Source organism: Ahrensia kielensis DSM 5890, assembly GCF_000374465.1.
GTDB classification, from domain to species: domain Bacteria; phylum Pseudomonadota; class Alphaproteobacteria; order Rhizobiales; family Rhizobiaceae; genus Ahrensia; species Ahrensia kielensis.
This window is the reverse complement of sequence record NZ_KB894528.1, coordinates 404,036-461,435: the sequence shown is the minus strand read 5'-3', so window position 1 is coordinate 461,435 and position 57,400 is coordinate 404,036. Positions and strand designations below refer to the sequence as shown.

Genomic DNA, 57,400 nt, shown 5'->3' with positions numbered 1-57,400 from the left:
TTGTCGCGCGGGCACGGCAGCGTTTCGGTGATCAATTTGTGCCCGGCCCCGGTGATTATACAGGCTAATAATGGAGCAAAGCATTTCATTTGGATTTTGCCGCGACTGCATGACACCGCGCAAAACATCTGCGCGGCGCTGTGTGAAATGCGGCAGTCCGAGAAAAGCAGAACATCCAGAACTCAACGAACTGGCCATTGCACATATCGATTGCGATGCGTTTTTTGCATCTGTTGAAAAGCGCGATAATCCTGACATACGCGATAAGCCCGTAATCGTTGGCGGCGGCAAGCGCGGTGTGGTGTCCACATGCTGCTATATCGCACGCACATATGGCGTGCGTTCGGCAATGCCTGCGTTCAAAGCGCTGGAGCTTTGCCCCCATGCCGTTGTCATAAAACCAGATGGGGAAAAATATGCCCGCGTTGGGCGCCAAGTGCGCACCATGATGGAAGAGTTGACGCCTGCGGTGGAGCCAATATCAATAGACGAAGCTTTTCTGGATCTGAACGGCACAGAGAAATTGCACAAAGACACGCCTGCCCGCACATTGGCAAAATTTGCCAAGCGAATTGAAGATGAGGTTGGCATCTCGGTGTCTGTGGGCCTTTCCTACTGCAAATATCTTGCAAAGATTGCGTCTGACTTTGAAAAACCGCGCGGATTTTCAATTATCGGCAAAGCTGAAGCGCTTACATTCTTGGCAGACAAACCAGTCAAAATGATCTGGGGTGTTGGCCCTGCCTTTGAAAGAACGCTTCACAATGACGGCATAAAGCTGATCGGCCAGCTGCAACAGATGGATGAAGGCACGCTGATGAAGCGCTATGGCTCGATGGGCCAGCGGCTTTATAATCTATCACGCGGGATTGACCACCGCACCATAGAGCGACGCGGCGGCGCGAAAAGCGTAAGCCATGAAACGACATTCAATGAAGATCACGCAACAGCAGATGTGCTTGTTCCGGTTCTTCGTGCGCTCTCTGAAAAGGTTTCTGCGCGGCTTAAAGAAAAGAACATTGCTGGGCGCACAATTGTTCTCAAGCTCAAAGACAAAGAGTTTAAATCAATCACCCGCAACAAACAGCTTAGCGACCCGACACAATTGGCTGACAAAATATTTAGAACCGCCATGAGCATGCTGGAGAAGGAAATCAACGGCACGAAATATCGCCTGCTGGGTGTTGGCGTATCAGATTTTGCTGATTCTGATCGCGCCGACCCGATGGATCTGGTCGATATTGATGGAACAAGGCGCGCTGAAATGGAACGTGCGATGGATAAATTACGCGGCAAGTTCGGTGACCGCGCCGTCGAGACGGGCTATACGTTCGGTAAAGGTAACCGCGGAAGGCCAAAGAAAAGTGACAATGACTGAAACTGACACCATCACCACACCAACTATTCTGATTGATGCGGACGCCTGCCCTGTCAAAGATGAAATCTATAAGGTTGCCGAACGTTACGACCTTCAAGTCATCACTGTTTCCAACAGCTATATGCGGGTGCCACGCGAAGATTTTATTCGGCAAGTCGTTGTTTCAGACAAGTTCGATGCTGCCGACGATTGGATTGCCGAACGCGCCACAGATTTAACCATTGTTATTACCGCTGATATTTTGCTCGCAGAGCGCTGTGTGAAAGCTGGCGCAGCGGTTTTATCGCCTGCGGGCAAGCCTTTTACTGAAAACTCAATCGGCTCCCAGGTTGCGACACGTGCCATCATGGCGGATTTGCGCGCTGGTGCTGTTGGACAGAATATCGGCGGACCGCCGCCTTTTTCTAAAGCGGACCGTTCGCGTTTTTTGCAAGCGCTTGATCTGGCTGTCACAAAACTGAAACGCAACAAAGCTTAAATAAATCCAATAATTGTATTGCATCAGTCCAATATATCAATTATTCATGATATATGGATATTAAACAAACAACAAGCGCTTTTGCTGCATTGAGCCAGCCCACACGGCTGGAAGCATTGCGCATTCTTATCAAGTCTGGAACTAGCGGCATGCTTGCCGGTGATCTTGCCGATTTGATGGAAGTGCGCCAGAACACCATGTCTGCAAATCTTAGTGTTCTTTTACAGGCAGGCCTCGTGCGCAACGAACGCGAAGGCCGCTCCATCCGCTATTTTGCAGATTTTGAAGGACTACGCGGCGTTCTTGCCTTTCTCATGGAAGATTGCTGCGGCGGTTCGCCGGAAAAATGCCAACCCCTCATCGATGAAATTACATGCGCTTGCTAAGGAGCAACCCGAATGAGCGATCAAGTCTATAACGTCCTCTTTTTATGTACTGGAAACTCGGCACGTTCGATTTTGGCAGAGGCCATTATGAACCGTGTCGGCCAAGGCCGCTTCAAAGCATATTCTGCCGGTTCTCAGCCCAAAGGCGAAGTCCACCCCAAAGCGTTAGCGCTGCTCAAAAACCTTAATTACAATACGGATTTTGCACGGTCTAAAGATTGGACCGAATTTGCAAATCCTGATTCTCCTAAGATGGATTTCGTTTTCACAGTCTGTGACAATGCAGCCGGTGAAGCGTGTCCCGTATGGCCAGGCCAACCGATGACTGCCCATTGGGGTATTCCTGATCCAGCAGCGGCAACGGGCACAGAAGCTGAAATCGCATTGGCATTTGATGATGCCTACAGAATGATGAACGCACGTCTTTCAATTTTTACCGCATTGCCTTTGTCTGGGCTCGACAAATTGTCATTGCAAAACCGATTAAACGAAATTGGCAAATCAAAATGACCACGAACAATGAAGCAATAAACACGTCCGCTGGCGGCATCGGTGTCTTTGAAAAATGGCTATCTTTATGGGTCGCGCTGGCGATTATCGCCGGCATTGTGCTTGGGCAGGTTTTTCCAGATGTGTTTAACGTGCTTGCAGCGCTAGAGATTGCACACGTTAATCTGGTGGTGGCCGTGCTTATCTGGGCGATGGTTTACCCGATGATGGTGGGGGTCGATTTTGGTGCAATCCGACATGTTGCCGATGAACCAAAAGGCTTGTTGATAACGCTGGTGATCAATTGGTTGATCAAACCATTCACCATGGCCGCATTGGGCGTGTTGTTTTTTAAATATGTTTTCGCCGGATTAATCACGCCAGCAGATGCTGACTCTTATATTGCAGGTCTTATTCTGCTGGGCGCAGCGCCCTGCACTGCGATGGTGTTTGTATGGTCACAGCTCACACGCGGCGACCCTAACTATACGCTTGTTCAGGTCAGCGTGAATGATCTTATCATGGTATTTGCTTATGCACCTATCGTGGCGCTTCTATTGGGCGTGACAGACATTCCTGTGCCATGGAACACACTTGTCTTAAGCGTTGCGCTTTATGTCGTAGTGCCGCTCGTTGCTGGTGCACTCACACGCCGCGCCTTGATGGCACGCAAATCATCTGCAGATGCTGTCACAGCGTTCACAGATAGGCTAAAGCCCTTCTCGGTGATCGGCCTGCTTGCCACTGTGGTTCTGCTCTTTGGATTTCAGGGCACCGTCATTTTAGCGCAGCCGCTATTAATCGTACTCATCGCTATTCCGCTTTTGCTACAGTCCTACGGCATATTTGCTGCGGCCTATGCAGCGGCCTATATGATGAAAGTGCCTTTTCGCATCGCGGCACCCTGCGCCATGATCGGCACATCAAACTTCTTTGAATTAGCCGTCGCTGTGGCAATCGGGCTGTTTGGTCTGAACTCAGGCGCTGCTCTTGCAACCGTTGTCGGCGTTCTGGTTGAGGTGCCCGTCATGCTGTCGCTGGTCGCATTTGCCAACCGCACGCGCCGTCATTTTCCAGCTGGCTGAATTTGAAAAACACACAAAGGTATCGCCATTATGAATATTGTTATTCACCACAATCCAGCTTGCGGCACATCGCGCAATGTACTCGAAATCATCCGTAATTTTGTTGGTGAGCCGACTGTCATTGAATATTTGGATACGGGGTGGACACGCCCGCAATTACAAGCACTTTTTGCTATGGCAGACATCACGCCGCGCGATGCATTGCGCACGAGTAAATCTCCGGCGCAAGAGCTTGGCCTAACCGATCCATCGGTCACAGATGACGCGCTGCTTGATGCGATGATTGAGCACCCTGTTCTTGTGAACCGCCCTATCGTGTGCACGCCAAAGGGCACCGCCCTGTGCCGTCCCTCTGAAAAAGTGTTTGATTTACTCGATATAAAATCCGGTGCCAGCTTTACAAAAGAAGACGGCGAAGTGGTCACAGCACCATGAATGACTTGCCTAATATTGATACCGACAGCTTGCAGCCGATTGACTTAAACGCACTTGGCGTACCACCGCAGCCCGATCACAAGCCCCGCATTTTGATGCTCTATGGCTCATTGCGCGAGCGTTCGTTTTCACGGTTTATGACGGAAGAAGGTGCACGCATTCTTGAGGCGCTGGGCGCGGATGTCAAAATTTTCAATCCTTCTGGCTTGCCGCTGGTTGATGAAGCCAATCTAGACCATGACAAAGTGCAAGAACTGCGCGAATTATCGCTTTGGTCTGAGGGGCAAGTCTGGTCGTCGCCTGAGCGCCACGGCGCGATGACAGGTGTGATGAAAACACAAATCGACTGGCTGCCGCTGGCACCGATTGGCGGGGTTCGCCCAACGCAAGGACGCACATTGGCGCTCATGCAGGTTTGCGGCGGATCGCAGAGCTTTAATACGGTCAATCAGATGCGTATTCTTGGCCGCTGGATGCGGATGATTACCATTCCCAACCAGTCTTCTGTTGCCAAGGCATGGAACGAATTTGATGATGAGGGCCGCATGAAACCATCGCCGTTTTACAACCGTGTTGTTGACGTGATGGAAGAACTCATGAAGTTCACACTCCTCACCCGCTCGCAATCTGCTTATCTAACGGATCGCTATTCGGAACGCGTTGAAAGCCGCGAAGAACTATCAAAACGCGTTAATCAAAGCGCGATCTAAACCAGCTCCACATCCACAACGCCCTCAATGGCTTTGATCGCGCTGGCAACGGGACCGGATACGGCATATTTGCCCGGTAATTCGATTTCCACTTCGCCCTCACCGTCCGGCTTGATAACGATCAATGAAACCGGACTGCGGCCGCGCCCTTGGAGCTGGCGTGCGATGCTTTTGGCGGGCATTTGATCGCGCACAAACACACGCAGCAAATGCGCTTCACGTGCACCCTGATCTTCTGACAATGCTGTTAGAGTATTCATTTGCAAGCTGACCGATTCATCATCGCGCACGCGCACGCCTACAGTCATAATGAAGCTCTTGCCCACTTCTAACTGATCGCCGAACTCTTCCAGCGCTTCCGAGAACAGTACAATTTCATATTGGCCGGTTGCATCTGACAGCGTGATAATACCCATCTTGTTGCCGGTTTTTGTGCGCCGTATCTGCTTGGATGCAACAGTGCCAGCCAAGCGTCCTGCCTCTGCGCCGCGCTTAATGCCGATTGCAAAATCAGCATATTGCTGCACACGCATCTTCTCCAAAATCATCTGATATGCATCAAGCGGATGGGCCGAGAAATAAAAGCCAATGGATTGAAACTCTTTCATCAGCTTTTCTGAATCAGACCATTCTGTGTTTTGTGGCAGCTGCAAACGCTCTGGTTCTGCGGCTGCCATTGTGCCAAAAATGTCTGATTGTCCGCTGGCTTTTTCTTCTGAGGTGCGTTGCGCCAGACCAACGATGCGGTCCATGCCGCCAACCAATGAAGCACGATCATGGCCAAAACAATCGAATGCGCCTGCGAATATCAAGCCTTCAAATGTGCGGCGATTGACCATTTTTGGGTCAATGCGTGTTGCGAAATCTTCCAATGATTCAAATGGCTTATCACCGCGAACTTCAACGATATGATCAACGGCAGCTTCGCCCACACCTTTAATCGCAGCAAGTGCATAAAAAATCTTATTTTCAGCAACTTCAAAACGTCTAAACGATGTGTTGACGGACGGGGAAATGACATCAATGCCAAGGCGAATGGCATCACGGCGAAAGTCGTTCAACTTCTCCGCATTTTGCATATCATAGGTCATGGAGGCGGCAAGAAACTCGACCGGATAATGCGCTTTCAAATAGGCCGTATGGTACGACACCATCGCATAGGCCGCAGCGTGCGATTTGTTAAAACCATAGTCGGCAAATTTGGCAAGCAGGTCAAAGATCACATCAGCTTGCGGCTTAGTCAAATCGTTTTCTTTGGCGCCTTCCACAAAACGGGAGCGCTGTTTATCCATCTCTTCGCGGATTTTCTTACCCATCGCGCGGCGCAGCAAATCCGCTTCACCAAGCGAGTATCCCGCCAGAACCTGCGCGATCTGCATCACCTGTTCCTGATAGATGATAACGCCTTGGGTTTCCTCCACCAGATGGTCAACCATTGGGTGAATGGAGGCGATCTCCTCTTCGCCGTGTTTACGCGCATTATAGGTCGGGATATTTTCCATCGGCCCTGGGCGATAAAGCGCAACCAGCGCGATGATGTCCTCAATACAGTCAGGCTTCATGCCCAAAAGGGCTTTGCGCATGCCCGGGCTCTCCACCTGAAATATGCCAACGGTTTCGCCTTTGGCCATCATTTCATAGGTCGGCGCATCATCGACAGGCACCTGTTGCAGATCAATTTTGATACCGCGCCGCGCAATGAGTTTCACCGCCATATCCAAAACGGTCAGCGTTTTAAGGCCCAAAAAGTCGAATTTAACGAGGCCGGCTCTTTCCACCCATTTCATATTAAACTGGGTCACAGGCATATCCGAGCGCGGATCTCGGTACATTGGCACAAGGCGCGATAAAGGCCGGTCACCAATCACGATACCCGCCGCATGGGTGGACGCATGGCGGTAAAGCCCTTCAAGCTTTAGCGACATATCAAGCAGCTGGCCGACGATTGGCTCACGCTCGACTTCTTCTTCAAATTTGGGATCGCCCTCAATTGCTTTAGCAAGGGTTGTGGGCTGGGCTGGATTGTTGGGCACCATTTTACACAGGCGGTCCACCTGCCCATATGGCATTTCAAGCACGCGCCCCACATCGCGCAACACCGCACGCGCTTGCAGCGATCCAAAGGTGATAATTTGCGCCACCTGAGCGCGGCCATAGCGCTCCTGCACATATTTAATCACTTCTTCGCGTCGATCCTGACAAAAATCGATATCAAAGTCAGGCATGGACACACGGGCAGGATTGAGGAAGCGCTCGAACAGCAGTGAAAAGCGCAACGGGTCAATATCCGTGATTGTTAAACACCACGCGACCAGAGAACCAGCACCCGAACCACGGCCCGGCCCCACGGGAATTTCATGGTCTTTGGCCCATTTGATGAAGTCAGCAACGATCAGGAAGTAACCGGGGAACTTCATATTCTCGATGATAGAAAGCTCGGTTTCCAAGCGGTCATCATAATCTTTGCGCGTATAGCCTTCGGCCATGCCCTGAATTGTCAGACGCTTTTCCAAACCTTCGCGCGCTTGGCGTTTGAGTTCGTCTGACTCAGCCTGTAGCGCTTCTTCTTCACTTGCACCTTCGGCACTTTTGGTAAAGCGCGGCAAAATAGGCGGACGTTCTAACGCATAATATACACAGCGCTTGGCAATCTCAACCGTTGACTCCAGCGCCTCCGGTAGATCTTTAAACAGCGCGGCCATTTCAGCTTCGGTTTTTAGATAATTATCAGGCGTCAACTGACGGCGATCATCGCGGGATACAACCGTTCCTTCAGATATCGCAATCAATGCATCATGCGCGTCATATTCATCGCGCGTTAAAAAGAAAGCCTCATTGGTCGCAACCAAAGGTACATCTTCATCATAGGCAAGAGCGATTTGAGCAGCTTCAATACGTTTGCTATATCCTGCAGGACGCTGCAATTCGATGTAAAGACGGTCGCCAAAGGTTGATTTCAAGAAAGCAAAGCGCTCCGCCAATGCTTTTTGATCTTGGTTGGCAATCGCACGGCCTAAAGGACCAAGCTCTCCGCCCGTTAGGCAGATAATACCGTCGTTAAATCCGTCGAACCATTCAGGACGCAAATATGTGCCATCGGTTGATTCCATATCCAGATAGGCGCGGCTCACAAGCTCAACCAAATTGGCATAGCCCTGCTCGGTTGCAGCGATAAGAACAACAGGTTCAGGCGTAATGGTTTGGTTTTTATTCTGACTGCCCTTTAGCGCTGCATTGGCATCACCATCAGAGTTTTTGGCAAAACGAATATCGAGTTGGCAGCCTATGATTGGCTGAATGCCCGCCCCTGTCGCTTTGACAGAAAACTCAAGCGCACCAAATAAATTGCCAGTATCTGTAATGGCAATTGCGGGTGCTTTTTGATCTTCTGCAAATTTAATAATTTTACCAACCTGCAGCGCGCCTTCCAAAAGGGAATAAGCCGAATGCGTGCGTAGATGGATGAATTTTGGCGACACATAGGCTTTGCCTACCACATCCAAATTTGCATCATTTTCAGCCATAAACAGCACCCCAAAATCAAAACCGACTCTCTCATAAGAGAGTGAAAACACAAAGTTGGATTTTGAAGCAATTCGCGATGATGTCCACTGCCTGGCATCATCATCCCCTTGGTTCTTTTACCCCAAAAGGGGATGGTCGCGGCTCACAGCTTCGGGGCAATGCTGTGTGCTGAATGGGGATGGGCAGAGCCGCGACCAATGGAGTATTATCGACCTATATGAAGTCGACAAAAATTGAAAATGTTGCAACAAAGGCAGCGATTGAGGCGAGAGAAGCGAGGTCTCGAACAAAGTCGGTCATGATGAACAGTCCTTATGTTTTGTCTATGGACCTATATTGTTCCATTTTTGTTCTCATGTAAACCCGTTTTGTTCTCATTTTGGCACAGGTCAGCCTTATGGGTAATAAAAAGTAAAGAAGCAACCAAGATCAGCGCCTCTTTACCTTTAAAACTTGCATTTTGTTCTGAGTTTTGAAGTGCCTAAAGCGCAGCTTTAATCGCGGCTTTCACATCGAATGGCACAAGTTTTCCATCCTGCATCGTAATCGCACGGTCCATACGCGCAGCAAGAGCGTGGTTGTGAGTCGCAATTAACGCGCTCAATCCCGATTGACGCACCAAGGCTTCCAGTGCTTCAAACACATAGGATGACGTTTCAGGATCAAGGTTTCCTGTCGGCTCATCGGCAAGGAGCAATAAGGGTGCATTGGCCACGGCACGGGCAATAGCGACACGCTGCTGCTCGCCGCCAGATAGTTCTGCTGGGCGATGGGCTGCGCGCTGTCCTATACGCATATAATCAAGCAGCTCTTGCGCTCTGACTTTTGCATCTGATTGAGACAGTCCGCGAATCATCTGCGGTATCATCACATTTTCAAGCGCCGAAAACTCAGGTAGCAAATGGTGGAATTGATAAACAAAGCCAATATCATTGCGGCGGCGTGCTGTGCGCTGGCGATCATTGAGGCCAGAACATGCTTGGCCTGACAGATAGACCTCGCCGCCATCGGGACGCTCCAACAGGCCAGCAGTATGCAGCAAAGTTGATTTACCTGCGCCTGAAGGGGCAACAAGGGCAACCATCTCGCCTGTCTCAATCACAAGGTTCGCGTCTTTGAGAACATCAAGACGTTTACCAACCTCATCATAATGGCGCTGGACGTTTTCTAACAATAGTACCGGTGCATTGCGTGCAGACATTATTCGTACCTCAAAGCTTCAACCGGATCGAGTTTGGCAGCGCGCCAAGCAGGTAATATTGCTGCAAGAAACGATAAAACGAGCGCTAGGATAATAACGGACATGGTTTCGACGAAATCCATTTGCGCCGGAATTTCGCTTAAAAAGCGTACCGTCGGGTCCCAAACATCCGTACCGGAAATCCAATTCATTACGCGTTGAATACCGCGAATATTCAGGCAGATTAAGACGCCGAGCAATACGCCTGCAGCCGTGCCGGCCAATCCAACGCCAGTGCCTGCCATGATAAATATGCGCAAAATCGCATTTTGTGACGCGCCCATTGTGCGCAAAATCGCGATGCCGCGCCCTTTTTCTTTCACCAACATGATCAGCGATGAAATGATATTCAGTGACGCTACAATGACCACGATAGACAAGATCAGAAACATTGCGTTGCGCTCAATCACAAGCGCTGAGAAAAATGCACTGTTACGTTGCTGCCAATCGCTAATAACGAGTGGTCGTTCGGCGGCGGCAACAATATCTGTTTTATAAAGATCAACATTATCGGGATCATCGACAAAGACTTCGATGACCTGCACGACGCCTTCTTGATTGAAATAAAGCTGCGCTTCTTCCAAATGCATAAATACAATGGAGGTGTCATATTCTGACATGCCCATTTCGAAGATGGCTTCAACGGTATAGCTTTTAACACGCGGGGTGGTGCCAAACGGTGTTACATCGCCTTCAGGGGAAACCAAAGTCAGCTTATCACCAACGAGTAGCCCCAGATTTTGTGCCATGCGAATACCAATCGCAACGCCATTACCCTCTTCGTATTTTTCCAAAGAGCCTTCTTTAATGTTTGTCGCGACGCTTTCCAGCCTTGCAAAATCTTGCTTGCGCACACCGCGCACCAATGCACCGGTACCAGCACCAACATTGCCAGAGGCAAGCGTTTGACCTTCAAGCAATGGCAGCGCCATTTGAACGCCATGCACTTCTTCAAGTTTTTTAGCCACGGCATCGTAATCATTCAGCGGCGTATCAGAAGCTTGGAGAATTATATGACCGTTAAGACCGAGGATGCGGTCCAAAAGCTCTGCGCGGAAGCCGTTCATGACAGCCATAACGATAATCAGAGCCGCCACGCCAAGCATTACGCCTAAAAGCGAAATAACAGTAACAATCGACACCATACGCTCTTGTTTGCGCGGCTTTAAAAAACGCCAAGCAACAATGCGTTCAAAGGCTGAAAACGGCCTTGCTCGGCCATCCTCTTTGCCTGAGCTTGAAGATTTAACTGCTTCGTTCGCCGATGATGCGTTCAAGCTTATTCTCCTGCTGAAATCTTAGTGATGGCCGCCTCCAGCGTCATATTTTCTTTGGCGCCGGTTTTGCGGTTTTTAAGTTCGACTTCTCCAGACTTAACGCCGCGCGGGCCAATAACAAGCTGCCACGGTACGCCGATCAAATCTGCGGTCGCAAATTTAACGCCTGCGCCCTTGTCTGTATCATCCAAAAGCGGGTCAACACCTGCATTGGTGAGTTCGGTATATGCTTTTTGCGACCAGCTATCACAGCCCTCATCGCCAACGCGCATATTGATAATCACGGCACCAAATGGGGCAACGGACGCTGGCCAAATAATGCCATTATCATCATGCGATGCTTCAATAATCGCGCCCAGCAAACGGCTAACGCCAATACCATGGCTGCCCATGTGAACAGGCACAGGCTTGCCGTCCGGTCCTTGGACAACGGCCTTCATTGGTTCGGAATATTTTGTGCCAAAGTAGAAAATTTGGCCAACTTCAATGCCGCGCGCAGAGCGTCTGCGCTCTTGCGGCACTTCGTTAAACAGCGCCTCGTCATGCGTTTCATCTGTGCGCGCATATTTGGATGTGAATTCCTGCATGATCGCAGCGCATTGTTCGACATTGTCATAATCGATTTGGCGATCACCAAATGTCAGATCAGTCACTGCTGCATCATAGAACACTTCACTCTCGCCAGTTTCAGCCAGAACGAGGAATTCATGTGTGTCATCGCCGCCAATGGGGCCGCTATCGGCGCGCATTGGGATAGCCTGCAAACCCATACGCTCGAAAGTGCGCAGATAAGTAACCAGATGACGGTTATATGCGTGCAGCGCATCTTCTTTTGTCAGGTCGAAATTGTAGCCATCTTTCATAAGAAACTCGCGGCCACGCATAACGCCAAAGCGCGGGCGGCGTTCATCGCGGAACTTCCATTGAATATGGTACAATGTAAGCGGCAAATCTTTATAGCTGGTGATATGGCTGCGGAAGATATCCGTGATCAGCTCTTCATTGGTCGGGCCATATAGCATCTCACGGTCCATACGGTCTTTGATGCGCAGCATCTCTTCGCCATAATCTTCATAGCGGCCGCTTTCGCGCCACAAATCAGCAGATTGAATGGTCGGCATTAACATTGGCATGTGGCCAGCGCGTTGCTGCTCTTCATGCACAATGTTTTCAATTTTTCGCAAAACCTTATAGCCGAGCGGCAACCAGGAATAGATGCCGGCGCTTGACTGCTTAATCATCCCTGCCCGAAGCATCAATCGGTGCGAGACGATTTCGGCTTCTTTTGGATTTTCTTTCAATATGGGTAGAAAGTATCTTGAAAGGCGCATTTATCTATTCCGTTGTGAATTGTTTGATATGCCCAGAATCAGACCGTCTTAAGGCAAATTTCTATGTGTGTTTAAGCGGTTGGACAAGGAATTGAAAGCGGCAAGGCACACAGCTTTGAAAAATCCGCGCTGTATAAATAACGACGCGTGAGTGCCAAAATGTTACTAATGTATTTTTTACGTGACAATGGCATTTCATCTTGTTACCAATTGCCAAGAAATTGTGAGGCTTCATAATTTCTAACGGGTGTAAGTCTTGGGAGGATCTTGATTTTACGCGCTTTTTAGCTGCGAACCTTCGGGTTTATAAAATCACACTCGTTGAAAATGGCAGGACTTATGTCCTGCCATTTTTTATTTGTAATTTTCTAAAAAATTATTGTTTGGAAAAATCCGGCACAAATTGCGGAAAATCATCAATGCCAAAACCAAGTACGATGGTCAGGTAATAAAAAATCGCAAAGATAATAATGGCAATGCCCGTTGTGATGAGCAGCTTAAATTTCATGCGGGAATTTGATGGCGCTCCGCGCTCCGTGCCAAGGATTGTGTCTTCTGACTCAACTTGGCTACGCACGCCGAACGGCAAAACAGTAAACAGTACCGTCCACCAAATGATGAAAAAAATCGCGAAAGCGGACAATAACTGCATGATATCAGACCTGTTCTAGTTCAATCAGCGTGCCGTCGAAGTCTTTCGGATGAAGGAAAAGCACAGGTTTACCGTGCGCCCCAATTTTCGGATTACCATCACCAAGCACACGAACACCATCTTCGATCAGCTTGTCACGTGCAGCCAGAATATCATCCACTTCATAACACATGTGGTGCATACCGCCTGACGGGTTCTTTTCCAAGAAGGCACCGATGGGCGAATTGTCGCCCAAAGGAAAAAGCAACTCTGTCTTGGTGTTTTCCACTTCGACAAAAACGACGGTCACCCCGTGTTCTGGCAAATGTTGCGGCGCGGAGACTTTCGCACCCAGCACTTTTTCATATCGATTGATCGCCGCATTCAAATCGGGCACGGCAATCGCTACATGATTTAAGCGACCAAGCATTTCCACTCCTAAAAAAACAGTAATTTAAACCTTATCGACCATCACTGTTACGATTGGTTTCTTGCCCCAAATATTGCGTACCGTGCCACGCACTGCGCGGGTAACACTATCTTCAATCAGGTCAAGATCCTTGCGGCGGCCGCGCGGCATAGATTCAACCGCACTGACAACAGCATCATAGATGATATCTTCCATGTCATTGTCATTGTGATCGGTGGCAGGAATGCCCAAACATGACACTTGAGGATCAACCAGCAATTCATTGCTTTTGTCCAAAATGACAGACACAGAGACATGCCCTGCGAACGACAAACGGCGGCGCTCGGTCACGCCAACAGCGTCGGCTGACCCGATGAATGTGCCGTCTTTGTAGATCTCGCCATGCGGCACATCATCAATGATCTCGGCTTTACCGGGTGCAAGGCGCACCAAATCGCCATTGCGAACATTGAGCACATCTTGAATGCCGTTTTCACGCATCAATGCTGCATGGGCGGTTAAATGTGCAGCCTCGCCGTGAACCGGAATACCGATCTGCGGGCGTGTCCATTTATACATCTGGCGCAATTCATTGCGGCGCGGGTGACCCGACACGTGAACGAGTGAATCTGGGCCATCTTCAATAATTGTAATGCCCATATCAATCAGACGGTTCTTCGTCTCAAGAATAGGTTTTTCATTGCCTGGAATTGAACGCGACGAATAAACCACAGTATCGCCTGCGTTCAGCGCAACATCACGCATTTCATCACGTGATAGTTTCGCAAGCGCTGCCCTGCTCTCGCCTTGAGAGCCTGTCAAAATAATCACGACCTTGTCGCGCGGAATATAGCCATATTCATCTTCGGTAAGAAAATCTGGCACGCCTTCCAAATAGCCAAGTTCTGAGGCGACGTCGACAACCCGCTTCATTGAGCGGCCAAGCAATAATGTTTGTCGTCCAGCATCGGCAGCAGCAAGCGCGATTGATTTAATACGCCCAACATTGGAAGAAAAAGTCGTGACCGCCACGCGGCCAGTCGCTTTTTCAATGACTTTGCGCAGACCTTCAGACACTTCTTGTTCTGATGGGCTTTCGCCGTCACGCATAGCATTTGTCGAATCGCAGATAAGCGCCAACAGGCCCTCATCACCAAGGCGCGTAAAGGCATTGCTGTCGGTTACCGGACCCATGGATGGGGCAATGTCGTTTTTCCAATCACCCGTATGCAAAACGGTGCCAAGCGGCGTTGTAATTGCAATCGACACAGGCTCTGGAATTGAGTGTGTAACAGCCAAAGCTTGCAGCTTGAATGGGCCAACCTCAAACGAGCCGCCCTGCTCAAATGTTGTAACCTTGATCTTTGGGGCGTTCTTTTCGCCAACCGCCTTGCTTTCCAGCATGCCGGAGCCAAATGGCGTCATATAAACAGGCACATTATCGCCCGGTGCAATGCGCGGATAAAGCGACAGCAACGCACCATAATGGTCCTCATGGGCGTGGGTAATGATGATCGCTTTAATATTGTGTTTTTCGGATTCCAAGAAACGAATGTCGGGCAGTACGAGGTCCACGCCCGGTAAATCCGGCCCTGGAAAAGTAACGCCAACATCCATGACAATCCACGAGCGGTTATTGGCTGGCCCGTATCCATACATGGCTAAATTCATGCCGATTTCACCAACGCCGCCTAGCGGGACGAATACCAGCTCATTATTATTTTTTGTCATTAAGTACGATAGACCTTATTAAATTCTGTCTTCACTTGGCTAAAGCGGGAAGAAGACATCACCCGCAGAAATTTCTTTGACTGTGCCAGAAGGCAGACGCAGCGACAGCAAGCCGTCAGCATCAATGCCTTCAAAAACGCCCTCTAAGCGTTCATTAGCAAGGTTGATAATGATTGCTTGGCCTATTCCGCGCGCATGCGCTACCCAATAGTCGCGAATTGCGGCTTTGCCGCGTCCGCCATTCCATTCATCCAGCGTTCTTGCAAAATTTTCCGCTAAATATTGAAACATGCCCTGCGTCGTTAATGCTGGATTTTTTTCATTCAGATGCATTGCCGGATAAGGCGTATCTTGCGGATGTGCAACGATGTTCAGCCCGCAGCCAATAACAATATTGATAACGCCGCTTTGCTGATCCGATTCCATCAACATGCCGCAGCATTTAGCACCATCAACCAAAATGTCATTGGGCCATTTTATTTTGATCTCGGACTGTTTTTCATCCAGTGCCTCACTGATGGCACGGTGCAACGCAACAGCACAAACGAGCGGGAAGAAACCAATATCTTTGAGCGAAGCCGGATTTCGTAAATAAAGCGAAGCATGAAGATTACCGTGCGGCGAAACCCATGTTCGACCGCGACGGCCGCGGCCTTGCAATTGCTCACCTGCAGAAAGCCAAAGCTTGTCCACATCATGGCCAGCCCCTGCAAGTTCAATCAGATCAGCATTGGTGGAACCGGTGGATGCAACATGGATCGCCCTCCATCCGGTTAAACCGATAATTGTCTGGCTATCTGCTAGCTCAAGCAATGTTTAAAAAAGCGCCTTTGCGGCATTTTCAGCATAAGCGGCAATCGGGCCACCAAAGACGATGTAGCCAACCACAAAGATACCTGACAGCCCCATAACCAAACGTAGCTCGCCAGCCGTTGATACGAACTTACCTTCTGGCTCATCAAACCACATGATTTTAATGATGCGCAAATAGTAGAACGCGCCAATAACAGATGCCACAACACCGATGATTGCTAGCGGGTATAGACCTGCTTCAACCGCGGCCAAGAACACATACCATTTACCCCAGAAACCTGCGAGCGGCGGAATACCAGCAAGCGAGAACATAAGGATCGTTAGTACCGTTGCCTGCAATGGGCTGTTTTGAGCGTAACCAGCTAAATCGGAAATGTTCTCGACATTGCCCTCATCTTTGCGGCGCATAGCCAGAATGAACGCAAATGTACCAAGCGTCATCACGAGATAAATCGCCATATAGATCAACACGCCTTGAACACCTGCGACAGTGCCCGCAGCCAAGCCAACCAGTGCATAGCCCATATGGCCGATGGAAGAGTAAGCCATCAGGCGTTTGATATTGTTTTGGCCAATCGCTGCAACCGCGCCCAAAACCATAGACGCAATCGAAATAAAGATGATGATCTGCTGCCAGTCACCTGTCACCGAGCCAAAGGCATCTGTGACAACGCGCACGAGCATAGCCATTGCCGCCATTTTAGGCGCACCGGCAAAGAAAGCCGTTACCGGCGTTGGCGCACCTTCATAAACATCAGGTGTCCACATATGGAATGGAACTGCTGAAATTTTAAATGCAAGGCCTGTGAGCAAGAACACAAGACCGAACAGAAGACCGACAGAGCGTTCTTCGCCAGACAAGGCTGCTGCAATTGATGCGAAATCGACATGGCCCGTAAAGCCATAGATCAACGAAATACCGTAAAGCATCATGCCTGACGACAAAGCGCCCAGAACGAAATACTTCAAACCAGCTTCAGTTGAACGCGCGCTATCACGGTTAATCGCCGCAATAACATAAAGCGCCAATGATTGTAGTTCGAGCGCCATATACAAAGACAACAGGCTTGTTGCTGAAATCATCAGCATCATGCCAAGCGTTGCCAATATGATTAAAATCGGAAACTCAAAGCGGTCAAATTTTTCTTCACGGGCAAAGCCAACCGACATGACAAGCGCTACGATGGAGCCGATCAATGTGAGTATTTTGAAGAAATAGGCAAATGAGTCTTGAACGAAAGCACCGCCAAAGGCCGTGCCCTGCTCGTCAAAGAATACCATCCAGCCCAGAACACCAATCAACAGTGCCACGGCCAATCCTGTTACGGTTGAATTCGCACTATCCTTAGGCGCGAAAACACCGATCATTAGGAGAACCATAGAACCGACCGCCAGTGCCAGTTCTGGCGCTGCGATGTTCAAACTTTGGGTCAATTCAACGACTGTCATGACAGCAATCCGATTACTTAGCGTTCAGGGCAATATTCATTGCCGCTTTGGCTGCCTCATTGGCAGCATCATAATTCGTGACAAGTGCATCCACAGAAGCGCCGATCACATCAAAGACTGGTGCTGGATATACACCGAAGAAAATAGTCAGTGCGGCCAGCGGGTAAAGCATTGCTTTTTCACGGCCTGAAAGGTCGAGAAGTGCTTTCAAGCTTTCTTTTTCCAATGCACCAAATATCACACGGCGATACAGCCATAGCGCATAACAGGCAGACAAGATCACGCCGCTCGTTGCGAAGAATGCAAACCATGTATTGGCACGGAACATGCCCATCAATGTCAGGAATTCGCCAACAAAGCCGGATGTTCCTGGAAGGCCAACATTGGCCATGGTGAACAGCATAAACACCAATGCATATTTAGGCATGTTGTGAACAAGGCCGCCATAAGCTGCAATCTCACGTGTGTGCATACGATCATAGATCACACCAACACAGATGAAGAGCGCAGCAGACACAAGGCCGTGCGACAACATTTGGAAGATAGCGCCCTGCAAGCCCTGCTCATTCGCAGCAAAGATACCCATCGTTACAAAGCCCATATGCGCAACAGATGAATAAGCAATCAGCTTCTTCATATCTTCCTGCATCAAGGCGACAAGCGATGTGTAGATGATGGCAATACAAGACAGCGCAAACACCAGCCAAGCCAGTTCAGCAGAAGCGACTGGAAACATGGATAGTGAGAAGCGAATGAAACCGTAACCGCCAAGTTTTAGCAACACACCAGCAAGAATAACAGATCCAGCTGTTGGCGCTTCAACGTGTGCATCTGGCAACCAAGTGTGGACAGGCCACATCGGCATTTTCACAGCGAATGACGCAAAGAATGCGAGCCATAACCAGAATTGCATTTGCGGTGGGAAATCATATGCCAGCAATGCCGGAATAGAAGTCGTGCCTGCCTCCCAATACATTGCCATGATCGCAATCAGCATCAACACTGAGCCAAACAATGTGTAGAGGAAGAATTTGAAAGACGCATAAACACGGCGCGCGCCGCCCCACACACCGATGATAATAAACATCGGTATAAGGCCCGCTTCAAAGAAGACATAGAACAGCACGATATCAAGCGCAGTAAACACGCCGATCATGAGTGTTTCCAAAATAAGGAAAGCAATCATGTAGGCTTTAAGACGCTTGGTAACGCTCTCCCAGCCAGCAAGGATACAGAAAGGCATCAAGAAGGTTGTCAAAATGACAAACAACATTGAAATGCCGTCCACACCCATACGGTAGGTTAGCCCGCCACCGAGCCATTCAGCTTCTTCAACAAATTGGAAGCCGGGATTTGAATTCTCAAATCCAACCCAAATCATCAAAGATACGAGAAATGTAAAGATCGTCGTCAGTAACGCGACCATCCGAACGTTGCGTTTTGCCGCTTCTGTTTCATCATTGATAAACAGAATAACAAGAACACCAACCAAAGGAAGGAAAGTTACGAGCGAGAGGATTGGCATACCGTCCATTAGTGGATGCCTCCAAGCATAATCCAAGTCACGAGAGCAGCGACACCAATCAACATGGCGAACGCATAATGATAAAGAAATCCGGTCTGAACCTTCACAGCACGCTGTGCGAGGCCAGAAACACGCGCTGCGATATTGTTGGGACCAAACCCATCAATAAGCCAGCCGTCACCGCGTTTCCAAAGGAATGAACCAAGGCGTTTTGCAGGGCGCACGAACAAGAAGTCGTACAACTCGTCAAAATACCATTTGTTCAATAGGAATTTGTATAAGCCATTGTGGTCTCGCGCCAAAGAAACAGGCGTTTGAGGCGAACGGATATACATATACCAAGCACCCAATAAACCAAGCAACATCACAATTGTCGCGCTCCATTTGACCAAGAATGGTACGTTGTGGAACTCTTCAACAATGTTGTTATCTGGCAAGGTGAACAAAGCGCCCTTCCAGAACTCAGCATAATGGTGGCCGAAGAAGTAATCATGAAAGACAAAGCCAGCTAACAATGCGCCGACAGCCAAGATGAACAATGGCACGAGCATAACTGGCGGTGAGTCATGCACATGATGCATCACATCAGCTGTTGCACGCGGTTTGCCGTGGAATGTCATGAAGATCAAACGCCATGAGTAGAAGCTGGTAAATAGCGCAGCCACAACCAGCATCACGAATGCATAACCAGCAGCAGGGTTTTGTGCAACGAACGCGCTTTCAATGATGGCATCTTTAGAGAAGAACCCGGCTGTTCCAAGCAATGTGCCCGGTATGCCAACGCCTGTGAGCGCAACAGTTCCGATAATCATCATCCAATATGTTGTTGGAATGAGTTTACGCAAACCGCCCATGCGGCGCATATCCTGCTCATCAGACACAGCATGAATGACTGAACCGGCACCAAGGAACAACAAGGCTTTAAAGAAAGCATGTGTGAACAGGTGGAATACGGCTGCGCCATAAGCGCCAAGGCCCAATGCCACAAACATGTAACCAAGCTGCGAACAGGTTGAATAAGCAATCACGCGTTTGATGTCGTTTTGAACAAGACCAACCGTTGCTGCAAAGAATGCAGTGGTTGCGCCAATGATGACAACAAATGTGAGTGCTGTTTGCGACAGTTCGAAGACTGGTGACATACGCGCGACAAGGAACACGCCAGCTGTAACCATGGTCGCAGCATGGATTAGCGCAGACACAGGTGTCGGGCCTTCCATCGCATCTGGCAACCATGTGTGCAGCAAGAATTGCGCAGACTTACCCATGGCGCCCATGAACAACAGCAAGCACACCACAGTTACGGCGTGAGACTTATCCAATGAATAGCCTAGGAATGTTAGCACAGTGTCTGTGCTTCCCTCCGCGCCTTCTGTCGGCAAATAAGTCGCTGCGTTTGCAAAGATCGTGTCGAAATTCACAGAACCGAACAGTACAAATACGCCGAAGATACCGAGAGCAAAACCAAAGTCGCCCACGCGGTTGACGATAAATGCCTTCATTGCAGCAGAGTTCGCCGAAGGTTTTTTGAACCAGAAGCCAATGAGCAAATATGATGCCAGACCAACGCCTTCCCATCCGAAGAACATCTGAACAAGGTTATCAGATGTTACGAGCATAAGCATCGCGAATGTGAAAAGTGAAAGATAGGCAAAGAAACGCGGACGGTGCGGATCGTGGTGCATATAGCCGATAGAATAGATGTGAACGAGGGTCGAAACCGTGTTCACAACCACCAGCATAACAGCAGTTAGCGTGTCGATGCGGAAAGCCCAGTTCACATCAAGCGAACCGACCTGAATCCAGCGCATAACCTGAACAGTGGTTGAATGATCCTCATGGGCCATAGCAACAGTTAAAAACGCAATCCACGAAAGGACTGCGGCAATAACCATAAAGCCGCTGGTTACATATTCCGAAGCTTTGGCACCGATAGCACGGCCGCCAAAGCCAGCAACGATAGCGCCAAGTAACGGGAGAAAGACGATGGCGTGATACATGGGTCCAATCAGCCTTTCATCATGTTGACGTCTTCAACCGCGATGGAACCACGGTTCCGGTAGAAGACAACGAGGATAGCCAAACCGATAGCCGCTTCAGCAGCAGCAACGGTCAAAACGAATAGTGCGAAAACTTGGCCGACCATATCCTGCAAATGCGCAGAAAAGGCCACGAAGTTCAGATTGACAGCAAGCAAGATCAACTCAACAGACATCAAGATAACAATGACGTTCTTCTTATTGAGGAAAATGCCGAATATCCCAATGACCAGCAGTAGCGCTGACACGACGAGATAATGAGAAATCGTAATTTCCATTAGATCAAAGCCCCTTGCCTGTTTCGACTTCGACAATTTCAATCGAGTCTTCCACTTTACGTGCAACCTGCTGGCCCATGTTCTGGCGTTTAACACCAGGACGTGTTGGACGCAGCGTCAGCACAATCGCGCCAATCATAGCAACCAAAAGCACCAAGCCGGCAATCTGGAAGAAGAAGACATAGTCGGTATAAATAATATCGCCGAGCGCCGCCGTATTGGTGCGCACTAACGGGTCCGGTGTCGGTGAAGCGACACTGCCAGGTTGCCCCACGCCAATGAACTGAGCACCAAGCACGATCAATAGTTCAGATGCCAGCACAATACCGACCATGGCACCAATAGGTGCATAATCGAGTGCGCCACGCTTCATAGATGCAAAATCAACATCCAGCATCATAACGACAAACAGGAACAGTACTGCAACCGCGCCGATATAGACCACCAACAGGATCATGCCGAGAAACTCGGCCCCTGTGAGAATGAACAATGCCGCCGCATTGAAGAAGGTCAAAATGAGGTACAGCACGGAATGTACCGGATTGCGCGCAGAAATAACCATCACGGCAGACGCGATAGCTACAAATGCGAACAAATAAAAGAAGGCCGCGCCAAGTCCGGTCAACAGCATCGGTTCCCCCGAAATCCTTTGTTATCCTGCTGAGATTTCAGTCAGGATGTGTGCTCTGCCATCTTGCGATGACAGAACGATTAAAATTATCGATACGGCGAGTCGAGTGCGATGTTGCGCGCAATTTCGCGCTCCCACCGATCTCCATTCGCCAGCAGTTTGTCTTTGTCGTAGTATAGTTCTTCACGTGTTTCGGTCGCGAATTCGAAATTCGGTCCCTCAACAATTGCATCCACTGGACAGGCTTCCTGACAGAAGCCGCAATAGATGCATTTCACCATATCAATGTCGTAGCGCACGGTACGGCGTGTGCCGTCATTGCGGCGCGGGCCAGCTTCAATGGTAATTGCCTGTGCTGGGCAGATCGCCTCACACAATTTACAGGCGATGCAGCGCTCTTCACCGTTTGGATAACGGCGCAATGCATGCTCACCGCGAAAACGTGGGCTTAGACGGCCTTTTTCATGCGGGTAGTTCAATGTGGCCTTCGGCGCAAAGAAGCGCTTCATGGCCAAACCGAATGCAGAAATGAATTCCAGCAAAAGAAGTGATTTTGCAGCTTGTGCGATCGTGCTCATAGCGTGTTGTCCCTTCCCTTATGCCAAACCGGTGAATTTCAAGAATGATGCTGTCGCAACCACCATGAAGAGTGAAATTGGCAAGAACACTTTCCAGCCGAGGCGCATCAATTGGTCGTAGCGGTAACGCGGTACGATTGTTTTGACCATAGCGAACATGAAGAACACCATGCAGATCTTGAAGATGAACCAGAATACACCCGGTATCCAGTTAAGCGGTGCAACATCAATCGGTGGCAACCAACCGCCCAAGAACAAGATGACTGTCAGCGCACACATCAACAGGATCGCGATATATTCGCCCAGCATAAACAAAAGATATGGCGTTGAAGAATATTCAATCATGTGACCGGCAACGAGCTCAGATTCAGCTTCAACAAGGTCAAATGGTGGACGGTTTGTTTCAGCCAATGCCGAGATGAAAAAGATCACGAACATTGGGAATAGGCCGAGCCAATGCCAATCAAGCAGAGAGTTCGTCAATCCGAGATGCGTTCCAAGGCCGTCTTTCTGGCTCAAAACAATGTCTGTCATGTTGAGCGAGCCAACACACAGAAGCACGGTCACGATCACGAAACCAATTGAGACTTCGTAGGAGACCATCTGCGCAGCCGAGCGCAGCGCACCAAGGAATGGATATTTAGAGTTTGATGCCCAGCCCGCCATAATGACGCCATAGACTTCCAGCGATGATACCGCGAAGACAAACAGGATGCCGACATTGATGGATGCGATTGCCCACCCTTCGCTTACTGGAATAACGGCCCAGCCAGCCAAAGCGAGTGCTGATGAAATCAAAGGTGCCAGCAGAAAGATGCCTTTGTTCGAGCCCGATGGAATGATCGGCTCTTTAATGACAAATTTCAAAAGGTCGGCAAATGATTGCAGCAATCCAAAGGGGCCAACAACGTTTGGCCCTCTACGCGACATGACAGCAGCCCAGACCTTACGGTCAGCATAAAGAATGAACGCGGTAAAGATCAGCAATGCCACCAGAAGCACAACGCTCTGGAGCAAAATGATCAGACCTGGAAATATGTAGTCTTCAAACATCAGTTTAAGTCCAATTTACCGGTTCCGTGCTCTACTCTGCTGCCTCAGCATAGCCCTTAATGGCTAAGCTTGAGCATTCTGCCATCACCGCAGAAGCACGGGCGATTGGGTTGGTCAAATAAAAGTCTTTCACGCTGGATGCAAATGCAGATTTGCCCAAACGCCCACCTTTCTTGGCTAATTGTGCAATTACAGCAGGATCACCGGCTTCAATTGCATCAATTGCCGCAAAATGCGGATGCGTTTCGTAAAGTTTGGCACGTAGTTGCGCCAGTGAGTCGAATGGAAGGCGCTGGCCCAACACATCAGAAAGGGCACGCAAGATAGCCCAATCTTCTTTTGCTTCGCCCGGCGCAAATCCAGCGCGATTAGTCATCTGAACGCGGCCTTCTGTGTTCACATATGTGGCTGACTTTTCAGTGTAAGTCGCAGCAGGCAAAATGATATCTGCATGATGCGCACCAATGTCGCCATGTGTACCGATATAAATTGTTGTCGCGCCAGCTTTACGGCTACGCAAATCCAATTCATCTGCACCAAGAAGGAACAACACATCTGCGTCTTTAACCGCAGCCACAGCGTCCATACCGTCGCCTGATGGCACGAACCCAAGGTCCAAGCCGCCAACACGTGCAGCAGCTGTATGAAGAACAGCAAAGCCGTTCCATGCGCCTTTAACAACGCCTGTTGCATCCGCAAGTTTGGCAGCATTGGCCAGAACGGCTGCACCATCGCCGCGCGCCAGAGCGCCCTGCCCGATGATGATCATCGGCTTTTTAGCGCGTTTTAAAACACCAGCAAATTTGTTTGTACCATCAACAAGCTCTTTGAGCGTTTCTGGTCCAGCGCCGAGCATTTCGTAATCATAGCGCAGGTCGCCCATATCGCCGATAACGCCAATTTTCATGCCGCTTGCACGGTATGCTTTACGAATACGCGCATTGAGCACTGACGCTTCAAAGCGTGGATTGGAGCCAATGATAAGCACAGCATCTGCGTCTTCAATGCCTTCAATCGTTGGATTGAAGATATAAGAAGAGCGGCCAAGTGCTGGATTGAGCGCTGCACCATCTTGGCGGCAATCAACGCTTGTTGAGTCGAGCGATGCGAGCAATTCTTTCATCGCATACATTTCTTCAACACCAGCCATATCGCCAGCGATTGAAGCAATCTGATTACCAGACTTGCCGTCCAATGCAGATTTGACAGCAGCAAAGGCTTGCGGCCATGTGGCAGGCTTAAGCTTACCGCTGGCATCGCGCACGAATGGGCGGTCAAGGCGCTGTGTGCGCAAACCATCCCAGACAAAACGTGTTTTGTCTGAAATCCACTCTTCGTTCACCGCTTCATTGATGCGCGGCATAATGCGCATAACTTCACGGCCGCGCGTATCAACACGGATAGCAGAGCCAACAGCATCCATCACATCAATAGATTCGGTTTTAGACAATTCCCAAGGACGTGCCTGAAACGCATAGGGTTTTGACGTCAAAGCACCAACGGGACAAAGATCAATGACATTGCCCTGAAGCTCAGATGTCATGGCTTTTTCAAGATAGGTTGTGATCTCGGCATCTTCGCCGCGGCCAAGCAAACCAAGTTCAGAAATACCAGCAACCTCTGTCGTAAAGCGAACGCAGCGCGTGCAATGAATGCAGCGTGTCATGATCGTTTTTACGAGCGGGCCAATATATTTATCTTCAACAGCGCGTTTGTTTTCTTGAAAACGCGACGAATCAACACCGTAAGCCATTGCCTGATCTTGAAGATCGCACTCGCCGCCCTGATCGCAGATTGGGCAGTCAAGTGGGTGGTTGATAAGCAGGAATTCCATCACGCCTTCGCGGGCCTTTTTGACCATTGGCGTGTTGGTGAAAATTTCAGGTGGCTGACCTTCTGGTCCAGGGCGCAGATCTTTAACGCCCATTGCACATGAAGCAGTCGGCTTTGGTGGGCCGCCTTTTACTTCAACAAGACACATACGGCAGTTACCAGCAATCGACAGACGCTCGTGGTAACAAAAACGAGGAATCTCGGCACCAGCCTCCTCACACGCCTGCAAGATCGTGTAGTGGTCTGGAACCTCTATTTCGTTGCCGTCAACTTTGACTTTCGTCATCGGTATCTTCCGTTCTTTTCGCTCATGCACAGCGCAGTTATATCTTCGGCGTTTAACCACCGCTAGGCCGTGCGGTAAAGACCTTAGTCGCCTCTAATGCACGTCCATCTGTTCTTTGTGACTGTTACCAGCCATTTTTCGCGCCGAGCAATCATTGACTGCCCATACACTTTAGTTCGTCGCAGGCATTTTGCCTGTATTAACGTCTTTATCCCGCACACGCATATGTTGATTGATATGCGCGATCAGCGACCACATAGGTTGGGCGTGAGCCCAATTTTGTTAAACCGTCTTTGCAAATGATTGATTTAGCAACATCATCATTGACGGCTTTAAATTCACTGGAATCATCAACAGGTTCTGACGCACCAGATTGTGCCGATGACATTACAGCAAAACGGCCACGGCTATCTGGAAAAGAATAGCTCACCAGAAAACGGTTATTCGATACAATCGAACCATAATCGATATCTGTGACATCCATCTGGAAAGACGATGTTTCCGATGAAGCAGACGCAGACGTTGATGCCGTTGTCGTTCCCCCGCTTGATGAACAAGCACCAAGAGCAAGAACACCGATTAATGCAAATGCAGAATTACGCATCATTCTGCCGCTACCATTACTGGCTGCACCTGATGTGCATTGTGAGAGAACTCATCAATACGGCGCTCAATTTCAGGACGGTAGTGGCGGATAAGACCTTGAATTGGCCATGCAGCCGCATCACCAAGCGCACAAATTGTGTGGCCTTCGATCTGTTTTGTCACATCCAGCAACATGTCGATTTCACGCTTCTGCGCATTGCCGGCGACCATGCGCTCCATAACACGCCACATCCAACCAGTGCCTTCACGGCACGGCGTACATTGGCCGCAGCTTTCGTGCTTGTAGAAATAAGCAAGACGCGCAATCGCTTTGACGATGTCTGTTGATTTATCCATCACGATCACAGCCGCAGTACCAAGACCAGACTGTAAAGCGCGCAACGAATCAAAATCCATCGGGCAATCAATGATTTGCTCTGCAGGAACCAGCGGCACGGATGAACCGCCCGGAATAACACACATAAGGTTATCCCATCCGCCGCGAATACCGCCGCAGTGACGATCAATCAATTCTTTGAAAGGAACCGACATTTCTTCTTCAAATGTGGCTGGCTGATTAACATGGCCAGATACACAGAAAAGTTTTGTGCCTGTGTTGTTTTCCTTACCGAAGGAAGCGAACCAGCCACCGCCGCGGCGTAAAATTGTCGGCGCAACAGCAATTGATTCAACATTGTTCACAGTTGTTGGGCAACCATAAAGGCCAACATTGGCTGGAAATGGAGGCTTGAGGCGCGGTTGGCCTTTTTTGCCTTCAAGGCTTTCCAAAAGCGCAGTCTCTTCACCGCAAATATAAGCGCCTGCGCCATGGTGCACATAAACATCCATGTCCCAGCCGCATTTATTATTTTTGCCCAGAAGTCCCGCATCATAACATTCGTCAATCGCAGCCTGTAGCGCATAGCGCTCGCGAATATATTCGCCGCGCACATAAATATAAGCGACATGCGCATTCATGGCGAATGATGCCAGCAAGCAGCCTTCGATCAGCGTGTGCGGATCGTGGCGCATAATATCGCGGTCTTTACATGTGCCTGGCTCAGATTCGTCAGCATTGACGACCAAGTAGTGCGGGCGTTCGCCCACTTCCTTTGGCATGAACGACCATTTGAGACCTGTAGGGAAGCCAGCACCGCCGCGTCCGCGAAGGCCAGAGGCTTTCATCTCATTAATGATCCAGTCGCGGCCCTTTTGGACCAGCGCCTTTGTACCATCCCAATGGCCGCGTGACATTGCGCCTTTAAGCGACTTGTCGTGCACGCCATAGATATTTGTGAAAATGCGGTCTTTATCTTGCAGCATCTTGCTATCCTATCGCGGTTTCTTGCCGAATACTTTGATGTATTCTGCTTCGCCGCCTTTGGCCAAAGCCTTGGCTTGTTTTATCCAGTCGTCACGCTCGATGCGGCCTTTGAATGAAAGCTCATCATCTACAATCGCAACGTCGGATTTTTTCCATTTTGCAATCTGGCTGAAATGCCAGAAGCCGAGACCATTCAATGTTTGCTCTAATTTAGGGCCAACACCTGAAATCAGTTTCAAATCGTCTGCAGCACCTTGCGGCGCAGAAAGACGTTCAGGACCAGCTGCTTTCGCCGCTGCCGGTTTCTTTGCAGCAGAACTCTTGGTCGCAGGCTTTTTCGCTGTTGTTGTTTCAGCAGCTGCCGCTTTTTTCGCAGTACCTGGCGCTGGTGCAGCATTCTTTGCAGAAACTGAATCAGCTGATACGCGATTTTCTTTCGGGCTTTTAACCGTTCCATCAGAAAGCGATGTGCTCTGCTTTGGCTTGGCCGCCCGTGTTGGCTTATCCGCAGATTTAGCGGTTTTTGCCTTAGCATTGCTATTGGCCGCTTTCGCGCTTTTGCCAACAGGCTTGCCGTTCAATGTTGTCAAACCACCAGCAGGCGCAGAGAAAATACGATCGATCTGCGGGCCCGGTTTAATGCTATCACCATTGCCTGCTTCAAATGCGTCGATGATTTCTTCAAGACGCTCTGGCGTCAAATCTTCATAAGTGTCTTTGAACACCATGACCATTGGCGCATTCACACAAGCGCCCTGACATTCCACCTCTTCCCAAGAAAGAGTTCCCTCTTCGTTGAGTTCAAACTGGTTCGGGCTGATTTTTGACTTACAAACAGCCATCAGTTCTTCAGAACCGCGCAACATGCATGGTGTTGTGCCACACACCTGAATGTGCGCTTTCGTACCCACAGGCTGAAGCATGAACTGCGTATAGAATGTAGCCACTTCCATCACGCGGATGAGCGGCATATTCAACATTTCTGCAATATGTTCGATCGATGCTTTGGTCACCCAGCCCTCTTGCTCTTGCGCAAGCATAAGCAAAGGTATCACAGCCGATTGTTCACGGCCTTTCGGGTATTTTTTAATCCAGACTTTCGCTTCCGCGCCAAGCGCACGGTTAAACTTAAAGCCTTCAGGCTGGACAGCATCTACTGCTAAACGACGAACGGACATTAGCGGTCCACCTCACCAAATACGATATCAAGAGAACCAAGCACGGCAGATACATCCGCGAGCATATGGCCGCGGCATAGGAAATCCATTGCTTGAAGATGGGCAAAGCCCGGTGCACGCACCTTACAACGATAAGGCTTGTTCGTACCATCAGATACGACATAAACGCCGAACTCGCCTTTCGGTGCTTCAACAGCTGCGTAAACTTCACCTTCAGGCACTTTATAGCCTTCAGTGTATAGTTTGAAATGGTGGATCAATGCTTCCATTGAACGCTTCATTTCGCCGCGTTTTGGCGGCACCATTTTACCGTCTGTCGAAGAAATTGGCCCTTGGCCTTCAGGCGCAAGCAGCTTTTCAACGCATTGGCGCATGATTTCAGCAGACTGGCGCATTTCTTCCATGCGAATGAGGTAGCGGTCATAACAATCGCCATTTTTGCCGATTGGAATATCGAACTTCATCTCATCATAACATTCATAAGGCTGGCTTTTGCGCAAATCCCATTTTGCACCAGAGCCGCGCACCATGACGCCAGAAAAGCCCCAAGCCCACGCATCTTCAAGTGCAACAACGCCAATATCAACGTTACGTTGTTTAAAGATTCGGTTGTTGGTCAAAAGGCCGTCGATTTCTTTGACAACGCCCAAGAATGGGTCAATCCAGTCGCCAATATCGCGCACCAATTGTTCCGGCAAATCCTGATGAACACCGCCTGGACGGAAATAAGCGGCATGCAAGCGTGCACCACAAGCGCGCTCATAGAACATCATCAGTTTTTCGCGCTCTTCAAAGCCCCAGAGCGGCGGTGTCAACGCGCCAACATCAAGCGCCTGCGTTGTGATATTCAGCATATGCGACAGGATGCGGCCGATTTCTGAATATAAAACACGAATCAACTGGCCACGGCGCGGCACTTCAATGCCAGCAAGTCTTTCAACAGCAAGCGCGAAAGCATGCTCCTGATTCATCGGCGCAACATAATCAAGGCGGTCAAAATATGGCACAGCCTGTAGATAGGTTTTGTGCTCGATTAGCTTTTCAGTGCCACGGTGAAGCAGACCGATATGCGGATCGATGCGCTCACAGATTTCACCATCCAACTCAAGAACAAGGCGCAAAACGCCGTGCGCCGCAGGGTGCTGCGGGCCAAAGTTGATGTTGAAGTTTCTGACATTATGTTCGGTCATGGTCTATTGGACCCGCTCTATAAAAGTGGAATTGTCTTTAGAAAATGAGAAGTAAGTTTCAACGCGTTTGTCGCATCCAGCCAATGAAAATGATTTACGCAATCTGTCTCGGTCCTCAGCGTATTTCTTACCGTATTCACTGTCAGCTTTTTGCACAGGAAGGTTGACCAACAGGTTAAACGCAGACTTATTTTCTGCTCTAATCTGAAAATGCGATGGGCAAGTCGTTAGCGCAATCTCATCATCAAGCGCAGTCTTTTGCAATTGCATCACGCAATCGCCAGGATTGCCTTCTGCAGAACCCTCAGGCAAAGCACCATTGGCCAATTGAAGAATATTGGCAGCACTAATTGTATAGCTGCAGCTCGGCACTTCTCGTGCAGATGCAGCATGCGCGCTAAGAAGAGCAGCAGCGCCAACCATTAGTGTTATGCTTACGCGCCCCTTCATCACTTGCTTTCTGCCTTTTCATCGCCTGGAAGCACATATTCTGCGCCTTCCCAAGGAGAAAGAAAATCAAAGTCACGGAATTCTTGGCGCAAATGAACAGGCTCATAAACAACGCGTTTTGTTTCGTCATCATAACGCACTTCCACAAAGCCAGTCAGCGGGAAGTCTTTGCGCAATGGATGACCTTCGAAGCCATAATCGGTCAACAAGCGACGCAAATCTGGGTGGCCTGTGAACAAGATGCCATACATGTCGTATGCTTCGCGTTCGAACCAATTTGCACCGGGAAAAATATCTGTCACGCTTGCAATAGGCGTATCTTCATCGGTCTGCGCTTTAACGCGAATACGCTGGTTCAATGTTGGGCTCATCAAATGATACACAACATCAAAGCGTTTTGCGCGTGCTGGATAGTCAACGCCGCACATATCAATGAAAGAGATGAATTTCATCTGCACATCATCGCGCAACACTTTGAGCGTCGCTGAAATATCCTCTGCTGCGACATTCACAGTCAATTCGCCAAAAGAAATTGAGAGCGAATGGTCAATATTGCCCAAGCCGTCGCTGACGGTGCTTGTCAAATCCTGCAAAGCGTCTTGCGCATTTTGTTTCGTTGATGTTGCCATCTTATTTCCCCTGCCCCTTACGGGACAATAAACCTAGCGTTCAATTGTACCTGTGCGGCGGATTTTCTTCTGCAGCATCAAAATGCCGTAAAGCAAAGCTTCTGCTGTTGGTGGACAGCCCGGCACATAAATATCTACCGGTACAATACGGTCACAGCCGCGCACCACAGAATATGAATAATGGTAATAACCACCGCCATTAGCGCATGATCCCATTGAAATCACATAACGTGGCTCTGGCATCTGGTCATAAACTTTGCGCAGCGCCGGTGCCATTTTGTTGGTCAATGTACCAGCAACAATCATGACATCGGACTGACGCGGCGATGCACGCGGCGCAACGCCAAAGCGTTCCGCATCATAACGCGGCATAGATGTGTGCATCATTTCAACAGCACAACATGCAAGACCGAACGTCATCCACATCAACGAGCCCTGACGGGCCCAGTTAATCAGATCATCCGTTGAGGTAACGAGAAAGCCTTTATCGGCTAGCTCATTATTCATCTCGCCGAAAAATGGATCATTCGCGCCTATCGGTTTTCCCGTAGACGGATCAATGATGCCCTTTGGCTGCGGCGCTACGAGCGTCTTGTTATCGCTTAATCCCATTCTAGCGCACCTTTTTTCCATTCATAGATGAAGCCAATTGTCAGAACGCCTAGAAAGACCATCATTGACCAGAAACCGAACATTCCCATTTCGCCGAATGAAACAGCCCAAGGAAAAAGAAAGGCAACTTCAAGGTCAAAAATGATGAACAAAATTGCGACCAAATAGAATCGCACATCGAATTTCATGCGCGCATCATCAAATGAGTTAAAACCGCACTCATAGGCAGACAATTTCTCAGGGTCTGGATTGCGGTAAGCAATCAAAAAAGGTGCGATCAAAAGCGCTGCGGCAATGCCAAAGCACACGACCAGAAATATGATTATTGGCAAATAGGAGGCGACGACTGCGTCCATCTTGTCTTTCCTAAACACTCTCGCTGCTTTTGCAGCATGCTTGTTAAGTGATTTTATCACGGGTCTTTTAGGCTGATCGCGCAAAAAACACAAACCAAAACCACAGTTTGTGTGGTGGGTTACTGCTATGTCGCACGTGGCGCAAGACCATATGAGAACAAAATGTGGAAGAACCTTTAAGTGCAGTAAAGATCGTGGGGAAAACAACACGCTAAGCGACACTTCGCCCCTGCGGTTAATTACGTAACACTTTGGAGGAAATGGAGAAAATGGCGCGAGTGACGGGGCTCGAACCCGCGACCTCCGGCGTGACAGGCCGGCACTCTAACCAACTGAGCTACACCCGCGCATCTTCTTCTTGCCAGCGTTGCTGACGTGGCGGTGATTTAGGCGGTTCTCTTTCAAGTGTCAACGGCGAATATCAGACTTTTGCAAGATAATTGCATACAAAATAAAAAGTTCATTTCTATGACAAGAAGGGGTTGCGGAAATCGAAATAGATGCGTAGAAGCCGTTGCGTTGGGGCGATTAGCTCAGTTGGTAGAGCGCTTCGTTTACACCGAAGATGTCGGGAGTTCGAGTCTCTCATCGCCCACCAGCCCCTTCCCTTATAAAGTTAGACGCCTATCCTGCCAAAATGCAGGAATATAGGCGCTTTATAACGGTTTTAGCTCATATCTATATGGAATCAGCACGGTAAACTGCATTAAATGCACAGTTTTAAGCCTGCGCATAGTTTCAACATCCATGATTCCAGCAAGCTTTAGTCTTTTAAAAATGTCGCTTCTTCGATGCGTTTTTTCACCAAAGCCCATAATTCTGGGCTGGCATCTTTAATCGGTTGATTCTTTTCAAGCACTTTTGCACGCCGAATATCGTGTGCGGTCCAGCTTTGACCGCCCGATTCTAAATTTTGTAGAACGGGCATTACGCGGTCACATGCTTTTGCAAATTTTGCTTCAGGCGTTTGCGCCTGCTCAAATTCATGCCAAAGCGCCAATAAGGGCTCGCCAATATTTGTGTCCAACATACCAAAGAGTCGCTCTGCAGCCTCAGCTTCTGCCGCAAATGCCTCTTGCCTTGCCTGTTCATCATAAACAAAAACATCACCGGCATCGATTTCCACAATATCGTGGATGAGTAACATTTTTAAAATCTTGAGACGATCCAGCTCGGCAGGCGCAGACTCAAGGAGAATCATTGCGGCAAGTGTCGTCTGCCAAGAATGTTCAGCTGAGTTTTCAAAACGATCTTCGCCCAGCGGCTTGGTTTGCCTTAATACGGATTTCAGTTTTTCGCTTTCCAGCAAAAATGAAACAATATTTTCCATTTTTTTATCCCCAAAAAAACGAAAGCCCGCGAACATGCGCGGGCTTTCGTACAAATATTATGCAGAAATTAGCTGTTCACAGCGTCTTTCAGGCCTTTGCCTGCAGAGAACTTAGGAACTCGTTTAGCAGGAATATCAACAGGCTGACCTGTCATAGGGTTACGGCCAGTTGTTGCAGCGCGCTGCTGAACAACGAAATTACCGAAACCAAGAACACGAACATCGTCGCCGCCCTTCAAAGTTTCTGTAATGACTTCAAAAAGTGCTTCAACAGCTGTTGTTGCATCGCTTTTTGTGATGCCAGCTTTTTCGGCTACAGCGCCGGCCAATTCGTTTTTATTCATTTCATTATCTCCAAGTTCCCATCGTTGAATATCAACGAATCAAGTTTGCCTAAAGCAATACGGGATAATAACGAGATTTTCGGAGTTTAGAAATCGAAACGGGCAAAACCCTATATTTTCTGGGGTTTCTGCACCGCTTTTGCTCATAAAAATAAAAAAACGCCGCAAAATGCGGCGTTTTTCGATCAAAATACAGAGCGTATTTAGAACGCTCCATATATTTTTACGGTCAATGAGCCAGATTCGCAGCCTGATTGGCACGTGCCAACCGCAAATCAGCCGCTAAAGCTTCTTCTTCTTCGCTCCACTCAATCGGTACTGGTTGCTCAACCAGCGCATGAAGCAAAACCTGATCCAAATGCGCTACCGGCACAATCTCAAGTGCTGACTTCACATTGTCCGGAATATCAGCCAGATCCTTGGCATTGTCTTCTGGAATAAGCACTTTCTTGATGCCGCCACGCACAGCTGCAAGTAGCTTTTCTTTCAGACCACCAATTGGCAGCACGCGTCCACGCAGTGTGATCTCACCTGTCATTGCAATATCCTTATGGATCGCAATACCAGTCAAAATCGACACAATCGATGTTGCCATCGCAATACCGGCAGATGGACCATCTTTTGGCGTTGCACCTTCCGGCACGTGAACATGAATGTCACGCTTGTCGAACTGTGTTGGTTTAATGCCGAACTCAATTGCCCGCGAACGCACATAGGATGCTGCCGCAGAAATTGATTCCTTCATCACATCCTTCAGATTGCCGGTAACCGTCATTTTGCCTTTACCCGGCATAGCGACGCCTTCAATCGTCAGTAATTCACCGCCAACTTCCGTCCACGCCAATCCGGTCACAACACCAACACGGTCTTCCGTATCAATTTCACCATGACGGAATTTCGGCACGCCCAGATAATCATCAAGATTGTCTACAGTGACTTTTACCGTTTTCGTATCCGTACGCAGAATCTCAGTCACGGCTTTACGGCCAAGTTTCATCAATTCGCGTTCCAAAGAGCGCACGCCAGCTTCACGTGTATAAAGCTGAACCGTTCTGCGGATTGCGTCCTCATCAACCGAAAACTCACCGTCTTGAAGCGCATTGTCCTTGATCGCCTTCGGCATCAGGTGACGTTTTGCGATCTCGACTTTTTCGTCTTCTGTGTAACCAGCGATACGAATGATTTCCATACGGTCCATCAATGGGCCAGGAATATTCAGCGAGTTAGCGGTCGTAATGAACATCGTTGATGACAAATCATACTCAACCTCAAGATAGTGATCCATGAACGCATTGTTCTGTTCAGGATCAAGCACCTCAAGCATTGCAGATGATGGATCACCACGGAAGTCCTGCCCCATTTTGTCAATCTCATCGAGAAGGAACAATGGGTTGGATTTCTTAGCTTTCTTCATCGACTGAATGATCTTGCCCGGCATAGAACCTATATAGGTTCTACGGTGACCACGGATTTCAGCTTCATCACGAACGCCGCCAAGCGCCATGCGCACAAACTCACGGCCTGTTGCTTTCGCAATAGACTTGCCAAGCGATGTTTTACCAACACCTGGAGGGCCAACAAGACACAAGATTGGGCCTTTGAGTTTGTTCTGGCGTTTTTGAACAGCCAGATACTCAATGATCCGCTCTTTGACTTTTTCCAAGCCATAATGATCTTCATCAAGCGTTGCTTGCGCTTCGTTCAAATCATATTTGACTTTGGTTTTCTTGTTCCACGGAATAGAAACCATCCAGTCCATATAATTGCGAACAACTGTTGCTTCAGCAGACATAGGGCTCATCTGCTTGAGCTTTTTCAGCTCAGCATCAACCTTTTCGCGCGCTTCTTTGGTGAACTTGGTTTTAGAGATTTTCTCTTCAAGTTCAGCAAGCTCGCCGCCGCCGTCCTCGCCGTCGCCAAGTTCTTTCTGGATCGCCTTCATCTGCTCATTGAGATAATATTCGCGCTGCGTCTTTTCCATCTGGCGTTTAACGCGGCTGCGGATACGTTTCTCGACCTGAAGCACAGAAATTTCAGCTTCCATGTGATCAAGCGCTTTTTCCAAGCGCTCTTTCGTCGAAGCTGTTTCCAAAAGCGTCTGCTTATCAGCAATTTTGATTGCAAGATGCGATGCAACTGTATCAGCCAGTTTAGAGAAATCCTCAATCTGGCCTACAGCGCCGACAACATCAGGCGAAATCTTTTTGTTGAGTTTTACATAATCTTCAAACTCAGACGCAACCGAACGCGCAAGCGCCTCGACTTCAATCGGGTCTTCTTCGACCTCAGCTGTAACGATTGCTTCAGCTTCCATGAAATCATCACCATTGATGAATTCAGTCACTTCCACACGGCTCACACCCTCAACCAATACTTTCACAGTATTGTCAGGAAGCTTTAGGAGTTGCAGCACATTGGCAAGCGTGCCGTTTGTGTAAATACCGTCGCCAGAAGGATCATCATCGCCAGCATCATGCTGTGTGACCAACAAAATCTGACGGTCGTTTTCCATCACATCTTCAAGCGCACGGATTGATTTATCGCGTCCGACAAAAAGCGGGACGATCATATGCGGAAAAACAACAATATCGCGCAATGGTAGAACGGCATAACGCCCGTCAACACCACCCGCTGCTGCTTCCATGATTTGGTCGCTCATAGTCTTTCCTTTCGTGCCTTTCGGCAGATATTTTAGACACATGCTAACATAGCCCTGTGTCCCGTCTTTTAGGGCACTTTTCGATGCAGTTAATTAAGGCATCTAGTCGGTGCTCAGTGTAATTGGAATTTCAAACACCTGATTTCAAGGATTTTAAACACCGTATGCACACGAATCATCGGGTATTCTGCCCTATTCGTGCATTTATGCAAAGATTAGGCCCACTTATCCTATATTTAGCCCTAAATTCCGAGCGCCATTCCAGCCGATAGAACCACAAGGGCTGCTAAAACACCAAGCCCGACATGCCGCCCGATAAAGATATAGGCTGCAAAGCCAGAAAGCGCTGCCGCTATACGCAGCAAAACAGGCGTTTCGGCCAAGGCACCGGACGGAAAGACAATCAACTGCGCAATAACAGCTGCAACCAACGCTGTGGCAACGGATCTAATATAGACCAAAATCTCTGAACTATCATCAATTCGGTTGCCCATCAGGACACCGAGCCAACGCCACATGTCCGTGGCAATCCATCCCGCGATAAGAATAAAGACCAGTGGCCACCACCACGTATCAATCGCCTCAAAGGTCATGCGTCACCTTTTGCCGTCTGCTTGCGCCAGATGCGCCCAATAATATAAGCGGCCGTTCCGCCGATGAAGCCGGTGGCAAGAAGATCTATTCCCGGAAGGGTGAGATAGAAATAAGGGCCAATCATAAGACCGATAACCATTGCAATCTTGCCTGTGACTTCTCGTGCAGAGCCCCAAAGCGAGGTCAAAAAATAGATGGGCGTTAAAAAGAAGAGCACGCCCAGCACTTTTGGCGAAAAACTATTGGCCGATAGATAAACACCAAGCACCACGAATTGATTAATCGCCGTGATCGTGCCGCCTAACCCGCCAAAATAATACGTTCTATATTGTTTGGGCACATCTTTGAAACGGCGCAGTGCAATGACCCATGCGGTGATTGCGATAAAATGCGACAATAAAAGCAGTACCCATGTGCGCGTATTCTTTGTGCGCATCTCTGGTATCAGCGCAATCGCCATCGGCATCATACGCGCAGAAGACAGCGTGACAGCGATAAAGGCTGCAATCAGCGTTGCACCATTGGATATGGCCGTAATCAGCACCACACAGGCTGGTAACGCCCATATAGTCGATGTCATGACCAATGCCTGAAGCATTGTGATGCCGTTTTCTCTGGCCAGTCCTGCAAAGCCCACAAACGCACACATCAATAAAAAGGTCGGGAGGCAAATAGCCTCACGCATACCTTTTAAGAGCCAATAGCGGCCTGCATTTTCTGGATTGAGAGATTCGTCGTTCATGCCCTTCGCTACCATGATTATAATAAACGTAAACAAAAAAGCGCCGGAACAATGTCCGGCGCCTTATTCGTTTTATGTTTATTTACGTGGCACCTTAGGCACACTGGATCGGCCTTTTGTACCGCTGCCGCCCTCGTCTTTGTCATCCTTGGTTGGCTTCTTGGATGCACTTGCCGCAGGTTTGCGTTTTACAGGCGCTTTGGTTGCCGTTTTGGCCTTGGCACCTGCCTTAGCCGTCACTTCAGACTTAGGCTTTATCGGCTCTTGTTCGGCGATTGTGTCGAGTTTTAGTGTCTCTACACCGCTCTTATCTTTTTCAACGGTGACTTTAACAGTACCGCCTTGTTTCAAGCTGCCGAACAGTAATTCTTCCGCCAATGGCTTTTTGATGTGCTCTTGAATGACACGGGCAAGCGGACGCGCGCCCATGCGCTCATCATAACCCTTATTCGCAAGCCAAGAGATTGCCTGTTTTGAAAGATCGAACACAACATTGCGGTCAGCCAATTGAGCCTCAAGCTGCATAACGAATTTCTGCACCACTTTGTGGATAACAGGCACCGGTAACGGACCAAACGGAATGATCGCATCCAAACGGTTGCGGAATTCCGGTGTGAAGAGCCTATTAATGGCCTCCACATCATCACCCTCACGTTTGGAAGAACCAAACCCGATCGCATTTTTAGCCGCATCAGAAGCACCAGCATTGGTTGTCATGATGATAACAACGTTGCGGAAACTCACTTCCTTGCCATTATTATCTGTCAACTTGCCGTGATCCATAACCTGCAACAAAATGTTGAAGAGATCTGGATGTGCTTTTTCGATTTCATCAAGCAGCAACACGCAGTGCGGGTTTTGATCGACGCCGTCCGTCAACAAACCACCCTGGTCAAAGCCGACATATCCTGGAGGCGCACCAATCAAACGCGATACGGTGTGACGCTCCATATATTCAGACATATCAAAGCGCAGTAATTTAACGCCAAGCGATGATGCCAGCTGATTAGCAACTTCGGTTTTACCAACACCTGTTGGGCCGGAAAACAGATAAGAACCAATCGGCTTTTCGATTTCGCGCAAGCCTGCCCGTGCCAACTTGATCGATGAAGACAAGGATTCGATTGCAAGATCCTGCCCGTAAACGACGCGCTTTAGCTCTTTTTCAAGACCAAACAGAACCTGCTCATCGTCTTTCGATACAGATTTAGGCGGAATCCGAGCGATTGTCGCAATGGTTTCTTCAATGTCGATGACATCAATCAGTTTTTTGCGTTTTTTCGCAGGCACCAACATTTGGCGCGCTCCAGTTTCATCAATCACGTCAATCGCTTTGTCCGGCAATTTACGGTCATTGATATAGCGCGCGGAAAGTTCAACCGACGCTTTAACGGCTTCGTCCGTATATTCCAGATTGTGATAATCTTCGAAATACGGTTTTAGGCCCCGCATAATGTCGATTGCATCTTCAATGCTTGGTTCTTTGACGTCAATTTTCTGGAACCGGCGCACAAGTGCGCGGTCTTTTTCAAAGAAATTACGGAATTCTTTGTATGTTGTGGAACCAATACAGCGGATTGAGCCCGATGAAAGCGCAGGTTTTAAAAGGTTTGACGCATCCATTGCGCCGCCTGATGTAGCACCTGCACCGATGACCGTGTGAATTTCATCGATGAACAGGATTGCGCCTGGAAAATCTTCCAGTTCTTTGACAACTTGTTTCAAACGCTCTTCAAAGTCACCGCGGTAGCGTGTGCCTGCGATCAAAGCGCCCATATCCAGCGAGAAGATCGTATCATCTTCAAGCACTTCTGGCACATCGCCATCAACGATACGTTTTGCCAAGCCTTCGGCAATCGCTGTTTTACCTACGCCCGGATCACCCACATAAAGCGGGTTGTTTTTTGAACGGCGGCAAAGCACCTGAATTGTACGGTTAATCTCTTCAGTACGGCCAATAAGAACGTCGATCTTGCCAGCGCGTGCTTTTGCATTGAGGTCTACGCAATAAGAAGACAACGCGCTTTCAGGTTTTTTTGCACCTTCTTCGCCTTCGCCCTGCCCGATATTTGGACCGCCCTCTTCTGCACCATCTGGTGTGCGTGCCACAGATGCGCCCGGACGCTTGGCAATGCCATGCGCGATGTAATTGACCGCATCATAGCGTGTCATATTTTGCTCTTGTAGGAAGTAAGCGGCATGGCTTTCACGTTCAGCAAAGATTGCGACAAGCACATTGGCACCGGTTACTTCTTCACGGCCAGATGATTGCACATGAATGACTGCGCGCTGAATAACACGCTGGAAGCCAGCCGTTGGCTTGGCGTCCTCATCATAACCTGTGGCAAGATTGGCCAGCTCATTATCAACATATTCAAAGAGCGTGCGGCGCAAAGCGTCCACATCAACATTGCAAGCATCAAGAACTGATTTGGCGTCAGAATCGTCAATGAGCGCCAATAGCAAGTGTTCAAGCGTGGCATATTCATGCTCGCGCTCGCTTGCTAGTGTCAGTGCCTGATGAAGTGCTTTTTCCAGACTTTGGGTAAATGCCGGCATTATTTTTTCTCCATCACACACTGTAAAGGGTGCTGGTTTTGACGCGCAAAATCCATCACCTGTGTTACTTTCGTTTCGGCAACTTCATATGTAAACACACCGCACTCGCCGACACCATACTGATGAACATGCAACATGATTTGTGTCGCTTGGTCACGGTTTTTCTGAAAAAATCTTTCCAGAACATGAACAACGAATTCCATCGGCGTGAAATCATCATTAAGCAGCAGCACGCGGTACATATTCGGCTTTTTTAATTTCTTGTCGGTACGCGTGATAACGCCTGTGCCGCGGCCGCCATCAGACGCACCGTCATCGTCCTCATTATCAGGACCAAGTGTTATCGAAACTCGTTCATCATTTTTCATTATCAGCAAAAGTTCTACTCGGCTTATATCACTCGAAGTTGCGCGTACTATGTAAGCACTCATGTTCTGATTTTAAGCCCCTTATATAAACGTGCAAGCTTGAGCCGAGCTTTCATGCAGTTTTGTTAGCATTTGAGCCCAAAATTTAAGGCTTTCTCGTATTAAAATTATGCAAAAAATAAAACCCGCCTGCTCTTTCGAACAGACGGGTCCATATCTAACCGAAGCGAGAAACGCTTCAGGCAATATTATTTTGTTGTTTTAGCAGCCGGTGTAGCAGCAGCTGGAACAAATGCTTCGAAAGGCTGGAAAGCTTCTTTTGCAACGTTCATGTAAAGTTCAGACATTTTTGTAGCCTGCGCAACCATCGCTTCGTAAGCTGATTTCGCATAGTCTGTCTGTACTTCCATTGCTTTTTCTACTGATTTTGTAGCAGTAAGTTTTTCAAAAGCAGCTGTACCAGTTTCGTACTGGGACTTAGAGAAGTCTGTCGCTTCTGATGCAATAGTCTGCATGCCTTTTGTCAAAGACGCATATGACTTCAATGATGAGTCCATCATTTCTTTGTTTGTTTTGCTAATTTCTTCGAATGACTTGATCATGGGAGTGACCTTTCAAATTGGTTTTCTAAGTATCTCCGAGATACGTCACCGCTCTCGTTAAGGAACATATAGTGTGCACCGCACCATAATGCAAGTGTCAATTTGGTGCAGTGCAACATTTTCGTGATTTTATCTATTTTTAGTCAAAACCGTCTCAAATTGGATAGAAATCGATTACCATAAACGGATTGGTAACCCTGTTCGGCTAGGTTTTGGAAAGTAATGGCTTTGAAAGCCTGTATTTGAGTTCAGTGTAAAAGTGTGAGTTAATCGTGTTCCAGTCATCCGACCGCCCGACGTCCTTCGCCAAATCATCAAAGTTCAAGGTCATAGCCGCCGTGCTTGTCGCCTTCTTTGTCGCTGCACCTGTTAGTCAGGCGCATGCGAACTCAAAATATGCAGGTATCGTCATTGATGCCCGAACAGGTAAAACGCTTTATGACTATAAAGCAGACGAAAAGCGCTATCCGGCATCGCTAACGAAAATGATGACGCTTTATATGCTGTTTGAGGCAATGAAGCAGGGTAAGGTCAAGAAATCGACCAAAATCCGCATTTCTAGTCATGCCGCATCAATGGAACCATCTAAGCTTGGCATTAAAGCAGGCGGTTCACTTACTGCTGAACAGGCCATCTATGCGCTTGTTACCAAATCAGCCAATGATGTTGCCGCGGCAATTGGTGAGCACCTTGCCGGAACCGAAAGCAATTTCGGTGTCATGATGACCCGCAAAGCACATCAATTGGGCATGAAATCAACGGTGTTTCGCAATGCGTCCGGTCTTCCAGATTCCAGACAAGTATCTACAGCCCGCGACATGGCGCGCCTAGGTATTGCATTGCAGGAACATTTCCCACGTGAATTTGCTTATTTCAAAACACGTAGCTTTAAGTATGGTCGCTCAACATTCGGCAACCACAATCGTCTGCTTGGTAAAATCAAAGGCGTGGATGGCATTAAAACCGGCTACACACGTGCCTCAGGCTTCAACCTTGTTACTTCTGTAAACACAGGTGGTCGCAGCATCGTTGGTGTTGTTCTGGGTGGCCGCACAGGTAACTCACGCAACGCACAGATGACAAAACTCATTAACTCATATCTCGGCAAAGCTTCGCGCCGTGGTGGTGGTGATTTAATTGCAAAAGCAAGCCCAACCCAGTTCGCAGCGCCAGTACAAGCAGGTATTGCGAGCATATCTCCGTCTCGCTTGCCTATTCCGGCTGATTTACAGCGCCCTGAAGTCACTCAAGAAGCCGTTGCCGTTGCTTACGCCCCTGTTCCAAAGCCTCGCGTGAACGTTGATAGCGGCATCACAACAGCATCCATCAAACCGCGTTCAGGCTGGGTCATTCAGATTGCTGCATTGGACAGTCAGTCGCTTGCTCTTGATTATTTGCGTGATGCGCAGTCCAAAGCATCTTCAGTTCTTGATCAACGCGACCCTTTTGTTGAAGTATTCAAAAAAGGCAATGCAACATATCACCGTGCACGCTTTGCAGGCTTTGCCTCTAAATCAGACGCATGGGACACATGTTCAGCACTGAAACGTTATGATTACGCCTGTATGGCCTATCAAAAGTAACCCTATTTATCACCTTTGAGTGAATGTGTTTGTTCACTCAAATTCAAATTCTGAACCCTCGTATTTTGTATCAGGATCTATCTTCATGCGCTCGCAACAAAAAGTCCTTCGCCTCGTTAACCCGCTGCGCCAAAAACGCACTACCGCCAACATCGGGGTGAACGCGCTGCATCAAGCTTCGATGCGCCTTTCTGATTTCCACAGCGGTCGCTCCCGCCTCAATGCCAAGGATCTGATAGGCTTCTTGATGTGTCATGGCTCCAGATTGAGCCGCGCCAGTGCGCCCCGCGCTCGCGTTCGTCTCAAAGTCATCTCGCCATTGCGGCAAACGGCGGTCAAGATACGCCTCTAATAATTGCATGCTTTCATGGTCGCCGGACATTTCGGCGGCCAAAATCAGCAGCGCTTCGTCGCTAAGCTCGTCAAGTACATCGCCCTCAAAGCTACCAGCCAGCACAACGCCGTTCATGGCGCCGGTATCATGATCGAGCATCATTTCCAGCATCGCGGTGCGCACCGTTGATTTTTGCGCCTTGGCTTTTGTAACACCGCTATATTTGCGCATCCGCGAAAACAGAGCAAAAGCAACCATCATCATCGGCCCGCCGATTGAAACCCTGCCCGCAAAGCTTAGAATGATACCAACAACGCCAAGAATGATTGGCACAGCAAGACGCAACCCTTTTGCGATTTGTGCTGGTTTTGCATTGAGCGCGTAAATACCCAGCAAAATGGCAATGCCTATACAGCCAATGAGTACGAGAAGAATGGTCATGATCTTCTTCCGCCTGATAGTTTTTCTAATAATAATTTATCTGATTGTGCGCCGCGCAATTGAAGCGCTTTGATGCCGCCTGTCGCATAGATGGCAATTGATGACAGCAAGTCTTTCAATACATTGGGCGCATTGCGGTCAAACCTGAACCAACCGCCTGATGATAAGCGCGCAACTTCTTTAAACGCTGCTTCGGCAAGGTTGTTATGGCCTTCCTGAAACACGAAAACCGGCACTTTGCGCATGCCAAGCTGCGCAGCCACATGGCCTAAATCATCTGGATTTTCTTCCATCGCATCACCAATATAAACCAAGGCATTGATCGGCACATTGGCATTCTCATCAATGGCGTGTTTCAAAACTTTATTGATTTGCGTGTGGCCAGCTCTGCAATCAATCTTGCTCATCATAGTGGCCAAATCATCGCCGGAGCGCACCCAGCGCGATGCGCGGCACTCGCCGCTGCCGCGAAAATAAACCAGCTGCATGGACAAGGGCGTTGATTTGCTGACCGCTTTGAACATCTCCGCTTGAATATGGCACGCCATATCCCATGTTGGCTGACGGCTCATGGTCGCATCGAGTGCCAAAACGACCCTGCCCTTTGCACCGTTTGCAGCGCTCTTGGCTTGATTGAGAAAGCTGCTGATTTCAGACGCAGAAGACCGCGCCACTGCGCCGCCTTTTGCAGTCGTTGGGTTTCGTACAGGAATTTTTGAACGCTCTTTCATGATTATAAAATGGCGCTCTTGTTTACTTATGCAAGCTAAATCAGGCCAAGGCCTGCTAATTCAGCGCGCATCTCTTCTGGCATATCTGAAATTTCAGCTTCTCCAGCGCCTAAATCGCGCGGCGTATCTTCTGCTTTGAAATAGCGCCACCCTTGAAAAGGACGTTTTGGCTGGTGCGCGGTGAGTACAAGTTCAGGCTTCATCACGATATCGCAGCGCGAAATGCCTTGGCTGTCATTATAGGTGCGCAGATCAATAATCTCTTGCCTGCATTGAACACGGCCCTTGATCACCCAATAGAGCGATCCCGCACCAATGATTTCATCTGCGCGTTTCGGCGCCATACGTGTCGTATGCACGATTTCAAGCGGTTGCTTAACGGCGCTCAATCGCTTTTTACGGCGTTCGATCGACTGCGCCAAATCGTCAACTGTTTCCACGCCGACGCATAATTTTATGAGATTTAAGGCCATATGTTTAAAATGGACATCTGCCGATAGAAATCAATGGCGCGATTTAACAAGCCACAACATTCACAGCCAAACCGCCCTGACTGGTTTCTTTGTATTTCTCATCCATATCACGGCCTGTTTGGCGCATTGTTTCAACGCAAGTGTCAAGCGACACGATATGTTCGCCGTCACCCATCAATGCCAAAGACGCAGCCGTTACCGCTTTTACCGCGCCAAGACCGTTGCGCTCAATACATGGCACCTGCACGAGTCCTGCGACCGGATCACAGGTCATGCCGAGGTGATGTTCCAAAGCAATTTCAGCAGCATTTTCGATTTGTTCGGGCGTGCCGCCCATAATCGCAGCAATACCGGCTGCGGCCATTGCAGAAGCAGACCCCACTTCGCCCTGACAACCGACCTCTGCACCCGAAATCGACGCATTGTGCTTAATCAAACCGCCTATGGCCGCCGAGGTGAGCAAGAATGTGCGAATATCTTCAGGCTTAATATTATCATGGAACTTTGTGATGAACTTCAACACAGAAGGAACAACACCGGCTGCCCCATTGGTTGGTGCGGTGACAACACGGCCACCGGCCGCATTTTCTTCATTGACCGCCATTGCGTAAACATTCAGCCAGTCATTTGCTTCCAGCGGGTTAAACTTGTTTGACAAGCGCCTTTCGTCCAAGCGTTCGGCCAATTGTGCAGCGCGGCGGCGCACTTTTAATCCACCGGGCAAAATACCGCTTTCATTCATGCCGCGCTCAATGCAGCCATCCATCGCAGACCAGATACCGTCCAGCTTGGCGTTTAATTCAGTCTCGCTAATACGGCACAGCTCATTATCGCGTTTCATCGCCGCGATGGATTTGCCTGACTTTTTAGCCATGGCCATCATTTCAGCGGCTGTTTTGAAGGGAAAAGGCACATCGGGTGCTGGTTCTGGCGTGGCGATATTATCGATCCGCGCCAATTCTTCTTCTGTGACAACGAACCCTCCGCCTACCGAATAATAGACGCGCCGTAACAATGTGCGTCCTTCTCCATCATAGGCGCTAAAGGAAAGTCCGTTCGCATGACCAGGCAAGGCTTGCTTTTTGTCAAAGATGAGATCGGTTTTGGGATCAAAATCGTAAGCAGGATGACCTTCTGGTGTAACTTGCCTTGTCTCTTTGATGGCAGAGACAATTTCATCAATCTTATTGGGATCGATTTCGGCGGGCAAATAGCCAGCCAAGCCCAGCATAACAGCGCGGTCTGTCGCATGGCCAACACCAGTGAAAGCCAGTGAGCCATGCAGGGATGCACCAAGACGCTTGATTTCTGAGGCTTGTGGTTTGGGCCAGTTGCCGGAAAGTATTTCTTCCAAGAAACGCGCGGCAGCCGTCATCGGCCCCATCGTATGCGATGAGCTGGGTCCAATACCAATTTTGTAGAGGTCAAAGACGGACAGAAACATAAACAAACTCCGGTTGTCGTACTAACTTAAACCAAGCTTGCTAGAAGTTTCGCTTTTTGTCGACATGTGCTGTCAGAAGCGCGACATAAAAGAAATAAAACCGGATTTAAGAAACCGGCTGAACTGCGTTTGAGGCTAATTCTTGGCCTGAGCCACTCAACATAGCGATGATACAAACCAACACGACGAAAATACCAAGAGCCCAAGCGGTGATGTTCCAGCAAGGCTTCTCTACGTGATCTTCCATATGAACTTTGCCCATAATTAATTTAAACCCAACGAGCTGTTTGAATAGCTGTCGTGAAGACGGCGTATAGGCCGGTGTATCTGGGGACGCAAGTTAAAAAACTATTAACACCGTGAATGGCTGATATGCATCGAAAGCATAGGAGAAAACAAAGCCCGATATTTCAATCACTTAAATAGATAACAACGCTTAATATCTATTAACATCACAATTTGAACTCTTGGCGCTGGCTGTGAAATAGAGTGGAAAACCATCTTGAATTCAAAAACCGTCACAAATTTAGATATTTATACCGCTCCTAAAACTCTAACGTTTTGGCTTTCACGTAGCGATTAAGAATGGTCTAGGGTCTCATTGATGATTCCGTCCACCCTATGAGCAACCCTAGGAAGAAGCCTCACATGAACCCGATTCGAAAAGCCTCGCCTGCGGACCTTGCTCTCCTTCTTTTTGTCGCGATCATTTGGGCAATGGCTTTCATAGCCATTAAAATTGCCGTGCCAGAAGTTGGGCCCCTCTGGCTTGCAGCTATTCGCGTTGGCATTGGCGCGCTTGTATTAGCGCCCTATGCGATTTACCGCGGCATGGCGCTGCCGAGTTCGTCAAGAATGTGGACGCTGATTATCGCAATGGCCATTCTTAATGTTGTTATTCCATTTTTCCTCATTTCGTGGGCAGAACTGACAATCGACGCCGGCGTAACGTCACTCTTGATGGGTGTTGGCCCTTTTCTAGCATTGGTATCTGGTCATTTTTTCACCAATGACGACAAGATCAATACGCGCAAAGCAATCGGTGTGCTTTTTGGGTTTGTTGGTGTTTTGACCGTTGTTGGCGCTGATGCGCTGAGCCACATGGGCGACAGCAATATTCTTGGCCAACTGGCAGCGCTTGGCGGCTCTTTATGCTATGTTACAGCTGGTGTTCTTATCCGCAAAATTGATATGCCGCCGACACGTTTGGCTTTTCTAGCCTTGTTAATTGGCACGGTTATTTTGTTTCCGGTCGCACTTCTATTTGCTGATCCAATCAGCGCCATGCCTTCGTCAAACGCCATGATGGCGCTTATTTTCCTCGGCGTTTTACCAACTGGCGTTGCCTATATCATCCGGTTCTATCTCATCAATAAAGTTGGTTACTCCACTTTTTCTATGTCGATTAATTTGATACCCGTTTTTGGTATTTTTCTTGGATTTTTAATTCTCGGGGAGCCTTTAAGGCCGCAAATCTTGATTGCGCTGGCCTTAGTGCTCATAGGCTTGTTCATTGCCAAGTCTGGCGGCCCAAAGGGCGAAAAGATCGATAAAGAGGCCGTTTCATGATGCAACACAAAACAAGACTTCCCTTTCTTGATGTTTTGCGTGGCATCGCCTTGGTGGCGATGGCAATTTATCACTTCGGCTGGGATTTAGCATTCTTCAACTATGTCGCGCCCGAACTCGTGAACGAAGGCGCATGGAAATATTTTGCCCGCAGCATTGCCTCATCATTTCTAATATTGGTTGGCATCGGGCTAATACTCGCCCACAGCAAAGGCATAGGCTGGCAAGGTTTTTGGAGGCGCTGGGCGAAAGTTGCAGGCGCTGCATTGATCATTACAATCGCAACGTATTTTGCGACACCGGACGCGTTTATCTTCTTCGGCATTCTGCACCAGATCGCATTCTCGAGCCTTGCCGGATTATTGTTCTTACGGCTGCCATGGCCAGCGCTCATCATATTGGGTGCCGTTTGGATTGGTGCTGCGCCCTATTTGCGCTTGGATGCGCTGACCGACCTACATATGGCGTGGACAGGTCTTGCCAATGAAACTGTGCGTTCCAATGATTATGTGCCTGTATTTCCGTGGTTTGGTGTCGTTCTTATCGGCATGGGTATCGGCGCGTTTCTGTTTCAGCGCGAAACATTATTTACGAACCCGTTTGCAAAGTTTTCACACACTTGGCTTGGCCGGCTTCTGGCTTATATTGGTCGTCACAGCCTGATTTTTTATCTTATTCACCAGCCTATTCTTATCGCGTTGATATATCTTTTTTCGCTTGTTATGCCTGCGCAAATTGACCCAGCGCGGCTTAGCGCTGATTTTCAAAGCAACTGCCAGCAGACCTGCATGATGCAATATGGTGAAGCGCGTTGCACATTCTATTGTGGCTGTGTTGAAGCAGATCTTGCCGCGGTAGACCTGTTTACGCCCCTTATGAACGGCACAATCAAATTTACCGAGGAAGAACCCCTTGCTATCTCGCAAGCTTGCAGCTTGGATATGTTAGCCATACCGCAAGAGGACGATACAAATGACAACGGATAATAATTACAAGGACCGCCCGAATACCATTCCTTGGCCACCGATTGTTTTACTGTGCACAATCGCGATTGGCTTTATTTTATCCGGACTTGTACCGCTTGGATTTCCACGCACCATTTTGGGCGAATTGCTGTTTGGCCTTGGCCTTATGCTGATTGTGCTGGCATTGTTGATTGATGTTTCTGCAATGCGCTTGATGAGAAAGCACCAAACCGCCATTTTACCCAATCGCGGCGCTGATAAATTGTTGACCAAAGGTATTTTCGCGTTCAGCAGAAACCCAATTTATGTTGCCAATATCATGCTCATCATTGGCCTTGGTCTGACTTTCAGCACATTCTGGCATTTATTGCTCGCGCCAATGGCCGCATTTGCAACGCGCAAATTGGCGATTGATCGCGAGGAAAAGCATTTAGAATCGCGCTTCGGTAACTCATTCAGAACCTATAAAAAGAAGGTCAATCGCTGGGTTTGACGTCAGCTCAGATCAGGATGTAACGCGCATCTCTGCCAAACGGTTGACGCATGCTTCTTCTACAGCATCAAGCTCGGCCAATGTTTCTTCAATGTCTTTGCGCTTTTGCCGTAGTTCGCCGCGCTTTTCTTCAACGCGGTCTACAATTTTCTGCAACTGGCCCGCCTCACCTTGAGGCGCTTTATACATCTGAATAATGTCTCGAATTTCAGCAATTGAAAACCCAAGACGCTTACCGCGCATAATTTGCTTAACGAGCAAGCGGTCCGCAGGGCGAAAAAGGCGCGTGCGCCCACGCCGTACCGGAGCGATGAGCCCCTCATCTTCATAGAACCGTAAAGTGCGGGTCGAAATTTCAAACTCGCGGGTCAGTTCTGTAATGGTATAAAATTCGCGCATAATATGTGCCTCCTATGTCGGAGACATTCCCCTATTTGCGAATGACTAGATAAAATTCTTACGTAAAAGTCAATTAATATATGACCTATTGGTCAAACAAACTACAGTTTAATTAATGCATTGTCTAAACAAGGAATAACGCGGCGAGCCCCAAAAAGGCAAAAAAGCCAATAACATCAGTAACGGTCGTCACAAATACGCTGGATGCACTGGCTGGATCGATGTCCAGTTTTGCAAGCATCAACGGGATGAGAATGCCCGCAAGAGCAGCACAAATCATATTAATTATCATCGCAGCTGCGATTACCAGCCCCAACGGCACATTGCCAAACCAAGCAGCCGCCATCAGTCCAATCAATATCGCAAACAACATGCCATTTATAAGGCCAACGGTTAATTCACGGCGAATGATACGCCCTGAGTTATAGATGTCGATATCTTTGGTTGCCAGAGCACGCACAGCAACCGTCATTGTTTGCGTGCCCGCATTACCGCCCATAGAGGCAACAATCGGCATGAGAACCGCCAAGGCGACCATTTGTTCGATTGTCGCGTCAAACATGCCAATGATGTAAGATGCGATGATTGCAGTTGCCAAATTGACAAGCAGCCAAACAAAGCGCGAGCGTGTTGTCGATATCACGTTATCGGACAGTTCTTCGTCGCCCACACCAGCAAGGCGTTTAAAGTCTTCTTCTGCTTCCTGCTGGATAACATCAACGACATCATCAATTGTAAGCACACCGACCAGCCGATCGTTTTCATCGACAACCGCAGCAGACAGCAAGTCATATTGCTCAAATATTTGTGCAGCCTCTTCCTGATCCATCTCGGCAGGAATGGCGTGGCGTGTTTCGCGCTGAATGTCTTCGACGCGCACATCGCGCCCTGCTCGCAAAACGCTATCCAGATCAACCGCGCCCACGAGGCGGAATGTCGGGTCAATTACGTAAAGCTGTGAGAAGCTATCGGGCAAGTCTTCAGTATCACGCAGATAATCAATCGTTTGGCCAACCGTCCAATAAGGCGGCACAGCAACAAACTCAGATTGCATACGGCGGCCAGCTGATTCTTCAGGATAATCCAAAGAACGGCGCAGCCTGATACGTTCGGTGAACGGGATTTTGGCCAGAATGTCGGCCTGATCCTCCTCCTCCATATCCTCAAGGATATAGACGGCGTCATCGGTATCCATCTCGCGCACAGCAAGCGCAATCTGTTCATTCGGCAGGACAGTCACGATATCCATACGGATCGCTTCGTCCACCTCCGTTAGCGACGAGAAATCAAACTGATCACCCAAAAGCGCAACAAACTCTTGGCGCTCATTTGGCTCCAAAGCTTCAATCAGGTCGCCAAGTTCAGATTCGTGAAGGTTTTCAACGGTGCGTTGAAGTTGCTCGACATCGCCTGCCTCGATGGCATTCGAGATTTGTTCAATGACGTCCGCGCGAATAACACCGTCGTCACCGTAAATTTCGGTGCCGTCAGAAGTCGCGGTTTGCGCTTCACGGATGTTTTCTGTTTCTGACATCAAAGATTATCGCACTTAACTCTATAAGGATTGAAGCCTTATTGGCTTTCTTTAAGAGTTATATGACGGGGCGTTAAATGCAAATGTATTGATGACAAGTCTTTAAAAAAACTTCGGAAGTGGAGGCATTTATATAAATGCCTCCACAATTATTTAGTGTTTAAACTTCTTGATCTCACCAGACGCTAGACGCGCACTGTATGACTTAAGCTCTTTCTTCACGAGCTTCATGAGGAAGTATAAAGCAAAGATGTTCACGACCGCCATTGCGAAGATCGCAGCATCAGAGAAGTCAATAACGGGGCCAAGGCTGGCCGCAGCACCGATGATAATAAAGATACAGAAGATTGTTTTGAAACTAAGCTCCTGCATTTTGCCTTCACCGAACAGATAGGTCCAAGCTTTCAATCCGTAGTAAGACCAAGAAATCATGGTTGAAAAGGCAAACAGCACAACGGCCACAGCCAAAACATATGGGAACCAAGAGATCGATGATCCGAAAGCCGCTGATGTTAATGCGACACCAGAATTGTCACCTACCGTTGCAATCGCGTTTCCTGCTTCATTGAGAACGAATTGGCCTGTGGCCGGATCCATAATCAACTGACCAGAAATTGTGATAACCAAAGCTGTCATCGTACAAATAACAACAGTATCAATCAGTGGCTCAAGCAGTGAAACGAAGCCTTCTGTAATTGGCTCATTTGTGCGAACAGCAGAGTGCGCAATCGCAGCTGAACCAACACCTGCTTCGTTTGAAAAGGCCGCACGTTTGAAACCTTGGATCAAAGCGCCTACAAAGCCGCCCGCAATACCAAGTCCTGTAAATGCACCTTCAAAAATCTGGCCAAATGCCCAACCGATTTTGTCATAATTGACAATCAAGATTATCAATGCGGCGCCAACATAAAGAACGCCCATAAATGGTACGACCTTCTCAGTCACGTTCGCAATCGACTTAATGCCGCCGACAATAACTGCAAACACGATAACTGCGAATACTACACCGGTAATCCAACCTGGATAATCTCCGACGATGCCGGAAATCTGCGCATGAGCCTGATTGGCCTGGAACATATTGCCGCCGCCCAAAGCGCCGAGAATACAGAAGATTGAAAACACAATCGCCAGTATTTTACCACCCGGCAGGCCAAGTTCATCAAAGCCCTTTGACATATAGTACATAGGGCCACCAGAAACGGTGCCGTCGGGATATTCATTCCGGTATTTCACACCAAGCGTACATTCGGTAAACTTGGACGCCATACCCAAAAGACCCGCTAAGATCATCCAGAATGTCGCTCCTGGACCGCCGATACCGACAGCAACAGCAACACCAGCAATATTACCGAGCCCAACAGTACCCGAAAGCGCTGTTGCAAGGGCCTGAAAGTGACTGACTTCACCTGCATCATTTGGATCAGAATAATCGCCTTTTACCAATTTGATCGCATGACCAAAAAACCGGAACTGCACAAAACCAAAGTAAAGCGTGAAAATTGACGCCGCGACCACAAGCCAAAGCACAATCCATGGAAAAGTTGTGCCCGGAAATGGTGCAAAGATCAGGTTTACGAATGGTCCGGTTACAGTGGCAAAAACCTCGTTGACCTTTTGGTCAAGCGTCATAACTTCTTGCGCGTAAGCTGTTGAAGCCACTGTGGCCGCTGCAACTTGCGAAAACAAAATTGTTTGAATTTTTTTCATAGCCATCGCCCCCTACGCCACAACAGTGACAGGAACGCTAGCGCTCATGACAAGGTTAGAAGTTGCACTACCGAAAATACGCTTTGTAAAGCCGCCAGCAGATGAACGCGCGACGACGATTTGTTGCGCATTATTTTCTTTTGAAATGTCATTCAGTGCCGTGGCTACATCGCCGTGACGAACGATACCTTCGGTTTTCACCCCTGCATCTGATAATTTCTTAATCGCTGGATTTATAATGCGTTCTTTTGCCGTCGATATTTCTTCTTCACGGCGTTTGTGCCGCACTGCATTTTCTTCAGCTGTTTGAAATGAATAGGGTGACCATTCGATGATATAAGCAACCAGAATCTCACAATCGCCAATAAGGCCTGCTAAATTCTGTGCATATGCCAACGCTCGTTCACCTGTTTCGTGACCATCGAGGCCAACCACAAGTTTCGTCGTCATTTGATATTCCTTCCCTAAAACACCCATCCCCCTTGATGGATTTTAAGAGTGAAACACAAATAGTTATATGCAGCAACAAATGCCCTGATTGAGGCTGTTAATAAATTTATTTTATCGGTACATTGTCAATGCCACTTGTACCGCCGGGGCCGCACCGTATGACGCGCTTAAAAGTCAGCCAACCACCGCGAAACAAGCCGTGGCGCGCAATAGCTTCATAGCCATATTCAGAACAAGTCGGCATATGGCGGCACGTATTGCCAATGAAACCAGACAAGGTGAGCTGGTAAAGCCGAATAAAGCCTGTGCCTAATAACCGCCCCGGTGTGCGGCGCCATTTACCCTGCCAATTGCGAGAATCGGGTTGTTTTTTATGGTTGGCGCACATTATGCCGCCGGTTCCTTTTGGCGCTCAATCTGATCGATTGCATCAACAATAGCATCAAAGACAAGCAATGTTGATGCATGGCGCGCCTTATAATCTTTGACCGGCTGCAGATATTTAAGTTCTGCAAAACGCCCCTGAGGCGGCTCACCCTCTTCTTTAAGCATCTGAATCATTTGGTTACGCGCGTCGCGCAATTCCTGCGCTTTGGCACCAATGATATTAGAGGCAACAATTGATGCTGCTGACTGGCCAAGCGCACAAGCCTTAACAATCTGCGCAAAATCAGAAACAACATCGTCGTCCATCTTCAAATCAATAGAAATGGTCGAGCCACAAAGTTTTGAATGCGCTTTTGCAGTTGCATCAGGGCTTTCTAGTGTGCCAACACGGCTAATATTACCTGCATATTCAAGCAACTTGGAATTATATACATCATCAATCATGTTCAGACCGCGTCAAAAAGTTACTTAAATAAAGTGGCAATCCACCGTTCGCATTCTATATAGGTGTTTGAAAGAGCGATCTGCAAGGTCGCGAAACCGCAGTGTTTATGAAATAAGACCTCTAGCGCTAGCTGAGTCTGTTTGATGCCTTTTGTTGGAGACGAGCCGTGGATGCAATTGTGAATAAGCTGCCAGGCAAGGAAAATACTATGTTGGATAATAACAACACGAAACCAACTCAGGCTGAAGCGGAAGAAGCAGTACGCACACTCCTGCGCTGGATAGGTGAAGATATTACACGTGAAGGCCTGCTTGATACGCCAAAACGCGTTGTGAAAGCTTATGGCGAATTGTTTGGCGGCTATAATGCTGACCCTTCTGAAGTTCTGGGTAGAACCTTTGAAGAAGTGGCCGGTTACAACGATGTTGTGTTGGTCAAAGACATTCACTTCCACTCGCATTGCGAACACCACATGGTGCCTATCATCGGCAAAGCGCATGTTGCCTATTTGCCGGATGAACGCGTTCTTGGCCTGTCAAAGATTGCACGCGTCGTTGATATTTTTGCGCACCGTTTGCAAACGCAAGAAACGATGACAGCCCAAATCGCCACTTCAATTGATGAAACGCTCGCACCGCGCGGTGTTGCCGTGATGATTGAAGCTGAACATATGTGCATGGCGATGCGCGGTGTTCGCAAGCAAGGCTCAACGACAATAACAACACGGTTTACCGGTGAATTTGAAAAGCCGGAACACCAATATCGTTTCCTAGAAATGTTGCGTCAGTAAAATCTATGAGTTTGCCAGTGTCTCAAATTGTTTTCGCCTCCGCTGATGTCTCCAAGCAAGAATTGGATTCAGGCGACTTGTTTCGTCCGCGCTTTAATGAGGCTGGACTTATCACGGCAATCGCAGTTGATGCGGAAGACAACACCATATTGATGGTGGCATATATGAATGCGGAAGCGCTGCAACTCAGCTTGCAAACGGGCATCGCCCATTATTGGTCACGCTCACGCAATGCACTTTGGAAAAAAGGCGAAACGTCTGGCAATGTGCAGATCATCGCAGAAATACGCACCGATTGCGACCAAGATGTGGTCATGATGCGCGTGCGCACGCAAGATAGCGGTGCAAATTGCCATACGGGCCGCAAAAGCTGTTTTTACAGAAGTTTAGAAGTAGCCGATGACGGGAAAGTTGTTCTTTCTTTTGATGAGAAAGACCAACCACGTTTTGACCCGTCAAAGGTCTATAAATAACGCCAAATATGCGCCGTATTAAACGGAAGCAATATAAGATTTAATTTCTTCTGCTTCGGCTTCAACAGCAGCAATACGGCGTTTAACAACATCACCGATTGAAATAATGCCGACCAGTTTTCCATCTCGTGCAACTGGAACGTGCCTAAAACGGCCTTTCGTCATCAGTTCCATGAGTTCTGCAATGTTGGTACTTTCTGCACATGTCACGACGTTTTTTGTCATGTGCGTTGAGATGGCACTGTCTAGTGCTTCTGCGCCGTGATTGGCGATTGCACGCACCACATCACGCTCCGACAAAATACCGTCAATACTGCCATTTCCAGACGATACGATTAAGGCACCAATCTTATGCTCACGCAGTGATTTTACCGCGTCCATGGTCGTTGTTTCAGGCGGCAAGGTAAAGACTTCCGAACCTTTAACTTCCAATATGCGTGAAGCTGTCATCGTTCATTCCTCCTACAAAAAACCATCTAGAAAGAAATGATGTACACAAACGGCATGTTTGACAAGACGCTATACTGCTTTCTTTACTTGTGGCGCTTGGTATCCAGATAACCGATGGCGAAAAATCCTGCGATAAGCCCGCCTATATGGGCCTCCCACGCAATGGATGCGCCTCCGCTTAGCCCAAGAACATCTGATCCGAAAGCAAAGTTTAGAACCATCCATATGGCCAAGAACGGAATAACGCCGCGTTGGCGAAGCGAATCCAACGGTCCATAGAGCGGTCCCGCAAGGCCAGCACGTGGGTTGCGCCGATTGGCTTTAAATCCAAAACGCGCAGCCCCCCCTAAAAATCCAGAGACAGCACCCGATGCACCAATCAGCGGCACCGTATCGCCGTAATAAATAATCGTGTGCAATATCACTGCGCCAAGTGCAGTCAGTATCCAGAACAAAATAGAGCGCAACGCGCCAAGCCGGTAAGCAACGGGCGCACCAAAGGCGACGAGCCAAACCATATTCATGCCCAAATGGGTCCAATCACCATGCAGGAAAGTGTGCCCAATTGGCGAAATCAGCGTCGGCAAATCTAACGTGAAAAACTCTGGCGTGAAGCGTATTGGGAAATAGGCAAAGGTGACAAACACCCATTCAGCAAGCTGTTGCGAAAAAACCGAATTGCGCAAAATGTGCATGCCGACACAGATTACAACGAACACCACTAAAATCGCAGGTAAGTTGAATATAGGCTCGCGCGGCTTTTCCTCGGCAAGCTCATTGTCGACGGGTAGATTTTCCATAGGCACCTGCAATTCGTATGATTGTTACATCCCTACATAATATCAATGGGCATTTTTGCCAGCACCTATAGGGCATAAAAAAAATGGCCACTGATGTTTCCATCAATGGCCGTTGAGACGAGTCCCTGCTCACCCCTAAATTTGTGCTGTTTGGAACGAGTGGCTCCAAGTTGGTTTATTAATGCCATATTAACGAACGGCTATCAAACGAAACAGCTTGTTAAGGTTAACAAATCTTTTCCATTTATCGCCCCTGCTTTGGCCCGCTTCGTGCAACGCCTGTCTCAAGAGAGCTGCAAGGCACGTCATATGTCCCGTCTTGCAACAGTTGAAACAGATAAATGGGAAACTGATAGCGATGCTTCACAATGGCACAACGCAATTGTTTGATTATTGGAATGCCGTCAAAGGCAACCGCACAGCCCCCTTGCGATCTGAAATTGCACCGGCTGCAATATCATCCATATTACCGTCGACTTTTATTCTTCACCAAGATGATACTGGGCAGATGGTATTTCGCCTCGCCGGCACTGCATTGTGTTTGCTCTTTAGCGAAGAGTTGAAAGGCAAACCCTTTGACCATCTGTTAGATCAAGATGACCGCAACCTTATGCGCCGCACCCTATCGTCGCTGCAAACAGAGATGGTTGCCGTTGTGCTTCAATTAGAGGGCACATCTGAGCGCGGGCGATCTGTTCAGATTGAAGCCCTGCTTTTACCGATGATGGATGAAGAGCCCCGTATTCTGGGCTGCTTGCACACAATGGACATGCCATACTGGATCGGCGCAGAAGCTTTGATGAGCCTCACTATTTCAAAC

60 protein-coding genes and 2 tRNA genes (2 of these 62 cut by a window edge) are annotated in these 57,400 nt (G+C 48.6%); 16 read left to right on the top strand and 46 right to left on the bottom strand.

Annotation, left to right across the window (positions count from 1 at the left end; all coding sequences use genetic code 11):
* The 8 genes in view from C504_RS0102235 to arsH are tightly spaced (at most 53 nt apart) and all read left to right on the top strand, a layout consistent with a single transcriptional unit that may run on beyond the window.
* Positions 1–68 carry the 3' end of a DUF3572 domain-containing protein gene (locus C504_RS0102235; RefSeq protein ID WP_018687674.1) on the top strand. 244 nt of this gene lie to the left of the window's left edge, so 68 of the gene's 312 nt are visible here — the last part of the coding sequence; the start codon falls outside the window, past its left edge; the stop codon is at positions 66–68.
* Positions 69–70: 2 nt separating this feature from the next.
* The gene (locus C504_RS0102230) at positions 71–1,378 is read left to right on the top strand and encodes a DNA polymerase IV (RefSeq protein WP_041951482.1); all 1,308 of its coding nucleotides are present in this window, start codon (positions 71–73) and stop codon (positions 1,376–1,378) included.
* Positions 1,371–1,856: a YaiI/YqxD family protein gene (locus tag C504_RS0102225; RefSeq protein ID WP_018687672.1), complete on the top strand. Its 486-nt coding sequence runs from the start codon at positions 1,371–1,373 to the stop codon at positions 1,854–1,856. Before C504_RS0102230 ends, C504_RS0102225 begins: the two co-directional genes overlap by 8 nt.
* Before the next feature lie 53 nt (positions 1,857–1,909).
* A complete protein-coding gene (locus C504_RS0102220; RefSeq protein ID WP_018687671.1) occupies positions 1,910–2,242 on the top strand; it encodes an ArsR/SmtB family transcription factor in 333 nt (110 codons plus the stop codon).
* Between the two features lie 12 nt (positions 2,243–2,254).
* Positions 2,255–2,752 (top strand): arsenate reductase ArsC, encoded by a 498-nt coding sequence (locus tag C504_RS0102215; protein WP_018687670.1) that lies wholly within the window; start codon positions 2,255–2,257, stop codon positions 2,750–2,752.
* The gene (arsB, locus tag C504_RS0102210) at positions 2,749–3,816 is read left to right on the top strand and encodes an ACR3 family arsenite efflux transporter (RefSeq protein ID WP_018687669.1); all 1,068 of its coding nucleotides are present in this window, start codon (positions 2,749–2,751) and stop codon (positions 3,814–3,816) included. Before C504_RS0102215 ends, arsB begins: the two co-directional genes overlap by 4 nt.
* A gap of 30 nt (positions 3,817–3,846) precedes the next feature.
* On the top strand, positions 3,847–4,251 hold the full coding sequence (gene arsC, locus C504_RS0102205; RefSeq protein ID WP_018687668.1) for an arsenate reductase (glutaredoxin): 405 nt from the start codon (positions 3,847–3,849) through the stop codon (positions 4,249–4,251).
* Positions 4,248–4,961 (top strand): arsenical resistance protein ArsH, encoded by a 714-nt coding sequence (gene arsH, locus C504_RS0102200; protein WP_018687667.1) that lies wholly within the window; start codon positions 4,248–4,250, stop codon positions 4,959–4,961. The genes arsC and arsH overlap by 4 nt, the downstream gene beginning before the upstream one ends.
* Here the strand turns inward: arsH and dnaE are convergent.
* The 25 genes from dnaE to C504_RS0102075 all read right to left on the bottom strand — a co-directional run bounded on the left by dnaE (position 4,958) and on the right by C504_RS0102075 (position 32,261).
* On the bottom strand, positions 4,958–8,485 hold the full coding sequence (dnaE, locus tag C504_RS0102195) for a DNA polymerase III subunit alpha (RefSeq protein WP_018687666.1): 3,528 nt from the start codon (positions 8,483–8,485) through the stop codon (positions 4,958–4,960). The genes arsH and dnaE overlap by 4 nt on opposite strands.
* 482 nt (positions 8,486–8,967) lie before the next feature.
* A complete protein-coding gene (locus C504_RS0102190) occupies positions 8,968–9,687 on the bottom strand; it encodes an ABC transporter ATP-binding protein (RefSeq protein ID WP_018687665.1) in 720 nt (239 codons plus the stop codon).
* Positions 9,687–11,003, bottom strand: a complete 1,317-nt coding sequence (locus tag C504_RS0102185) for a lipoprotein-releasing ABC transporter permease subunit (protein ID WP_018687664.1) — start codon at positions 11,001–11,003, stop codon at positions 9,687–9,689. Before C504_RS0102185 ends, C504_RS0102190 begins: the two co-directional genes overlap by 1 nt.
* A 2-nt stretch (positions 11,004–11,005) precedes the next feature.
* Entirely contained in the window at positions 11,006–12,334 is a 1,329-nt protein-coding gene (gene proS / locus C504_RS0102180; protein ID WP_018687663.1) for a proline--tRNA ligase, read from the bottom strand.
* Between the two features lie 376 nt (positions 12,335–12,710).
* On the bottom strand, positions 12,711–12,986 hold the full coding sequence (locus C504_RS0102175; RefSeq protein ID WP_018687662.1) for a DUF1467 family protein: 276 nt from the start codon (positions 12,984–12,986) through the stop codon (positions 12,711–12,713).
* A 4-nt stretch (positions 12,987–12,990) separates the two neighbouring features.
* A complete protein-coding gene (gene mce, locus C504_RS0102170) occupies positions 12,991–13,395 on the bottom strand; it encodes a methylmalonyl-CoA epimerase (RefSeq protein ID WP_018687661.1) in 405 nt (134 codons plus the stop codon).
* A gap of 24 nt (positions 13,396–13,419) precedes the next feature.
* Positions 13,420–15,105: a ribonuclease J gene (locus tag C504_RS0102165; RefSeq protein ID WP_018687660.1), complete on the bottom strand. Its 1,686-nt coding sequence runs from the start codon at positions 15,103–15,105 to the stop codon at positions 13,420–13,422.
* Between the two features lie 39 nt (positions 15,106–15,144).
* On the bottom strand, positions 15,145–15,918 hold the full coding sequence (locus C504_RS0102160; protein ID WP_018687659.1) for a biotin--[acetyl-CoA-carboxylase] ligase: 774 nt from the start codon (positions 15,916–15,918) through the stop codon (positions 15,145–15,147).
* A 3-nt stretch (positions 15,919–15,921) separates the two neighbouring features.
* Entirely contained in the window at positions 15,922–17,367 is a 1,446-nt protein-coding gene (gene nuoN / locus C504_RS0102155) for an NADH-quinone oxidoreductase subunit NuoN (RefSeq protein WP_018687658.1), read from the bottom strand.
* Between the two features lie 13 nt (positions 17,368–17,380).
* A complete protein-coding gene (locus C504_RS0102150) occupies positions 17,381–18,901 on the bottom strand; it encodes an NADH-quinone oxidoreductase subunit M (RefSeq protein WP_018687657.1) in 1,521 nt (506 codons plus the stop codon).
* Complete coding sequence (gene nuoL, locus C504_RS0102145; RefSeq protein WP_018687656.1) at positions 18,901–20,892, bottom strand: NADH-quinone oxidoreductase subunit L; 1,992 nt, start codon at positions 20,890–20,892, stop codon at positions 18,901–18,903. The genes C504_RS0102150 and nuoL overlap by 1 nt, the downstream gene beginning before the upstream one ends.
* A gap of 8 nt (positions 20,893–20,900) precedes the next feature.
* Positions 20,901–21,209 carry an NADH-quinone oxidoreductase subunit NuoK gene (gene nuoK / locus C504_RS0102140; RefSeq protein ID WP_018687655.1) on the bottom strand — a complete coding sequence of 103 codons (309 nt, stop codon included), beginning with the start codon at positions 21,207–21,209 and terminating at the stop codon, positions 20,901–20,903.
* Positions 21,210–21,213: 4 nt separating this feature from the next.
* A complete protein-coding gene (locus tag C504_RS0102135; RefSeq protein ID WP_026317150.1) occupies positions 21,214–21,837 on the bottom strand; it encodes an NADH-quinone oxidoreductase subunit J in 624 nt (207 codons plus the stop codon).
* An 89-nt stretch (positions 21,838–21,926) separates the two neighbouring features.
* Positions 21,927–22,418: an NADH-quinone oxidoreductase subunit NuoI gene (gene nuoI / locus C504_RS0102130; RefSeq protein ID WP_018687653.1), complete on the bottom strand. Its 492-nt coding sequence runs from the start codon at positions 22,416–22,418 to the stop codon at positions 21,927–21,929.
* Positions 22,419–22,436: 18 nt separating this feature from the next.
* Positions 22,437–23,471: an NADH-quinone oxidoreductase subunit NuoH gene (nuoH, locus tag C504_RS0102125; protein ID WP_018687652.1), complete on the bottom strand. Its 1,035-nt coding sequence runs from the start codon at positions 23,469–23,471 to the stop codon at positions 22,437–22,439.
* A gap of 31 nt (positions 23,472–23,502) precedes the next feature.
* On the bottom strand, positions 23,503–25,590 hold the full coding sequence (nuoG, locus tag C504_RS0102120; protein WP_018687651.1) for an NADH-quinone oxidoreductase subunit NuoG: 2,088 nt from the start codon (positions 25,588–25,590) through the stop codon (positions 23,503–23,505).
* 208 nt (positions 25,591–25,798) lie between these two features.
* A complete protein-coding gene (locus tag C504_RS0102115) occupies positions 25,799–26,197 on the bottom strand; it encodes a hypothetical protein (RefSeq protein ID WP_156815829.1) in 399 nt (132 codons plus the stop codon).
* Positions 26,194–27,498 carry an NADH-quinone oxidoreductase subunit NuoF gene (gene nuoF / locus C504_RS0102110; protein ID WP_018687649.1) on the bottom strand — a complete coding sequence of 435 codons (1,305 nt, stop codon included), beginning with the start codon at positions 27,496–27,498 and terminating at the stop codon, positions 26,194–26,196. Before nuoF ends, C504_RS0102115 begins: the two co-directional genes overlap by 4 nt.
* A gap of 9 nt (positions 27,499–27,507) precedes the next feature.
* On the bottom strand, positions 27,508–28,677 hold the full coding sequence (locus C504_RS0102105; RefSeq protein WP_018687648.1) for an NADH-quinone oxidoreductase subunit E: 1,170 nt from the start codon (positions 28,675–28,677) through the stop codon (positions 27,508–27,510).
* Positions 28,677–29,867, bottom strand: a complete 1,191-nt coding sequence (locus C504_RS0102100) for an NADH-quinone oxidoreductase subunit D (RefSeq protein ID WP_018687647.1) — start codon at positions 29,865–29,867, stop codon at positions 28,677–28,679. Before C504_RS0102100 ends, C504_RS0102105 begins: the two co-directional genes overlap by 1 nt.
* 3 nt (positions 29,868–29,870) lie before the next feature.
* The gene (locus tag C504_RS0102095) at positions 29,871–30,290 is read right to left on the bottom strand and encodes a hypothetical protein (RefSeq protein ID WP_169385073.1); all 420 of its coding nucleotides are present in this window, start codon (positions 30,288–30,290) and stop codon (positions 29,871–29,873) included.
* A 26-nt stretch (positions 30,291–30,316) separates the two neighbouring features.
* Positions 30,317–30,946 (bottom strand): NADH-quinone oxidoreductase subunit C, encoded by a 630-nt coding sequence (locus C504_RS0102090; RefSeq protein WP_018687645.1) that lies wholly within the window; start codon positions 30,944–30,946, stop codon positions 30,317–30,319.
* A gap of 33 nt (positions 30,947–30,979) precedes the next feature.
* Entirely contained in the window at positions 30,980–31,558 is a 579-nt protein-coding gene (locus tag C504_RS0102085) for a NuoB/complex I 20 kDa subunit family protein (RefSeq protein ID WP_018687644.1), read from the bottom strand.
* Positions 31,549–31,914 (bottom strand): NADH-quinone oxidoreductase subunit A, encoded by a 366-nt coding sequence (locus C504_RS0102080; RefSeq protein WP_018687643.1) that lies wholly within the window; start codon positions 31,912–31,914, stop codon positions 31,549–31,551. The genes C504_RS0102085 and C504_RS0102080 overlap by 10 nt, the downstream gene beginning before the upstream one ends.
* Before the next feature lie 270 nt (positions 31,915–32,184).
* Positions 32,185–32,261: transfer RNA gene (locus C504_RS0102075), tRNA-Asp, on the bottom strand.
* 175 nt (positions 32,262–32,436) lie between these two features.
* Here C504_RS0102075 and C504_RS0102070 point away from each other — a divergent pair.
* Positions 32,437–32,512 (top strand) — tRNA-Val (locus C504_RS0102070).
* Positions 32,513–32,677: 165 nt separating this feature from the next.
* Here the strand turns inward: C504_RS0102070 and C504_RS0102065 are convergent.
* The 8 genes from C504_RS0102065 to C504_RS0102030 all read right to left on the bottom strand — a co-directional run bounded on the left by C504_RS0102065 (position 32,678) and on the right by C504_RS0102030 (position 41,112).
* Complete coding sequence (locus C504_RS0102065; RefSeq protein WP_211097942.1) at positions 32,678–33,244, bottom strand: HD domain-containing protein; 567 nt, start codon at positions 33,242–33,244, stop codon at positions 32,678–32,680.
* A 68-nt stretch (positions 33,245–33,312) separates the two neighbouring features.
* A complete protein-coding gene (locus C504_RS0102060) occupies positions 33,313–33,588 on the bottom strand; it encodes an HU family DNA-binding protein (protein ID WP_018687641.1) in 276 nt (91 codons plus the stop codon).
* Between the two features lie 229 nt (positions 33,589–33,817).
* Positions 33,818–36,247, bottom strand: a complete 2,430-nt coding sequence (gene lon, locus C504_RS17040; RefSeq protein ID WP_018687640.1) for an endopeptidase La — start codon at positions 36,245–36,247, stop codon at positions 33,818–33,820.
* Positions 36,248–36,489: 242 nt separating this feature from the next.
* The gene (locus C504_RS0102050) at positions 36,490–36,840 is read right to left on the bottom strand and encodes an AzlD domain-containing protein (protein ID WP_018687639.1); all 351 of its coding nucleotides are present in this window, start codon (positions 36,838–36,840) and stop codon (positions 36,490–36,492) included.
* Positions 36,837–37,583, bottom strand: a complete 747-nt coding sequence (locus C504_RS0102045; protein ID WP_035266503.1) for an AzlC family ABC transporter permease — start codon at positions 37,581–37,583, stop codon at positions 36,837–36,839. The genes C504_RS0102050 and C504_RS0102045 overlap by 4 nt, the downstream gene beginning before the upstream one ends.
* A gap of 78 nt (positions 37,584–37,661) precedes the next feature.
* Positions 37,662–40,142 (bottom strand): ATP-dependent Clp protease ATP-binding subunit ClpA, encoded by a 2,481-nt coding sequence (gene clpA, locus C504_RS0102040; RefSeq protein WP_018687637.1) that lies wholly within the window; start codon positions 40,140–40,142, stop codon positions 37,662–37,664.
* A complete protein-coding gene (gene clpS / locus C504_RS0102035) occupies positions 40,142–40,510 on the bottom strand; it encodes an ATP-dependent Clp protease adapter ClpS (RefSeq protein ID WP_018687636.1) in 369 nt (122 codons plus the stop codon). The genes clpA and clpS overlap by 1 nt, the downstream gene beginning before the upstream one ends.
* Before the next feature lie 248 nt (positions 40,511–40,758).
* Positions 40,759–41,112: a phasin family protein gene (locus tag C504_RS0102030; RefSeq protein ID WP_018687635.1), complete on the bottom strand. Its 354-nt coding sequence runs from the start codon at positions 41,110–41,112 to the stop codon at positions 40,759–40,761.
* Between the two features lie 272 nt (positions 41,113–41,384).
* Between C504_RS0102030 and C504_RS0102025 the strand changes: the two genes are divergently transcribed.
* Entirely contained in the window at positions 41,385–42,695 is a 1,311-nt protein-coding gene (locus C504_RS0102025) for a D-alanyl-D-alanine carboxypeptidase (RefSeq protein ID WP_018687634.1), read from the top strand.
* Between the two features lie 70 nt (positions 42,696–42,765).
* Here C504_RS0102025 and C504_RS0102020 read toward each other — a convergent pair whose 3' ends face one another.
* The 5 genes from C504_RS0102020 to C504_RS18665 form a co-directional block, all read right to left on the bottom strand.
* Positions 42,766–43,470: a DnaJ domain-containing protein gene (locus C504_RS0102020; protein WP_018687633.1), complete on the bottom strand. Its 705-nt coding sequence runs from the start codon at positions 43,468–43,470 to the stop codon at positions 42,766–42,768.
* Positions 43,467–44,201 (bottom strand): hypothetical protein, encoded by a 735-nt coding sequence (locus C504_RS0102015; RefSeq protein WP_018687632.1) that lies wholly within the window; start codon positions 44,199–44,201, stop codon positions 43,467–43,469. The genes C504_RS0102020 and C504_RS0102015 overlap by 4 nt, the downstream gene beginning before the upstream one ends.
* A 35-nt stretch (positions 44,202–44,236) precedes the next feature.
* On the bottom strand, positions 44,237–44,674 hold the full coding sequence (locus C504_RS0102010) for a DUF1489 family protein (protein ID WP_018687631.1): 438 nt from the start codon (positions 44,672–44,674) through the stop codon (positions 44,237–44,239).
* Positions 44,675–44,717: 43 nt separating this feature from the next.
* Positions 44,718–46,118, bottom strand: coding sequence for an L-serine ammonia-lyase (locus tag C504_RS0102005; protein ID WP_018687630.1), 1,401 nt, complete (start codon positions 46,116–46,118; stop codon positions 44,718–44,720).
* Between the two features lie 106 nt (positions 46,119–46,224).
* Positions 46,225–46,365, bottom strand: coding sequence for a hypothetical protein (locus C504_RS18665; protein WP_018687629.1), 141 nt, complete (start codon positions 46,363–46,365; stop codon positions 46,225–46,227).
* Positions 46,366–46,766: 401 nt separating this feature from the next.
* Here C504_RS18665 and C504_RS0101995 point away from each other — a divergent pair, with 401 nt between their 5' ends.
* From C504_RS0101995 to C504_RS0101985, 3 genes are read left to right on the top strand one after another with little or no spacing between them, the layout of a single operon-like run.
* Positions 46,767–47,687 (top strand): DMT family transporter, encoded by a 921-nt coding sequence (locus C504_RS0101995; RefSeq protein ID WP_018687628.1) that lies wholly within the window; start codon positions 46,767–46,769, stop codon positions 47,685–47,687.
* Positions 47,684–48,673: a heparan-alpha-glucosaminide N-acetyltransferase gene (locus tag C504_RS17035; protein WP_018687627.1), complete on the top strand. Its 990-nt coding sequence runs from the start codon at positions 47,684–47,686 to the stop codon at positions 48,671–48,673. The genes C504_RS0101995 and C504_RS17035 overlap by 4 nt, the downstream gene beginning before the upstream one ends.
* Positions 48,660–49,145: a methyltransferase family protein gene (locus tag C504_RS0101985; protein WP_018687626.1), complete on the top strand. Its 486-nt coding sequence runs from the start codon at positions 48,660–48,662 to the stop codon at positions 49,143–49,145. The genes C504_RS17035 and C504_RS0101985 overlap by 14 nt, the downstream gene beginning before the upstream one ends.
* A gap of 12 nt (positions 49,146–49,157) precedes the next feature.
* Here C504_RS0101985 and C504_RS0101980 read toward each other — a convergent pair whose 3' ends face one another.
* From C504_RS0101980 to C504_RS0101955, 6 genes are all read right to left on the bottom strand, one after another.
* A complete protein-coding gene (locus tag C504_RS0101980) occupies positions 49,158–49,544 on the bottom strand; it encodes a MerR family transcriptional regulator (protein WP_018687625.1) in 387 nt (128 codons plus the stop codon).
* 124 nt (positions 49,545–49,668) lie between these two features.
* The gene (mgtE, locus tag C504_RS0101975; protein WP_018687624.1) at positions 49,669–51,078 is read right to left on the bottom strand and encodes a magnesium transporter; all 1,410 of its coding nucleotides are present in this window, start codon (positions 51,076–51,078) and stop codon (positions 49,669–49,671) included.
* Between the two features lie 153 nt (positions 51,079–51,231).
* Positions 51,232–52,785, bottom strand: a complete 1,554-nt coding sequence (locus tag C504_RS0101970; RefSeq protein WP_018687623.1) for an alanine/glycine:cation symporter family protein — start codon at positions 52,783–52,785, stop codon at positions 51,232–51,234.
* 12 nt (positions 52,786–52,797) lie between these two features.
* Positions 52,798–53,235: a universal stress protein gene (locus tag C504_RS0101965; protein ID WP_018687622.1), complete on the bottom strand. Its 438-nt coding sequence runs from the start codon at positions 53,233–53,235 to the stop codon at positions 52,798–52,800.
* A gap of 106 nt (positions 53,236–53,341) precedes the next feature.
* Complete coding sequence (gene yidD / locus C504_RS0101960; protein WP_018687621.1) at positions 53,342–53,623, bottom strand: membrane protein insertion efficiency factor YidD; 282 nt, start codon at positions 53,621–53,623, stop codon at positions 53,342–53,344.
* Positions 53,623–54,066: an iron-sulfur cluster assembly scaffold protein gene (locus tag C504_RS0101955; protein WP_018687620.1), complete on the bottom strand. Its 444-nt coding sequence runs from the start codon at positions 54,064–54,066 to the stop codon at positions 53,623–53,625. Before C504_RS0101955 ends, yidD begins: the two co-directional genes overlap by 1 nt.
* A gap of 167 nt (positions 54,067–54,233) precedes the next feature.
* Between C504_RS0101955 and folE the strand changes: the two genes are divergently transcribed.
* Entirely contained in the window at positions 54,234–54,857 is a 624-nt protein-coding gene (folE, locus tag C504_RS0101950; RefSeq protein ID WP_018687619.1) for a GTP cyclohydrolase I FolE, read from the top strand.
* A gap of 5 nt (positions 54,858–54,862) precedes the next feature.
* Positions 54,863–55,330 carry a phosphoribosyl-AMP cyclohydrolase gene (gene hisI, locus C504_RS0101945; RefSeq protein ID WP_018687618.1) on the top strand — a complete coding sequence of 156 codons (468 nt, stop codon included), beginning with the start codon at positions 54,863–54,865 and terminating at the stop codon, positions 55,328–55,330.
* Between the two features lie 18 nt (positions 55,331–55,348).
* Here hisI and C504_RS0101940 read toward each other — a convergent pair whose 3' ends face one another.
* Positions 55,349–55,780, bottom strand: coding sequence for a CBS domain-containing protein (locus tag C504_RS0101940; RefSeq protein ID WP_018687617.1), 432 nt, complete (start codon positions 55,778–55,780; stop codon positions 55,349–55,351).
* Between the two features lie 83 nt (positions 55,781–55,863).
* The gene (locus tag C504_RS17030; protein WP_018687616.1) at positions 55,864–56,580 is read right to left on the bottom strand and encodes a rhomboid family intramembrane serine protease; all 717 of its coding nucleotides are present in this window, start codon (positions 56,578–56,580) and stop codon (positions 55,864–55,866) included.
* A 358-nt stretch (positions 56,581–56,938) separates the two neighbouring features.
* Here C504_RS17030 and C504_RS17025 point away from each other — a divergent pair, with 358 nt between their 5' ends.
* Positions 56,939–57,400, top strand: partial view of a PAS domain-containing protein gene (locus tag C504_RS17025; protein WP_018687614.1) — the 5' portion only. It continues 216 nt past the right edge of the window; 462 of the gene's 678 nt are visible here — the first part of the coding sequence; the start codon lies at positions 56,939–56,941; its stop codon lies off the right edge, out of view.

Bases quoted from the DNA above. Each gene is read 5' to 3' on its own strand.
- C504_RS0102100 (WP_018687647.1), bottom strand. From the start codon at position 29,867: ATGACCGAACATAATGTCAGAAACTTCAACATCAACTTTGGCCCGCAG.
- C504_RS0102165 (WP_018687660.1), bottom strand. From the start codon at position 15,105: ATGACAAAAAATAATAATGAGCTGGTATTCGTCCCGCTAGGCGGCGTT.
- yidD (WP_018687621.1), bottom strand. From the start codon at position 53,623: ATGTGCGCCAACCATAAAAAACAACCCGATTCTCGCAATTGGCAGGGT.
- C504_RS0102230 (WP_041951482.1), top strand. From the start codon at position 71: ATGGAGCAAAGCATTTCATTTGGATTTTGCCGCGACTGCATGACACCG.
- C504_RS0102020 (WP_018687633.1), bottom strand. From the start codon at position 43,470: ATGACCATTCTTCTCGTACTCATTGGCTGTATAGGCATTGCCATTTTG.
- dnaE (WP_018687666.1), bottom strand. From the start codon at position 8,485: ATGGCTGAAAATGATGCAAATTTGGATGTGGTAGGCAAAGCCTATGTG.
- C504_RS0102050 (WP_018687639.1), bottom strand. From the start codon at position 36,840: ATGACCTTTGAGGCGATTGATACGTGGTGGTGGCCACTGGTCTTTATT.
- C504_RS0102015 (WP_018687632.1), bottom strand. From the start codon at position 44,201: ATGAAAGAGCGTTCAAAAATTCCTGTACGAAACCCAACGACTGCAAAA.
- C504_RS0102175 (WP_018687662.1), bottom strand. From the start codon at position 12,986: ATGCAGTTATTGTCCGCTTTCGCGATTTTTTTCATCATTTGGTGGACG.
- C504_RS0102190 (WP_018687665.1), bottom strand. From the start codon at position 9,687: ATGTCTGCACGCAATGCACCGGTACTATTGTTAGAAAACGTCCAGCGC.
- nuoN (WP_018687658.1), bottom strand. From the start codon at position 17,367: ATGACAGTCGTTGAATTGACCCAAAGTTTGAACATCGCAGCGCCAGAA.
- C504_RS0101980 (WP_018687625.1), bottom strand. From the start codon at position 49,544: ATGCGCGAATTTTATACCATTACAGAACTGACCCGCGAGTTTGAAATT.
- C504_RS0101965 (WP_018687622.1), bottom strand. From the start codon at position 53,235: ATGACGACGAAACTTGTGGTTGGCCTCGATGGTCACGAAACAGGTGAA.
- nuoH (WP_018687652.1), bottom strand. From the start codon at position 23,471: ATGTTTGAAGACTACATATTTCCAGGTCTGATCATTTTGCTCCAGAGC.
- C504_RS0101955 (WP_018687620.1), bottom strand. From the start codon at position 54,066: ATGATTGATGATGTATATAATTCCAAGTTGCTTGAATATGCAGGTAAT.
- nuoI (WP_018687653.1), bottom strand. From the start codon at position 22,418: ATGAGCACGATCGCACAAGCTGCAAAATCACTTCTTTTGCTGGAATTC.
- mgtE (WP_018687624.1), bottom strand. From the start codon at position 51,078: ATGTCAGAAACAGAAAACATCCGTGAAGCGCAAACCGCGACTTCTGAC.
- C504_RS18665 (WP_018687629.1), bottom strand. From the start codon at position 46,365: ATGGAAGATCACGTAGAGAAGCCTTGCTGGAACATCACCGCTTGGGCT.
- nuoG (WP_018687651.1), bottom strand. From the start codon at position 25,590: ATGACGAAAGTCAAAGTTGACGGCAACGAAATAGAGGTTCCAGACCAC.
- C504_RS0102045 (WP_035266503.1), bottom strand. From the start codon at position 37,583: ATGAACGACGAATCTCTCAATCCAGAAAATGCAGGCCGCTATTGGCTC.
- lon (WP_018687640.1), bottom strand. From the start codon at position 36,247: ATGAGCGACCAAATCATGGAAGCAGCAGCGGGTGGTGTTGACGGGCGT.
- C504_RS0102220 (WP_018687671.1), top strand. From the start codon at position 1,910: ATGGATATTAAACAAACAACAAGCGCTTTTGCTGCATTGAGCCAGCCC.
- proS (WP_018687663.1), bottom strand. From the start codon at position 12,334: ATGCGCCTTTCAAGATACTTTCTACCCATATTGAAAGAAAATCCAAAA.
- C504_RS0102215 (WP_018687670.1), top strand. From the start codon at position 2,255: ATGAGCGATCAAGTCTATAACGTCCTCTTTTTATGTACTGGAAACTCG.
- C504_RS0102090 (WP_018687645.1), bottom strand. From the start codon at position 30,946: ATGGCAACATCAACGAAACAAAATGCGCAAGACGCTTTGCAGGATTTG.
- nuoF (WP_018687649.1), bottom strand. From the start codon at position 27,498: ATGCTGCAAGATAAAGACCGCATTTTCACAAATATCTATGGCGTGCAC.
- arsB (WP_018687669.1), top strand. From the start codon at position 2,749: ATGACCACGAACAATGAAGCAATAAACACGTCCGCTGGCGGCATCGGT.
- C504_RS0101995 (WP_018687628.1), top strand. From the start codon at position 46,767: ATGAACCCGATTCGAAAAGCCTCGCCTGCGGACCTTGCTCTCCTTCTT.
- clpA (WP_018687637.1), bottom strand. From the start codon at position 40,142: ATGCCGGCATTTACCCAAAGTCTGGAAAAAGCACTTCATCAGGCACTG.
- C504_RS17030 (WP_018687616.1), bottom strand. From the start codon at position 56,580: ATGGAAAATCTACCCGTCGACAATGAGCTTGCCGAGGAAAAGCCGCGC.
- C504_RS0102010 (WP_018687631.1), bottom strand. From the start codon at position 44,674: ATGGCCTTAAATCTCATAAAATTATGCGTCGGCGTGGAAACAGTTGAC.
- arsC (WP_018687668.1), top strand. From the start codon at position 3,847: ATGAATATTGTTATTCACCACAATCCAGCTTGCGGCACATCGCGCAAT.
- C504_RS0102060 (WP_018687641.1), bottom strand. From the start codon at position 33,588: ATGAATAAAAACGAATTGGCCGGCGCTGTAGCCGAAAAAGCTGGCATC.
- C504_RS0101970 (WP_018687623.1), bottom strand. From the start codon at position 52,785: ATGAAAAAAATTCAAACAATTTTGTTTTCGCAAGTTGCAGCGGCCACA.
- hisI (WP_018687618.1), top strand. From the start codon at position 54,863: ATGAGTTTGCCAGTGTCTCAAATTGTTTTCGCCTCCGCTGATGTCTCC.
- arsH (WP_018687667.1), top strand. From the start codon at position 4,248: ATGAATGACTTGCCTAATATTGATACCGACAGCTTGCAGCCGATTGAC.
- clpS (WP_018687636.1), bottom strand. From the start codon at position 40,510: ATGAAAAATGATGAACGAGTTTCGATAACACTTGGTCCTGATAATGAG.
- C504_RS0102030 (WP_018687635.1), bottom strand. From the start codon at position 41,112: ATGATCAAGTCATTCGAAGAAATTAGCAAAACAAACAAAGAAATGATG.
- mce (WP_018687661.1), bottom strand. From the start codon at position 13,395: ATGCTTGGTCGCTTAAATCATGTAGCGATTGCCGTGCCCGATTTGAAT.
- C504_RS0102080 (WP_018687643.1), bottom strand. From the start codon at position 31,914: ATGGACGCAGTCGTCGCCTCCTATTTGCCAATAATCATATTTCTGGTC.
- C504_RS0102085 (WP_018687644.1), bottom strand. From the start codon at position 31,558: ATGGGATTAAGCGATAACAAGACGCTCGTAGCGCCGCAGCCAAAGGGC.
- C504_RS0101985 (WP_018687626.1), top strand. From the start codon at position 48,660: ATGACAACGGATAATAATTACAAGGACCGCCCGAATACCATTCCTTGG.
- nuoK (WP_018687655.1), bottom strand. From the start codon at position 21,209: ATGGAAATTACGATTTCTCATTATCTCGTCGTGTCAGCGCTACTGCTG.
- C504_RS0102095 (WP_169385073.1), bottom strand. From the start codon at position 30,290: ATGGTTGGCGCTGCTGCTCTTCTTAGCGCGCATGCTGCATCTGCACGA.
- C504_RS0102065 (WP_211097942.1), bottom strand. From the start codon at position 33,244: ATGGAAAATATTGTTTCATTTTTGCTGGAAAGCGAAAAACTGAAATCC.
- C504_RS0102150 (WP_018687657.1), bottom strand. From the start codon at position 18,901: ATGGACGGTATGCCAATCCTCTCGCTCGTAACTTTCCTTCCTTTGGTT.
- nuoL (WP_018687656.1), bottom strand. From the start codon at position 20,892: ATGTATCACGCCATCGTCTTTCTCCCGTTACTTGGCGCTATCGTTGCT.
- C504_RS0102115 (WP_156815829.1), bottom strand. From the start codon at position 26,197: ATGATGCGTAATTCTGCATTTGCATTAATCGGTGTTCTTGCTCTTGGT.
- C504_RS0102005 (WP_018687630.1), bottom strand. From the start codon at position 46,118: ATGTTTCTGTCCGTCTTTGACCTCTACAAAATTGGTATTGGACCCAGC.
- C504_RS0102225 (WP_018687672.1), top strand. From the start codon at position 1,371: ATGACTGAAACTGACACCATCACCACACCAACTATTCTGATTGATGCG.
- C504_RS0102105 (WP_018687648.1), bottom strand. From the start codon at position 28,677: ATGTCCGTTCGTCGTTTAGCAGTAGATGCTGTCCAGCCTGAAGGCTTT.
- C504_RS0101940 (WP_018687617.1), bottom strand. From the start codon at position 55,780: ATGACAGCTTCACGCATATTGGAAGTTAAAGGTTCGGAAGTCTTTACC.
- C504_RS17035 (WP_018687627.1), top strand. From the start codon at position 47,684: ATGATGCAACACAAAACAAGACTTCCCTTTCTTGATGTTTTGCGTGGC.